The organism is Pseudomaricurvus hydrocarbonicus, assembly GCF_011602365.1.
Lineage (GTDB): Bacteria > Pseudomonadota > Gammaproteobacteria > Pseudomonadales > Cellvibrionaceae > Pseudomaricurvus > Pseudomaricurvus hydrocarbonicus.
The window spans coordinates 115,343-173,013 of record NZ_JAAONZ010000007.1; the positions used below are offsets into that span (position 1 = coordinate 115,343).

Sequence of the window (57,671 nt, forward strand, 5' to 3'; positions counted from 1 at the left end):
CGGAACCCACCTTCCCAATTGGTGTTTTTTTCACCCCGAAAAGGTGTGATTCCTGCATCAGGCCAGGTGTTGTAGTGCACGCCATTGTCTGAGGAATAGATGACTATGGTGTTATCAGCGATGCCCATTTTATCCAGTTTATCGAGTAGCTGACCTACCTGTTGATCGTGGGCGACCATAGCGTCGTTATAAAATCCCTGACCAGATAGACCTTCTTCTTCTTTACTGATATGAGTCCAGAAATGCATTCTTGTTGGATTAAACCAGACAAAGAAAGGTTTTCCAGCACGATCAGCTTTATCAATAAAATTATTGGTGGCTTTCAGGAATTCATGATCAATCGTTTCCATCCGTTTGGTGGTAAGTGGACCAGAATCTTCTATCCGCCCATCGGCGTAACTGTGAATGACACCTCTTGGTCCAAATTTCTTCTGAAATTCCGGATCTTTTGGATAGTCCGGATCTTCAGGTTCTTCCTCGGCATTCATATGATAGAGATTGCCAAAGAATTCATCGAAGCCGTGATTGGTGGGCAGGAATTCATCTCGATCTCCCAGATGATTCTTGCCAAAATGACCCGTAGCATAGCCTTCAGCTTTTAAAAGTTCGGCCAGGGTGACATCTTTAGCTCGCAATCCGCGGTCCGATCCCGGCATACCGACCTTTGTCAGGCCTGTCCGGATGGGGTGCTGGCCGGTAATGAAGGCTGCGCGCCCAGCGGTACAGCTCTGTTCCCCATAATAATCCGTAAAGAGGACACCCTCATTGGCGATTCTATCAATGTTGGGGGTCTGGTAGCCCATTAGCCCATGGCTATAGCGACTGATATTAGTGATACCAATGTCATCTCCCCAGATTACAAGAATGTTGGGTTTCTTATTTTCTGCCTGAACCCAACAGCTGAACAGGAGGGCGATGACAACTGCAATCCAGGGTGTGTGACGATTTGTGTGATTAAAAGTTGTCGGCATATTTGTAGTCTCTTTTTGTCCTTCTACCCCGTTAGGGGCAGTCAATGACGGCACCTGGTGAATTGTAGGAGTTCACTGATGAAATTATTCCGCGTACCGGTCAAGGTGATTTTTCGATGGGCAAAAAATCACCGGGTGATCAACTATTTGGCAATCGTTGTTGCTTTCATGCCGAATTCTCAGAACACTTAAGGTTGTTATTGGTTGAAGTTATGTTCCAATGTCCAACCTCTTTTAAAGACTCCCGATAGGCTTTTAAACCGGAATAAATAATGACTGCAGCCAGTGGGTAGAATACACCGCAGATGATCGCTATTGACTTGTTTAAAGACTGATCACTGCCAAATACATAATCCGTAAAAAAAGCAACGAGACTGCCGCCAAAAGCAAGCCCCATTATGTTTGTCATAAAGACGAGGAGCGCTCCCACCTGTCCTCGCATTTGATTGGGAGTTATAATTTGCAATGCGGCTAGTGCTGGGCCTAAATAAGCATAATGAAAGAAAATGGCGATACTGACACAGATCAAAGCGATATTAGGGTTGGCAGAAAGGGGGCCTAAAACCGCTGGAATGAAGGCGGCAATCGAGACTAGCATGGTGACTCGCATGTTGGCATCAACATATCCAATCTTTCTTAAAAAATCAGAAAAAAACGTTCCTGCGTAAGTGCCCGATGCGCCTGCAATTAGAAAGATAAGTCCAAATTTCTTACCCGCTTCTTCTTTTGGCATGTCATACGTGCGCTGTAAAAATTCGGGGTACCATGAGAGTATGCCGTATCCAACAATGGATATGGCTGAAGCACCCAACATCAAGCCGAGATAAGCACGTTTTCTTTGTAGCAAAAACGATGAGATCTCGCTGAAAGAAAGAGACTTTGTTGTTGATGAATCGCTACGCTTCATCATGTTTTGGCGCGCGGGTTCTTTAATAAACAGTAACAACAGGCCTATGATAAAGCCTGGCAGACCGACAACAATGAATGTACTTTGCCAGGGTTTTAGCGAACCCAACATAAAAACTGAACTGCCGTTACCGCTGGCAAAAAATTGATAAACGGCACCGCCGATGATATAGGCCAGGCCTCCACCCAGAGTAACGCCCATTGCGAAAATGGAAAGGGCTTTAGGCAGTTTTTCCGCTTTGAAATAATCACCTAGTAATGAATAGGCGCCGGGCGAGAGGCTGGCTTCACCGACACCCACACCAACTCGGGCTATAAAAAGTTGCTGTATATTTTGCACCAGACCACAAAGGCAGGTCATCACGCTCCAGGAAAATACACCAATAGAGACAACCAGACGTCTGCTGTGAGAATCAACAATTCGACCAAGGGGTATTCCCATGAATGAGTACAAAATGGCGAAAGCGAATCCGTGAAGTAAGCTGAATTGAAAGTCGGTAATGTCGAATTCCTGACGAATAGGGCCGACCAGCATACTCAGTACCAGCCGGTCTACAAACGACAGTATATATGCCGCCAACAGCAGGGCTAATACATAATTCCTGTAGAGTTTACTGGGAGTAAACTTCTCTCCATTCATAACAAGTCGGTTATTTGCCATTTTTTATACCTAATTATAAGAGAAATTGACCTTTCGATTATGTTTTAAAATTGTCAATAAGTCGGACATCAAAGAGATCTACATATTATGATAAAAATTCATCTGCTTTGATACGTTGCCCTAATATTCATCATATATCTGATAACCGTATAGTGAGTATTATAATTCTATTTTAGAGGAAGGAGGATCCTCATGATCAATGTCTCCATTATACGATAATGTTGAACCTGAATTTCTAATGCAGTCTCCCGGATAAGAACGTTAGGCCAAAGCGTGTGCATCATCGTCAATCACCGCTAGAAGACTACCCTGATTACTGCCGTCGAAAAGGGCGTTGAATATTGATGGCAAGTTTTCGAATCCAGATCGCACGTCCAGTCTGGTAATGATATCCCCACTCTGCATCCAGGATGTGAGATCGTTTAATGCTTTTGGAATATCATCCAGGTAATCGGAATACAGGAAACCTTGCATGTGAATACTTCCATAGATCAATCTCATCATATTCGAGAAAGCAGGTGCCGGGCCGTCTTGATTATAAGCAGCTATCTGACCGCACAAAATAATCCGACCAAATTTTGCCATATTGTCTACAGCCGCCTGTAATATTTGACCACCGACATTGTCGTAAAAAATATCGATGCCATTCGGACAGTGATCTTTAAGCGCGGAGTTTACATCTTCAGTGTGGTAATCAATGGCGCCATCCAATCCACATTCATTCATAAGCCAATCACATTTGTTCTTGCCTCCGGCTATGCCGATGACCCGACAGCCTTTGAGCCTGCCGATTTGAGCTGCGACCGAGCCCGTGGAACCGGCCGCACCTGAGACGACCAATGTTTCCCCCGGACGTGGCTGACCGATACGTGTAATCCCGAAATATGCTGTAAGACTGTTGATGCCCAATTTACCGACGGACTCGATAGCGCTGATACCCTCAGGTATAAATTTCGGTGATAATTCAGAAACATCAATGATGTCATACTCGCTCCAGCAGCTCGATATGATGATTCGAGATCCTACGGGGTAACGAGAGTTCCGTGACTCAACAACACGGCAGGCCGCCAGAGCTTGAACGGGTGTCCCCAGATCAATGGTCCGATAGAGGCTATTACTTGGTTCTGACATCCAGTTGCGCATAGTGGGGGCACACTGAAACAGAAGGTTGCGAATTCGTATCTCGCCGCTCTTCAGAGGACGTACATCGTGATTACCATTAACCAGCTCCAGGTTGTTCATCTGTAATAAACCCTTTGGTCGACTGCGGAGCAACCATTGGCGATTATGTGATGTCATTTCTTTATTCCTATTGCTAATAATCTTGACAGGTAGTGAAACAGAGTCACTAGCTTGAAACTGATACTTCGCGTCACCTTTAATTGTCTAATAAAGCTTCCAGGTTATTAAAGGAAAAGTAGCGGTAGAGATTAAGTTGTGGATGAAAAAATGGCCGGTTTAGACACAATATGGGGGCATAAAATTCATGGCCATTGATACTGAAGTGGTTAATTTTTATAAGTTCAGTATCCGCTTCGTACACGCAAGCTCTGGCTGGAAAGAGCTTCATTTTTTGCCAAAGCATTGATGTGTCAAAAAATTTCTCCAGTCGCATCCGCGACTGGAGAAACGACCTTAAGGTTAAAACCAGTTGTATGAAAAGGTCAGGCCATAAGTAGCAGGCATGCCATTGAAGCGTAGAATACTATCGGTGCTCTTCATGGTGTTGTTAGCATAGAATTCGTCGGTTACATTGCGGCCCCAGAGAATTAAACTCCATTGATCGTCTGCAGCGCGTAATCCGGCACGAAGACCCAGCAAAGTGTAAGAATCCAGCTCGAAGACAGGATCCAGAGGTGCTTCACTGCTGGCGTAATCGGACTGCGTACTTCCGGAATAGGAGACATCGGCACCGATAGAGGCTATCAAGTTGTCCGAGATATCATGTTCATAATTGACCAAAGCCGTAAACTGAAATTCTGGTGTGAATGGGAATTCTGAACCGGAAAGATCAACAGGCGTAAGGCCGGTTTGAGTGTACCCGGTAAATTCTTCCACTTCCGTTTCCAGATATGAGCCTGCCAAACTTAGAAATAAGCCATCCATGGGACTGGACTGTAGCTCAAACTCAACACCATTAATTTTGGATTCAGGTATATTCGCCAAAATAAACACAGAGCCGAAAGCAGAAGGGGTCTTAGTCAGCATTTGCTTGTTGGTATAGTCATAGCTGAATGCCGCCGCATTAAACTGAGCTGCTCCGTCGAACAAGGTGGCCTTAACGCCAACTTCCAGCGCAATCAACTTTTCCTGTACCACCGGCTCCAGTGACAGATCCGTGCTGGCTGCCAGTGTTGGGAAAGAACCAGATTTGAAACCCCGGCTGTAAGAGGTATAGAGCATGACATCTTCGTTAAGGAAATAGTTTAATCCAAGCTTGGCCGAGGTAGAGTCTTCGTTAAGATTTTTAGGTCTGCTGCCGGATACCAGGGGATCTGTATCATGAAGAATCGTATAGCACTCGCCCTGTTGTGTGTCTGTGCCGAAGATGCCATTAAAAAGCTGAGCCATATCACCGTAGATGTCAGCAGAACACCCTTCAAAGTCAATTTCATCATGAGACTGGCGAGCGGCTACGGTTAAATTCAGCTGATCAGTAAGTTGCCACTCAGTATGGGCAAATACAGAGATAGATTCCCCTTCCTGATCAGTGAAGTAATTAATTCTCTGGAATCCTCCGACACCACCTTCTGTGTTAGTGTTTGAAGCCAGATCATGATTAAGACGCGTTGTAGATTCAACCTTGTCGGTACTGTAGTAGGCACCCGCGAGCCAGGTAACCGTGTCGTTACTGCCTGATAAGCGCAGCTCCTGTGAAAAAGCATTAATGTCGGCGACAATTGTGTAACCGGAATTGGTTAGATATGATTCTGGAACGTAGCCATTCGCCAATGCCAGATTGTTGATCAGATCTTCAATCTCTGGGTCTGAAACCGGTGCCCCGCCCCAACCATCACGACTGTGGCTGGAGCCATGATCTTTAAAGTTTGAAAAACCTGACAGTGACGTCAGTGTCAGATCATCATTAATATGCCAATTTAAAGTCAGTGAAGCGGCTTTTTGCTCATGATCACGTGAGAAGTCAGAGTTTCTAGTCCAATCAGCAATACTGTTGTCGTCTCTGGAATCAATGGACCAGTATTCTTCAATCTTGTTGACAACGGCCGTATTGCTTTCTCTTTGCCAGGCGCGTTGATTAGCCTGTGGTGCGATAGTGTCTGATTTATCTGCCCACCAATTTAAACTTAACAGGGCATCAACATTTTCAGACAGGTCAGCTTCTACTAACAAACGAACTCCGGTTTTATCTTTTTCTCCCAAAGTATCATTACTGCTTACGCTCTCTTGCCAACCTTCATTGGATTGAGTGGTTTTGAACGCGAGTCTGGCTCTCACGGCATCACTGATCGAGCCACTAACAAAGCCTTCCGCATCGTATGTCTCATAGTTACCGACACCGAAAGTCATACCCGCTTCAAACACTTCTGTGGGTTTATTGGCAATATAGTTGATTGCTCCGCCGGTTGAATTTCGACCAAAAAGTGTGCCTTGGGGGCCTTTCATAACTTCGACACGCTCAACGTCCATCATTGGGCCGTTACTCATTATTGGGAAAGGCACAGCTACTTCATCGTTGTAAATTCCGACGGTTGAAGTGGCCTGCAGGCTACCCTCGTTAAAGCCAACACCCCGCATGGTGTAAACGGGTGTGCCTGATCCAGAATCACTGTAGTTTAATCCCGGTGTGACAATCGCCAGGTCTGAGACATCATCAATGGATAATTCTTTAAGAGTGTCACCGCTGAGGGCGGTAATAGACATGCCTACATCGTTAGTGCTTTGCTCACGCTTTTGTGAGGTGACGACAATTTCTTCAATTTCCAGAGCATTTGCTATAGGACTCAGGCAGCTGATAAAAACACACCCACTGACTGCTAAGCATAAGGCATTTTTTTTGAACGCTGGTTGATTATGGCTAGACATATCTGTTCCTCTTAAGCTTGATATATTTATTTTATTTATTTTTGTCATCAGAAAATCCTGTTGACGGACACATTTACTGAGTTGTTGATTTCTATGGTTATCCAAAGCTAGTTACAAACAAAGGCAATAAATACTTAGTATCGATGTTATAAAATCCGATCGAAGGAAAGTGATTTTAATCAAACGATATTTTCATAAAATAAGGCTGAAGATATTTTATCGAGATGATATGTGGCGATAAAAAATCGTAAATTATATTTTTAGAAATCATATTTAATCACCTTGCTGAAAAATTATTGTCTTTATTAGCAGTATCGATAATACATAATGAGCAGGTTGAAATGAACATTTGTAGTAAGAGTGTCGTAAAAATCGCATTAGCGATAAATCATATGTCCCTGAGCCTTTGTTATTGCTGTGTTCATCCCACGTCTGTTGCTTGCATATCTTGTGTGGTCGATTTTCTCACTGCGATATCAGTATAAAAGGCATTCAATCCAGAGTGCTTAATACACTATTGGTATAATGGATTGAGGCAGCATGCCTAATGGCAGCGACAAGAGGAAAATGCATCCCAAAAAGGTGTGTTTTCAGGGCAATAAGACCTACAGGACTGAATTGCTGTGCTACTTCCGGATTGGATCTTTCTCTTTGGCAAGAATTAAAACATGAAAAATGTTGATAAACAGGATGATTATTATTTTTAGTTGTCGTTTTTTATTTAAATACTTTTCGTAACAATTATATTTTCTACAAACGGGGGTAGATCGTCACGCACCTATTAGGGTCGGATAAAGCCCTAATTTAAATTCTTATCTGGCTCGGTATTAAAGCGTAGGGGCTTCATTTCTTAGCTGTCTTTCTTGCCAACCCGAGTTCGTACGGTTATCAGTGTCAAAGTTTCTGTGAATCATTATGTTGTTAAGTACTCATCTGTTGAAGAGTTATTTTCTCTCTATTGACGAGTTTCGTTCTCAGCCTGATAGCAGATATGGGTGACTGAACTTAGATGAGAATGCTGTTGCCGTGTGGCAAGCGTTTCACCTAAGTGGGCCGACTCATTGTTGACTGTGGTGGGTTAAATTCCAAGCAATGACGCAGGTCTTTCCGCTTTATCACCAGTGCGATATTTATAAGTTTCGTGCCTAATCACTCCGTAAGAGAAAGTACTTAAGATAGTATTCTCACCTGAAAGAATAAAAGACCCCCTGTCAGAGAAGGTATTGGAAATGATTAAACTCGAAGTGAACGATTATATTGCTCTCATCACAATGGACAATCCTCCCGTTAATGCTCAATCCCTGGAGTTTATCCAGGAGCTGACCCATATATTTGATGAAATAAGTGACCGTGATGATGTTCGAGTCGCTGTTTTGACCGGGGCGGGAAAATGCTTTTCAGCTGGAGCAGACCTTAAAAACAGGCCTGACCTATCCGCTCCCGGGGCTCCCTGGAAGCGTAACCGGATTGTCAGGGAAATCAGTTATTCGATTATTGAATGCAATAAACCTGTCATTGCAGCCGTAAATGGTGCAGCGCTGGGTGCCGGTCTGGGGCTTGTTGCCAGTTGCGATATTATTGTGGCCTCGGAAAATGCGGTGTTTGGCCTTCCGGAAGTGGATGTGGGCCTCATGGGGGGTGGAAAGCATGCAGCGCGAATTTTCCCACACTCTCTGGTGCGCAGAATGATGTTGACCGGTTATCGTGCTCCTGCTTCGGAGCTTTATCGCCGTGGCATTATTGAAGAGTGCTTGCCTCAGGATCAGTTATTGCCATGGGTACTGGAAATGGCCGCCAACATTGCCTCCAAAAGTCCATTGGCAACCGCCTTTGCCAAAGACTCTATGAGGACCATAGAAAACATGACCCTCAGGGATGGGTATCGCTATGAGCAAAACAATACTCATAAACTTTCCCAATCAGAAGACGCTAAAGAGGCCATCAATGCTTTCAAGGAAAAGCGTCAACCGGTCTTTAAAGGTAAATGAGATGAATTGGAATTTTGGCGACTTGCTCGATATGACCGCAGCAAATGTCCCTCCTGAGCGCCCGGCGTTGATTCAGGGGGATAAGGTGATTACCTGGGATGAGTTTGATACCAGAACAAATCGCCTGGCTCGATCAATGTTAGCTGCCGGGCTAAAAACAGGTTCACGTGTTGCAATCATGGCGCGCAACACACCTGAATTTATTGAAATTGCAGCGGCTGCCTTTAAGGCTCGCTTGACCCATGTGAACATTAATTATCGCTATACAACGGCTGAGATTGCCCATGTATTGGCGGACTGCTCGGCAAGTGGATTGTTTTATCAGGCAGAGTTTGCTGACACTGTTGAAACACTGTTTGATGAGCTCTCAGATTTGTCGTTTGGGGTCAAAATAGGCGGTGTTAATGACACCTATGAGGAGCTGGTTAGTCGTGGTGACGGTAGCCCCTTAAACATCCAGCGCTCTCCTGATGATGGCTATCTGCTGTATACCGGTGGAACCACAGGTAAACCTAAAGGGGTGATGTGGCGCAGTGCTGATGCACGTAAGGTCCAGTTGGAAGCACCAACCATCAAACACATTGCGACGAACCTGGAGGAACATGGTGAATTTGTTGCCAAGAACAGCCATCCAGGGCGTTGTATTCCGGCCTGTCCGTTGATGCATGGCGCTGGACTGAATAGTGCCATGGCAGAGCTTTTGGGAGGCGGCACGGCCATCCTGTTGCCATCTGTCCGGTTTAGTGCGGAAGAGCTTTGGGACGAAGTTGAGAGAACGCAGGCGACCCGGGTGTTAATCGTAGGGGATGCATTTGCACGACCTATGGTACAGGCACTCAAAGATCACTCGGGTCGATGGAATTTGAGCAGTTTGAAGGTTATGTCCAGTGCAGGACTTATGTGGAGCAGTGAAATTAAGCACGCATTAATCGAAGCAATGCCTCAAGTTACGTTGATCGATATTTTGGGAGCTTCGGAAGCGTCCGGTTTTGGCTATGCTATTACGACGGTTGATCATGCAACGCCGACCGGTTTTTTTGAACCTGGAAAAAATACGGTATTGATTGAGGTTGAGACCGATCGAGTGCTTGCCGAGGATGAGGTCGGTAAAGGTTGGCTGGCCAGGAGAGAACCTTTTGCTGCAGGCTACTATGGCGATCCTGAAAAAACGGCATCCGTTTATCGCAGCATAGACGGGGTTAAGTATGCAATACCCGGTGATATGGCTGCTCGTAATTCTGATGGGCGAATACAGCTGCTAGGCCGAGATAACATGTGCATTAATACTGGCGGTGAAAAAGTCTTTGTGGAGGAGGTTGAAGAATCTTTGAAGCGGGCGCCGGGAATAGTGGATGCGATGGTCGTTGGTGTCCCTGATGACAAGTGGGGCAGTAAAGTTGTTGCATTGGTTCAGGTTAATGAAAAATTTGATGAAAAGACAGTTAACCTGAGGGTTTCTGAAGATTTAGCGGCATACAAACTTCCTAAAGCGATTGTGTTACTTGAGTCGGTGCCACGACATGCCAGTGGGAAAGGGGATTATAGGCTCGCAAAATTAATTGCCGAAAATCATTAATTGAATATGAATATTTGTAATATAAATATTTTCTAATAAATCAATCAGTCTGTTTGCTCCAGTCTTTTCTTGGTTCGGGTCAATTTTAGCCAGTTATATGAGATTTTTATTTAACGGTTTTTTGACCCTGAACCATTTTTTTTATCAAGTACAGTTTCATGGATGGTCTGTGGCTTGTAAATTAGCTTAATGCCGTTCTTACAAAATTTCTCGTAGCAACTGTCAGATGACTGTATTTAGGGTGTTATTAAATACTCAGTTGTCTCATGCCTCCTCAGCATCCGGTTTACCATATCGCCTTAAATTAAGACGCTGGATAGGCTGTCTTGGTTGGCTTTTATTTCATTGTAAATATCAAATTAAAATCAATAAAAAAATACAGGTATGAATAATTTACAAAAATAAATATTAACTTTTCGTCGGTTACAGAAAAAACCTCACAAATGTGATTGTGCCTCAATTCCATAGAATTCCTTAGGCCGATTGAATGAAGCAGTGTAAATTTATTTTCTAGAATTTGTTCAGTTTAATAATAGAAGGTTAATAAGATGTCTGGATTAAACCAATATGAAACCACCAGTGATATTATGCCCACCAAAAAAATTGACGCAGTAGTAATTGGTGCTGGTCTTGGAGGTATGTACGCTCTGCAGCGTTTACGTGGAATGAACCTTTCTGTGATTGGTATTGAATCTGGAGGTGACGTTGGTGGAGTTTGGTACTGGAATCGTTACCCTGGCGCACGTTGCGATCTGATGAGCATTGACTATTGCTATTCTTTTTCAAAAGAAATCGAGGAAGAGTGGAGTTGGACAGAACAGTATGCTGCCCAGCCAGAAATTCTCGCATACTTAAATTTCGTGGCAGACAAGCTGGATTTACGAAAAGATTTTAATTTCAACACTCGTGTTGTTTCTGCCAAATATAACGAAGCCAGAAAAACCTGGATAGTCACCACCGACAAGGGTGATTTTTATGAGGCTAAGTATTGTGTCATGGCAACAGGACCTCTGTCGGTCCCCAAAGATCCAGAGTTTCCAGGGACCGAAGATTTTGAAGGGGAGATTATTTTTGCCGGTAAATGGCCTCATAAGAAAGTTAATTTTGAAGGAAAGCGTGTGGGTGTTGTCGGTACAGGGTCCACCGGCATACAAATTGTTCCTGTGGTGGCAGAAGAAGCGCAAGAGCTGGTGGTGTTTCAACGAACGCCTAGTTTTACACTGCCGATGCGAAATATGGAACTGGATGATGAGTATCTGAGCGAAGTCAGAAGAAACTATGAAGGACTTCGTGACGCTGCACGTAATAGCCCATTGGGTGGAATGCGACCACGTACCACACGCCCATTCTTCAGTTTGCCAAGAAAACAACGTGAAGATATTATGGAAGATGCTTGGAAGCGTGGTGGCCTATCGTTTCTGGGGGCATTTTCGGATCTGTTAACCAACCCTGAAGCCAACGAGCAGGTAGCAGAATTTGTTCGTAATAAAATCAGTCAAGTTGTGGAGAACCCTGATACTGCAGAAAGACTTAAGCCTCAGGGGTACCCTATTTTCGCTCGCCGTGCTTGCCTGGATACCAACTATTACGAAACCTTTAACAAATCACATGTACGCCTGGCTGATTGTTTGACTGATCCCATTGAAGGATTGACAAAGAATGGCGTAAAGACTCGCAATCGGGAATATGATCTGGACGTATTGATTTGTGCAACGGGTTATGACGGGTTGACCGGCGCCATGCTTGCTTTTGATGTTGAGGGCAAAGATGGCAGAAAGCTTAAAGACAAATGGGAAAATGGTGCTCGCTCTTACATGGGCATGGTTATAGAAGGATTTCCCAATATGTTTATGATTTGCGGTGCTAATGGCCCGGCTGCACTTGCCAACATTTTCACCATCAATGAACAAAATGTGGACTGGTTTTGTGATTGTATCAGCCATATGCATCGCAATAATTACTCAGCATTCGAGTGTACGGAAAGTGCTGAAAATGAGTGGATGAGCAATGTAGCAAGCCTGGCTGAAAAGACCCTCATATCAAAGGCAAAAACCTGGTATGTAGGTGCGAATATCGACGGCAAGCCAAAAGGGCTCACTCTCTATACAGACGGTTTTCAGAATTACCGGGCATTCTGTTCCAAGGTTGCAGAGGATGGTTACACGGGTATCACCTTTGAGAAAGCCACTGTATCAGCCTCGAGTACGGCCGATAGCGTACTCTAACTTTCTGTCTGTGCCTGGTAGAAACCGTTAACCGAAACTCCTGTAAGTCCTCATGAAAACAATACACATGAGGGTCTGCGGGGGTTTCAATTATATTGGGTCTAGAGGCGCCAATGATCCCCCTAGACTGATTTGAAAAGCAGATACTTTAGGGTCAATATGTCAGTGTGCTGTTAGCAACGTTCAAAACTCAATTACTAACTGCTTTTGTATTTATTCAAAAAACGATCCTCAAGAGGCATTTCATATGGATTTTGACACTATTGAGTATACGGTTCGGGACGCTGTTGCCACCATTTGCTTAAATCGTCCTGAGCGGATGAACAGTTTTAATGTTGCCATGCATAATGAACTAAGAGTCGCTTTGCTAGAGGTGAAAAAAAATCCGAAATTGCGTTGTCTGGTGCTGACGTCTAATGGCAAAGCTTTCAGTGCCGGTCAGGACCTGCACGATCGGTATGAGCTGGTGAACAGTGGTAATAAGCCGGAACTTGGCGTCTCTCTACAACAATATTATAACCCGCTGGTTGAAACGCTAAGAACCCTGCCGATTCCGGTGATTGCTGCGGTAAATGGGCTCGCAGCGGGGGCTGGAGTGGGTGTGGCATTGGCCTGCGACATTGTGCTTGCGGCCAAATCAGCTAAGTTTGTCTTTGCCTTTGCCAAAGTGGGTTTGGTGCCCGATTCAGGCTGTAGCTGGTCATTAGTGAACACTGTGGGTCTGGCTCGTGCCCGGGCATTGGTGATGTTGGGGAGCACAGTGACGGCGATGGAAGCCTCTGATATGGGCATGATCTGGCGTTGCGTGGACGATGAAGAGCTGGACAAAGCAATTGAAGCTACAACACAGCAATTGATTAACAATCCAGCTTTGGGCCTCGACTTGAGCAAGCGTGCACTGAATTCAGTGGCGACAGAAAGTTTTGCCAGACAGCTGGAGCATGAAGCGCAATTGCAGACTTTAGCAGGACAAGCGGATGATTATGCTGAAGCCGTACGCGCTTTTGTCGAAAAACGCCCTCCCAACTACACAGGTCATTAAAGACCGAATTATACCTAAATCCCAAAATTATTAACTTCTTTGGCTATTGAAAGGCAGTGTACATGCGCGAAGCTTTTATTTGTGATGCTGTAAGAACCCCGATTGGCCGTTATGGTGGCGCTCTGGCCAGTGTTCGGGCCGATGACTTGGGCGCGGTTCCTTTGCGGGCTCTTTTAGACAGAAATTCCAACCTCAACCCTTCGGTTATTGATGAGGTTATCTATGGCTGTGCCAATCAGGCTGGGGATGACAACCGTAATGTGGCACGTATGAGTAGCCTGCTAGCAGGTTTGCCTAGCAGCGTACCTGGCTCAACGATCAATAGATTATGCGGCTCTGGGATGGATGCTATAGGCATCGCTGCACGATCCATAAAATCCGGTGAAATTGATGTTGCAATTGCAGGCGGTGTGGAATCAATGTCGCGGGCTCCCTTTGTGCTAGCCAAATCGGAAAGTGCCTTCCAGCGTGCCACGGAGATCCATGACACAACCATAGGATGGCGATTTATTAATCCACTCATGCGCCAGCTTTACGGTGTCGATTCTATGCCTGAAACCGCTGAAAATGTCGCGGAAGAATTTGGCATTAATCGTCTGGATCAGGACAGGTTCGCATTGCGCAGCCAGCAGAAAACCGCGATTGCTCAGGAGATGGGGCTTTTTAATGAAGAGATCATCTCTGTTAGTGTACAGCGCAGAAGGCAGCAAGCCCTACAGGTTGTTCAGGATGAGCATCCCCGGGCGGAGACCACACTAGAGGATCTGGCTCGTTTGACTACCCCGTTCCGTGATGGCGGAACCGTCACTGCGGGTAATGCTTCCGGGGTTAATGACGGGGCGTGTGCCTTACTGTTAGCTTCCCAACAAGCGGCAAAAGATCATGGGCTAATGCCCAAAGCGAGAATCATCGCAATGGCTACGGCTGGCGTTGAACCCCGGATTATGGGATTCGGACCAGTCCCGGCGGTACAGAAAGTTTTCGAGAAAACCGGCCTTTCAATATCAGATATGGACATTATCGAGCTCAATGAAGCATTCGCCGCTCAGGCACTGGCTTGCACACGGGCGCTGGGATTAGATGATGATGACGCACGTATCAATCCAAATGGAGGGGCTATAGCGCTGGGACATCCATTAGGCATGAGCGGTGCACGGTTGTTAACCACGGCTACCTATCACTTGCACAGATCGGGGGGACGTTACGCGCTTTGTTCTATGTGCATTGGTGTTGGTCAGGGGATCGCTATTATTATTGAAAAGGTATAAACATAAACTTTTATGTTTGATGCGGTAAATTGATTAAGACATCTTTTTTTTAACTTTAAATTATTGTCTCTCTTGCTGGGGGAAGCTGTAAGTTAACTTTTCAGAAATAGAAAGTTTAGCTGATTGCCCACGCCCTCACCTCACGGTGAGGGTGACTTTTATTGTTTTTATTCCAGTTATGATGCCTCCGTAAGCAACGAATTCTCTGCCTAGAAATTTCTCAGAAGAATGTTGATTAACCCCGTTCAAATTGTCACTGATGACACCTGTGTTTAACTCAACAATCGGAAGTTCAGGTTTCATCCTGAATAGCGTGATAGTAATCGCCTGCTTTAAAATTTTAGCAGTGCCAGTGTTCGGTTTTTGGAGGGGTAATGCGTCTGGTGGATACGACATTCTCCAACCACTGGGCAGTCGGGAAGTCAGTGGCGCTGACCACATGAGTTTTAAACATGTGAAACTCCCCGTGATCAGTGATCAGTAGCTACCGTTATGGTCAGAAGCTACAGTCGACAACATACAACAGTTTTTAATCCAGTTGCGACGCATCGCCTGAATCGCCAAAGGCACTCCAGCCTCCATCGACAACAATCACGCTGCCCGTAATATACGAAGATTTTTTTGAACCCAGAAAAGCAATAGCGTCGGCAATTTCATCGGCTTGACCCAGTCTACCCATGGGGGTACGGCGACGGATGGCTTCACTGCTGCGAATTCCAGCGGTATTGAGAGCTTCAACTCCTGGCGTTTCAATATAGCCTGGCGCGACGGCGTTAACTCTAATGCCAGAACTGGCCCACTCACAGGCCAGACTTCGTGTCATCATCACAACCCCGTTTTTGGCTGCGCAATAGCTATTGCGTTTTGGCAATCCGCCGAAAGCAGCAATGGACGCCAGATTAATGATGGCGCCACCGCTGTGGTTCATCATGATTCGGGCAGCGGCTTGTGCCACTGAAAAAGGAGCAACTAAGTTGACGGCAATGCCGGCTTGAAACTGTGTTAACGTTTGTTCGGCGGTGGCAATGAATGGATCGGCAACGGCGGCGTTATTGACCAGGATATCAATGGTCTTAAACCGGTTGGCGATTGTGGTAAATGTCTGTTCTATGGCGACTGGGTTCGTTACGTCCAGCAGCATACCTATTTGGCTATCGGGTATAGTGGATAGGGCATTGGGATCATTATCGAGTACGATGACCTGCGCGCCTGCTTCTGAATAATGCCGTGCAACGGCTGCCCCAATGCCTTTAGCTCCGCCGGTGACCACCACAATCGAGGGCGTCTGGATCTGCGGTGATGGAGCTGTTTCCATGGAAGCCGGGCCACTCCCGCCATATGCGTGATAACCGCCGTCAACCGTAATCTGTGAACCGGTTAAATAGGTGTTGCTGGCCGCCCACACAATAGGTTCCGCGATTTCTTCAGGTTCAGCCATGCGGCCAAGTGGTATGCGGCGGTTTACCTGACGGGTCTCCACTTGTTGGTTTTCTACCAGTGAGCGTACTATTTCGGTAGCGACGTAACCCGGTAGTACGGCATTTACCCGAATGCCTTTTGCAGCCCATTCACAGGCGAGTGCGCGAGTGAAGCCCAGTACAGCCCCTTTTGACATTGAATACGCGGTTCGCCCCGGTATTGCCATGACTCCAGCCATGGAGGCAACATTCACTATGACCCCTTGACCTCGTTGCAGCATGGACTGTCCCACCACGCGTGCCATGGTGTAACACCCTTCGAGATTGACTCGCAATATGTGCTCAACCTCATTCAAGTCTTTATTGATAGCGGGGGTTCCTTTGGGGTCGACAATACCCGCATTGTTAATCAGTACGTCTATTCGACCATAACGCGATAGAATGGCCGCTATGGCATCGTTCACGGAAGATTCCTGAGCGACATCGAGCTTAATACCCATGTGTGACGGCCCCAGTTTTTCAGCCTGTTTTATCGCTAAAGAGCCGTCAATATCGCTCAAAATTACGCTATCTTCCGCTTGTGAAAATGCCCGTGCGGCTGCTAAGCCAATGCCAGAGGCCGCTCCGGTTATTAACACAACACGTCTGGAAATACTGGTCATTAATTACTTCCCTTTCTTACAATAAATGTGTTTATTTTAATATTTTATGGTTTTACTGGCGTGAGTTTACAGTAGACCTCAGACATCACCTCAGGTCAAAATATTGTCAGATGTTGGACGCACTAACGCATATGAGATAACTCCTTGTGAGCCTCCTGGATACCTCCCTTATTGCTGATTTTAAGATACTATCTTGCTAACAATAGAGGAGAAAAGTATGGGTTTACTAGATGGTAAGACAGCTCTGGTTACTGGAGCTTCTCGCGGACTCGGGCGGGCGATGGCTGAATTGTTTGCATCAGAAGGTGCTGCGGTTGCTGTGCTTGATTTGAAGGAGCACTGGGCACAAAAAGTCGTCGATGAGATTGTCGAAAAAGGTGGGCGTGCCATCGCCATTGGTGCGGATGTCTCCCATCGGGATTCTGTTCGAGAAGCTTTCAGAGCGACCGTTCAGGAGTTTGGCGCAGTTGATGTTGTGGTTAACAATGCCATGTGGAACCGCTATGAACCTATCGCCGATATCGAGCCTGAAACGGTTCAGCGCATGCTGGATGTGGGCTTTACCGGTGTGGTTTGGGCGATACAGGCCGCGGCTGAGATGATGTCTGAAAAAGGTGGCTCAATCATCAATATTGCCTCCGTATCGGGTGTTCTGGGCATTACCAATGCATTGACCTATTGTGGCGTAAAGGCCGCTGTTGGTGGTTTGACGCGCTCTGCTTCAGTTGAACTGGGTGCTCGTAAAATTCGGGTAAATTCTATTGCACCTTCCACAGTAGCGACCGAAGGTGTAAAAACCATGTTGAGCGATGAGGCATTTTCCGATCGTGTGAATAAAACACCCTTAAAACGCCTTGGGGAAGTTGAGGATATTGCCCAGGCTGCGTTGTGGCTTGCATCGGATAATTCAAGTTTCGTTACCGGACAAACACTCACGGTTGATGGTGGCCTGGCTCACGCGTTTTAATTAGCGGTGGCCTTTGTTTTTCGAATCGACTCGGAATTCACAGATTTTGTATTAACAACGCAGTGTGACTCGAACATCGTAGTGACACGGTACCGGAAAATTAATTTTTAAAGTACTACAAAAAAGGCCAGTTGCTATTACTAGTAACTGGCCTTTTTCAGTATTGATTGTTTAACAAAGAGGTGGACTAACTGAACAGGTCCTATACTTCATTATGATACGTTCGCAAATCGAGTACGGTGATAGTCGGCTTGACCATAAGCGGTGTCCAGCATCATCTGTCGTTTTAAATGATGGCTGATGATAAGCTCGTCACAAGTCCCTACACCACCGTGCAGTTGCACAGCCTGCTTGGCAACATAGAGTCCGGTTTGCCCGACACGGGTTTTTGCTGCAGATACTGCACGCTTTCGAGTCACAGGATCTGCGTTCAGATTAAGGGTTGCATGCAGCATCATCGAACGTGCTTCTTCTGCAGCGATCGCCATATCAACCGCCCGGTGCTGCAGTACCTGAAAGCTGCCTATCGATACGCCAAATTGACGTCGAGTTCCCAAATAATCCAGGGTTACGGCATTGGCCATTTCCATCGAGGCAACCGCTTCAGCAACATGAGCGGTAATCGCCCGATCTACTGCGGATTCAATACGCATGAGAGCCTGATCTTTTTCACCGACCAGAGTTGCATTGACGTTATCGAGGCGCAAGCGAGAATGGGTGTGTCCATCAACGGCACGAAAATTTTCAACTTTCAACCCGGGGCTATTAGCAGAAATTAAAAACAGGCTGATCCCATCCGAATCCATGATCGAACCCGCTGTTCTGGCTGATACGACATACCAGTCAGCATCACCACCATCTTCAACATGAACTTTTTCCCCGGACAGTAACCAGCGGTTATCGCTCAATTCGGCAGAGAGACCCACATAATTCAAATCAAAACCGCCTTCGGACTCCAGAAACCCAGCAGCTGCGCGAATGTTTCCCAGTCCTATGCCTTCGAGTATCTCGGTGGCAGTTTCTCCGGTACCACTCAGTAATGCAGGCACCAGAACACAAGATGTCACATAAGGTACAGGAATCAAATGGCGGCCAATTCCCTCCATCAAGGCCATCACATCCACAGGCGTACCGCCAAGCCCGCCTTCCTCTTCGGGTATTGAAAGCATTAGCCAGCCCAGGTCTGCCATTTCTGCCCAACTTTTCGTCACATTCGAGGGGAGATCTTTCAAACATGCCAGACGTTTATCGGCAGACCAATTGTCGAGGCCATACCGAAGAACACTGTCGAGGAGCATTTGTTGTTCGCCGCTGTAATCAAAATTCATATCACTGTCCCCTATAAACCCAGCGCTCGGCGGGCGATAATGTTCCGTTGAATTTCACTGGATCCTCCATAAATTGAGGTTACTCGAGAATAAAGCGCGCCCTGCATGGCATAAGGCATATCGGATGGCGCCTGAGTGTTTTCCAGCCCGCGGAAATGCGCCGCTTCAGGCCCCAGAGCTTCAAGCCACAGTCCCATGGCAGATTGATAGAGCTCTGACCAGCGCAGTTTTACCATGGATCCTCGTGGTCCTGAGTCAACACCGGCAGCGGCGTCTGCCATTAATCGCAGAACCATCGTTTTCAAGGCCGTGGCTTCGATCTCCAGCTGAGCAAATTTTGATGAAAAGGTGGGTGTTTTGTACAAGGGGACGCCAGCAATCAATCGCTCTGCTGCTGCACGGGCACCATCAATAACTTGCTGAATGTGGATGGCATTAGCTGCTGAAACCATTCGTTCACGATCGAGTAATACTTTTCCATATCCCCAACCACGGCCTTCTTCGCCGACTAAATTGTTAACAGGAACACGCACATCGTCTAAAAATACTTCATTGGTATGGTGTTTCTCATCCATGGTGTCGATTGGCTTTACCTGAATACCTGGCGTTTTCATATCGACCAACAACAATGAGATTCCTTGCTGCCGTTTTTCTTCATTGGATGTGCGCGCCAGTACAAACATATGCGAGGCGACATGAGCATAGCTGGTCCACATTTTCTGACCATTGAGTACATACTCATCTCCATCTTTGGCCGCTGTGGTTTTCAGGGATGCAAGGTCAGAGCCTGCACCCGGTTCAGAGTATCCCTGACACCACCAATCATCAGCGTTAATGATCCCGGGCAAGAAGCGTTTTTTTTGCTCATCCGACCCGTAGGTAAAAATAATTGGACCTATCAACTCCAATCCCTGATGAAACTGAATCGGTGCTCCTGCCCGTGTTGCTTCACTTTCAAAGATATAAATTTGGGTGGGGCCCCAGCCGGTACCGCCGAACTCTTTAGGCCAGTTGGGGGCTCCCCAGCCACGTTCAGCCAGAGCTTTCTGGTAAGCGATCAGCTCTTTAGGCTCCAGTCGTAAACCAGCTCGTACACGAGTCAACCATTCTTTTGGAACTACTTCTGCGAAAAAAGACCTGACTTCTTCCTGAAACGCGAGTTCTTCGTTTGTAAATTCTAGGTTCATAAACTCAACATCCACTTTGCCTTAATATTTCAAATTCCAGAATGCCGCAATCAAAGACGCATTAGCAAGCGCCCGCACTGTGAGAAGGCATTAATTTCAAATGTGATATTTGTATTGATAAACCCCTTCCGCAAGGCCGCGTACACCGAGGTTGGAAATGGTTAGAATACGACCTCCATTGGGATCTTCTGTACGCAAGCGGTTACCCGAATCAGAAATCGTAGTGACGTATAAGACGTCCAAATTTTTACCACCAAATGCGGGACATGAAGGGTAGGGGATCGGCACCTCAATCATCTTTTCAACTTTTCCCTCGGGAGAAAAGCGCGCAACAGACTGTGTTTCAATCAGGGCAACCCAAAGATACCCCTCAGCGTCAACGGTGGCTCCGTCGGGCGCTGAGCCATACTCACGGGTGTCGATAAAATCTTCTCGACTACCCAGGGATCCGGTAGTGGGATTGTATGGGTAGCGGCGAATCACCCCTTCCAGGGTATCGGCAAAATACAAAATATTGCCCATCGGGGAGAAGCAGGTTGCGTTTGCCAGCCTAAGGTTTTCTTCAACTTGCACCGCGGTACCTTCCTTGTCCAGTCGCCATAAGCTGGCGTGGGCACCTGGCAACTCACCAAATTGCATAGTCCCAGACAGGAAGCGTCCTTGCCGATCGGCTTTACCGTCGTTGAAGCGAAGCGGGCCTTTGGTGAGTTCCGGTTTTGTCAGATACGTCACTTCACCGTTGTCATTGATCAGCGCAAAACCATCGGCAAAGGCTGCGACTAACCCCTGGCCTGCCAATCCGATGCTGCAAACTGGTTGACTGAACTGCCAATGGCGAAGCAATTTACCATCTGAGTCTGCGGCATAAAGACTCTTTTCCTGAATATCCACCCACCACAGACATTCGAGTCTTGGATCCCAGAGCGGGCTCTCGCCCAGTTTGTTTTGGAAATTTCCAAAAAAACCGATCTCCATAATTTCCTCATTGTGTGTGTCAACTGTCTGTTGATAACAATGCCTACTGGCGTTTGCTTTGACTGTTAAGTTGGTGCGATGGGCAGGGGCGAAAATAGTCAGTGGTGCCGTGACCGGACCTGTCTAGCCGCCAGTGATTACTCGGTGGCGGTCGCTGTAATGGCGGGAACCCCATCAACACAGGCATGGATTCCCAAGTGCGCTGCCAGCTGAAAGACTTCAATGATCTCTTCAGAAGTGGCGCCAGCTGATAATGCACGTCGTGTTTCAGTGCGCATTGCTTCCCGGTTGAGATGGGTGGGTGAAGCCGCCAGGGCGAGACGTATCAAGATCTTGTCTTTGTCTGGCAAATTACTGTGCTGATCTGCAGTGGTCAGTAGATCGACGAGTATTTCTGTGTATTTCGGTACGGCTCGCGCGAGGGCTTGCAGCCATACAGGGCGATCACCAAACATCAATTCATAGCGATCGAGTATCGACTCACCATTGCTGTGTTTGGGGAGGGTAATACCTGCTGCCGATGCTTCTTCTACAAGAATCGTCATGCCCGCGGAAACACTGTCAAACCCCTGCATCGTGGCTATCTGCATTACCTCAATTAACTCACCGACCGTACACCCTGCTTTGAAGGCCAGCTTAATGTGAATCTCCATACCCTCGGTAAACATGTGTGTGGTTGAGGCATCGATGGCGACATAAATCATTTCTCGTAATTTGGCTGAAAGCGGACCATCTCGAGCTGGTGTCTCTGCATATTTCAGATAGGCTTGTAGCCACTCGGGAGAGTGTTTTAGCAAACCGTCGTTGAAATCTACCCAGTATCCTCGGGCTTCAATGTAGGCGTCCTTAAAGGCTTGCTGTTCATCGGTGAGTTGCATCTTATTATTCTCCTGGCTTGATTCGCTCAGGGTAAAGCTTATCCATTTGCCTATTTCAAATCTATTTAAGAAGTGGTTAATGTGTGATATCTCATGTGTGATTCTTATTCTGGAGGTGCCGAATCCTGAGACTAACGCTAGCGTCAGATGGTCAATGTGTGTAGATTTTTGAGTATGCAGATTTTAACGGAAGGTCGAAATTTCGTCGCGATACAGCGATCCTTATAGGATCAATGACAGCGATGTTCAGTAACAACTATAAATTATTAAGATATAGAAGGATTGCCAATAATTATGATAGGTAATATGCAAGCTCATTCTTTGACTACCGCGATGCTGATTGACCATGCTGAGCGCAACCATGCTCAAACTGAAATTGTTTCTCGGGCCCCCGACTGTACATTGCAACGCACCACCTGGAGTGAACTTGCCCACGACGCAAAACGCCTGGCGGCAGCGTTAACCGATTTGGGCGTTTCACCAGGAGATAGAGTGGCGACATTTGCCTGGAATCGAATACCCCACCTGGCGCTCTATTACGGCGTGACAGCTGCCGGAATGGTTCTTCATACTGTCAATCCCAGATTGTTCAGCGACCAAATTGAGTACATCATCAATCATGGTGGAGCCAGTGTCCTCTGTGTGGATCCGGATCTGTTGCACTTAATTGAGCCTTTAGCGGATCGCTTAACGGCTATAAAAAGGATTATTGTGCTGTGCAGTAAAAATGAAATTCCAGACAGTTCGTTAACGTCATTGATTGCTTATGATGAGTTGGTTGCAGGCGCGAATCCCATTGATGAGTGGCCAGAGCTAGAAGAAAATTCAGCGGCCACACTGTGTTATACGTCGGGCACTACCGGTAATCCCAAGGGTGTTCTGTACAGCCATCGGTCGACGGTATTACACAGTTATTCGATTGTTGCTGCCGATGCTATGGCGCTCTCTGCAAAAGATTGTGCACTCCTGATCACGCCTTTATTTCATGTGAATGCCTGGGGAGTGCCTTTCGCATCCGCGTTGTGTGGTGCCAAACTGGTGCTTCCCGGATCTGCACTTGATGGGGCATCTCTGTATGAATTTCTGAAAGATGAAGGTGTGACGTTTTCGCTGGGAGTGCCTACTGTGTGGTTTGGTGTCCTGGATTATCTGGAGAAAAATACCAGCGCCAGTGAGCGTGAGGCGATGGCGATCAACCGGGTTTTTGTCGGAGGCGCTGGAGTGCCTCGCTCATTAATCGTTCGCTTCCGTGAATTGCTGGGAATTGATGTACTGCAGTCTTGGGGGATGACCGAAACCAGCCCTGTTGCCACTGTCTGTCGTCCCTTGTCAAAGCATGATCGACTTGATCAAGAAGCGCGTACAGACCTAATGACATCACAGGGAAGGGCTTTGTGTGGCGTGGAATTACGAGTTGAATCTGCTGATGGAAGTGAAATTCCACTGGGTAGTAACGAGGCTGGATTGCTTAAAGTTAGAGGGCCTTGGGTTGTCAGCCACTATTTTGGTCAAGAGCCAAACAGCGCACTGGATGATCATGGGTGGTTTGACACCGGAGACGTTGCATGGATAGATGGGGATGGCTTCCTGCATATCACTGACCGGGCAAAAGATGTGATCAAGTCCGGCGGCGAGTGGATTTCATCCATTGAAATCGAAAATGCTGCGGTAGCACACCCAGCCGTTACAGAAGCTGCGGCCATCCCGGTTCCGCATCCCCGTTGGCAGGAACGCCCCTTGCTGCTGATTACCTTAAATCCGGGGCAGAAGCTCAGCCGTGATGAGATGCTTGACTACTTAAAGCCCCAGATGGCCAGTTGGTGGCTCCCTGATGATGTTGTAGTGGTGGAGGAATTACCCCATACGGCTACCGGCAAGTTGCGAAAAATAGATCTTCGGGAGCGGTATCGCAATCACTTTACGGCCGACAGTGACTCTATTGAAAAGCAGGCTGTCTCTTAACGCAATTACTATCTGTGCCTTCGGATCCAAAAGGTCGTGACCTGATGGATTCGATAGGCACTGGATGGTGTGCCACGGAAATTATTGAGCTACCTGAGTTTCGACAATCGCGGTGGTAATAAGCATTACCAGGTTTTGGCGATGGCTTCTTTCATGAGAGCGACAATGGTGTCTTTTTCAGTTTCAATTCGATCTGCAAATCCCCCTACGCCAATGGCAAGGGGAACATTATGCAGGGTTTCATCCAGCGCGATTGAAATGGCGGAAACCTTTCTGGTTGGTTTGTTTTTTAAATAGGCATAACCGGTTTCGCGTACGAGTTGAACACGATCCATCACCTCAGTAATCGATACGGGTTGTTCACTGATTTTATAATAATTGGTGTAGCGGCAGATTTTTTCAATCGCGTCATCATTCATTTTACTCATCAGTGCCAGACCGGAAGAAGAGTCCACCATTGATCTCATGGTGCCCAAAGCTGGCGTAAACTTAAATTCGTGATCGGGTGATTCCAGTAGGATGTACTGAATAAACAGGTCGTTCTGGGAGGCCAGTCCGACGGTTTCATCCGTGGCTTTTTGTAGTTCACGAACTAAATTTTGGTAGGTGTCGTCCGTATAAATGTAGCCGGATAGCCAGTTTCCCAAGCTGGTGACCTGTACCGTCGGAAGGTAGGTATGATCACGACGGTTGTAGTTTAAATAGCCCCTGTTCAACATACTTTTCAGTAAGTAGGTGGTACTGGATTGAGGGTAATTAAGCGCCTGATAAATCTCTTTCAGCCGCATGGGACGCCGGTGCTCCATAAAGAGCTCCAAAACTTCCAACGTTCTAAGTGCAGATTTTACGGGTCGACTCTGCATTTACTCTCTCCGAATCCATAAACAATTTTTTTTCATTATAAATTGTTATCAGCAGTTTATTATATCTGCTGAATTTAGCATATAACGACCTTATTGGTAATGTAATATTCACAATTGTTCACTTAGACCGCTCGGGTTCTCCATTTTGACCACGGGTTTTGTCGGCAGTGTTCATCTGAGTGAGTACGACACTTCTGGGCTATACGGATTTCACGTTTTATGGAAACACACCGCGCAACAGCTTGGCGTCCCTCACGCGTGAGACACCGCCGATTAATGATGCGGTTCTCATGTCGATCTTTTCAGTTTCTGCAAGGTGTAAGGTTCTCTGGAACGCATCGAACAAAATCTGTTTTAACCGCTCGTTGATTTCCTGAAGTGTCCAAGTGAAGTTTTGTGTGCCCTGAACCCACTCGAAATAGGAAACAGTCACGCCCCCGGCATTGCCAAGAATGTCCGGCAGCACAAAAATACCCCTCTCGTTTAGGATTTCGTCGGCTTCCAGGGTAGTCGGTCCATTGGCCCCTTCGGCGAGCAGTTTGCACCTGATTCGGTCGGCATTTTCAACTGTTATCTGGTTTTGCATGGCTGCCAGTGCCAGCACGTCACACTCGAGTTCCAGTAACTCGGCATTGGTGATGGCGGTGGCGTCGGGGAACCCCTCCAGCACGCGGTTTTCACTCACGTAGGCGTCCAGGGCCTCCAGCGAGAGGCCTTCGGGGTTGTAGAGCCCGGTAGAGACATCACTGATCCCAATGATCTTCATGCCGGCCTCCGCGAGGAATCGTGCTGTGTGGCTGCCGACATTGCCATAGCCCTGTACCACGGCCGTTGAGGTAACGAGATCCAGTCCAAGGTGAGTGGCAGCGGCTTCGATCAGGTAAACCAGCCCCCGCCCCGTTGCCTCTTTACGACCCAGAGAGCCGCCAAGCACCACGGGCTTACCTGTGACCACCGTGGGTACGGTATAGCCCAGCTGTTGGCTGTAGGTATCCATAATCCAGGCCATGACACGTTCGTCTGTACCCATGTCGGGAGCCGGAATGTCTTTGTCAGGACCGATCATGTCGATGATTTCGGCGGTGTAGCGTCGGGTCAGGCGCTGCAGCTCGCGCTTGCTCAAGACGGTTGGGTTGACACGAACACCGCCTTTTGCGCCGCCAAACGGGAGTTTCATCAGACCACATTTCCAGGTCATCCACATGGCTAAAGCCGCGACCTCGCCAAGATCTACGTCCTCATGATAGCGAATTCCGCCTTTGGTTGGGCCCATGGTCAACACGTGTTGCACCCGATAGCCAAACACCGTTTCCACCTGGCTGCGGTCATCCCGGAAAAAGGGGAAAGATACCAGTTGAGTACGCTGCGGGAACAGTAAGCGCTGGCGAATGTTGTCATCCAAATTCATAATATGGGCCGCCTTGAGGAATTGCTGCTGAGCCAGCCGAAACATGGGGCTGTCCCACTCGTGACTGCGGGCTCTAGCTCGAGCCAAGGTGTAACGAATAGCTCGCCCCAGAGAAACACTGTTGAGGTGAGTTTTCACCAGATAATCGTAGGCGCCAGCATCCACGGCCCGAGCAGCGAGCGTCAAATCATCGATGCCGGTGAGAATGACAATGGGAATATCGGGTTGGGCGGCACGAACTCGAAACAGGGTGTCCAACTCCTGGCTATCCGGGAGGACCAGATCAAGCAGCAGCAGGTCTATCCCGCCGTGGGATAAACGCATTAACCCATCGGCCAGGTTCACCACAGTTTCAATGACACAATGAAGTTGTGGTTCACCCGCTACCAATTTCTCGATCAGGCGAGCGTGCAGTGGGTTGTCTTCCACCAGTAATAGATGTGTGGGTTGATCTTGCATACCCGTGCTCCAAATCAGCGCTGCAGTGCTAACTTTTCGACAGATAATTTTTAGTTAGTCTGCTATTCAGTGGATGAAGGCGATCAGCCGTCACTGGCACTAGGTGATTTAACGTCAAGTATTTGCTGCAAAGCAGCTTTTGCTTCATCCAGGCTGGACTTCAGTATCTTGATGACTGGTTCTGCAGCGTTGAGCTGATTGTCATGCGCCAGTTGTTCAAGCTTGGCAGCGGCTGCAGCAGCAGTCTCTGCGCCTACGACATTGGCAGAACTTTTCAATGTGTGGGCTGCTCTTCTCAATTCGGTTGCCTGTTGATGTTGCAGGGAGGTCTCAATCGTCTGCAGAAGTTCCGGGTACTGTTGGAGGAACATCTCGATTAACTCGTGCAGAAGCTCTCTGTCACCTTCCAGATTTTTAAGTGCACTTTTGATATCCAGGCAAGGGGGCCCGGAATGTTTCGCAGACGTCGGGGAGGGGAGACTTTGATCCGATGCAGCGTCAGATAACTCGGGTGCACTTTTGGGGCTCTCTGGCACGTCGTATTTAGTCGCTTCAGCTTCTTTGTCTGTTGTTGTGCCGGCTTTGGACGCTGCTGCCGTAGCTGCTGGTGTTGTTTCAACCGTTTGATACAACTCGGCAGCCCGGAAAGGTTTGGAAACATAGCTGTCCATTCCCGCATTCATACAGCGATTACGATCTTCGGTGGTTGCGCTTGCGGTCATGGCCACAATGGGAATGTGTCTCCCGGACGAGGTTTCCAATTCACGAATTTTTCGCGTTGCTGTCAGGCCATCCATGACCGGCATCTGTACATCCATGAGTATCAGATCAAAAACGTTGTTCTGTACAGCGGCAAGTGCCTCTTCTCCATTCTCGGCTAAGGTGACTTTATGACCTCGCTTGACCAGCAGATCGGTGGCGACCTTCTGATTGACGAAGCCGTCTTCGACCAGCAAAACATTTCTGATCGGAATTTCGGCGGAAGGTTGATCCTCAGAGGTTTTTGCATCTTCGGCCGTCGCAACCCCTAAAGCATTGGTGATGGCAACCAGAAGCTCGGAGTGTTTGACTGGCTTTAACAAGGTCTTGCAGATATGAAGTTTCTGTAATAGCCGATCATCGTCAAAGAATTCGGCCGAAGAGAGTATTAATATCTGCATGGTGGTGTGAAAAGGCTCCTTACTTATTTTTTCCGCAAGTTCGAAACCATCCATGCCCGGCATCATTACGTCCAGTACAGCCAGAGCGTATTTGATGCCCCGTTGTTTGGAGCGATTAAGGGTGTCAATCGCGTCAGGCCCACTCTGGGCTGTGGTTACCACCATTCCCCAACTTGACATCATCTCTTCCAGGATCATTCGGTTGGTGCTGTTGTCATCGACAACCAGTACCTGTGTGCCTCGCAGTTCGATGGGGGAGACAGCGGGTTTGGCTGGCTCACCTGACAGGTTAAAGTCGGCGCTAAAAGAAAAGGTGCTGCCTTTGCCTGGCTCACTTGACACGTTTAATTCTCCGCCCATCATCGTAACGAGTTGAGAGGCTATGGTCAGTCCCAATCCGGTGCCACCAAATTGACGGGTGGTTGAAGAGTCGGCTTGACCAAACGCTTTAAAAATTTTCTGTATTTGCTCGTCGGATATTCCAATACCGGTGTCGCGAACTTCAAATGCGACACGAATTTTTCTGCTGTCAATGGATTCGAGTTTCAAGTCGACTACGATTTCGCCATCCTGGGTGAATTTAATGGCATTACCCACTAAGTTCACAACGACTTGCCTCAGTCGGACGGGATCGCCAATGACATTGTTCGGCACTTCTGGTGGTATATGAAATGCCAGCTCCAGGTGTTTATCATTGGCACGCATGGCCAGGGCTTGCAAGGTATCTCCGAGAATGTCACTTAAATTGAAAGGGGTTTCTTCGAGGTCGAGCTTGCCGGCTTCAATTTTAGAAATGTCCAGAATGTCGTTGATCAGGCTCAGTAGTGTGTCAGCAGACTTCAGGATGATTGACACATACTCCGCCTGCTGATCCCCAAGCTTGGTGCCTTTGAGCAGTTCTGCAACCCCGATGACGCCATTTAAAGGGGTACGTATTTCGTGACTCATGGTGGAGAGGAACTGGCTTTTGGCATCGGTCATGATAACCAGCTGTTCATTGGCTTTTTCCAGCTCGCTGGATTTTATTTGCAGCTGTTTGTTAATTCGATTTTTACTTCGATAACTGCGGAAGATAAAGGCAATCGATGTAAGTACGACAAGCAGGGCGACCGCTGCGGACCCCAGGATGACCTTTTGATTCTCTATGGTGCTCACTTGTTTTTGCAGGATCAGGTTTTTTTCTTGAATCAAACGTTCCTGTTCGTTAATTTCCTGTTGGTGTCGTTCCAGCAGGGAGATGTTTTGATTGATTTTTTGTGAATAAGCTTCAATAGCAGCTTCTTTTTCAGCTAAAATACTTTCTTTTTCTCTTAGTGTGGCTACGTTATCCAGAAGTTTCTTTTCGCTCTGAGCTAGAATCATTTGAGTGTTGTTGAATTTTTCTTCGAGCGAGTTAAGTTCATCTTCCAGGCTCTTAAGCTCGGCTTCTTTGATTGAAAATTGTTTACTCTGGGCAATGATTTTCTGATTTTGTTCGGCCAGTAGTTTCTGTTGATTTTCCAGATCCTGTTGTTGTTGGAGGGCAAGGTTTCTCGCACGAGCCAGCTCTTCTTCGGTTTCTTTATAGATAAGTGCGGTGTCTAGTTCGGTTCCGCCAAACAGTAAAATTTCTTTTGACAGTTTTAGTCCTGCATAAATGATATTACTGCGATTGACTTCGAAGGAGAGTATGTTGTCAGCTGGATGGGTGAAGTTGATCATCACATTGCGCTGGTCTTCACTGCCATCTGAAACAATCATTGTATGACTGCCGTGCAATCGCTTGACGATCCTGTTCAAATTGAGGTTTTGAGATTTGGCCAGTACTAAAATTTGCGCATCTTTGGCTTCAATGAGCGATCTGTAATACACGACCACGACAGGCTTGCCACGCACTCTGAGTTTCGGTAATTCTTTTTGCAAAACTCTAAGAAGAGGCCTGTCTCGACCGTATTGGCCGATAATGAACTGATCAAGGGTGTCCTCTTGTGGCCATGTGGTGTGATTTAGAATGGCCTCAAGGAAGGCTGCCTTACCTTCATCTGGTGTCACTGAAAGAGCGCCGTGAGAAAGGCACAGCGCGAACACCAAAAAACAGTAAGGCAATATACGAGATGATCGTGTGAATAACTTTAGTCGGCACATTTGAACTCAGGGAGCTAAATAAGAGGGGGCTGAGTAAGTCGGCTCGACACCCTCTTGTTAGTGCCAATCTCCATGCCATGTTTAATACTTAGATAATAGCACAAGCCGAAAATATACTGGGGACATATACTCATGACAGTTTATCCCTTGATTAAGGAAGGTTTTATGGGGCTGGCGGTGTCGCTCTGCGGGTGGTGACGGCATAAAGGCCGTGTAATTGAAGCGGCGTGATTTGATTTTTTTGATAGCGCAGCTCTTGCGCGCTTTGAGGGTTGTTTCTTGCCTTGTGTCATCCAGCAATGTTTAACCGGTGCTCTGGGTGGCTGTGATTACCCTATACAGCACTTAAAACAGTCAGTTTTTTTCTGTGATTGTTCAGGGTGTTGCTCTTTGTGAGTAATAGAAATAAATTTCAAACTTCTTAATGTATTTAGGAATATAGAGAGAGGGATCGGACGGTTTTTATCGTGGAGCAGGCTCCATACTGTTTATAGGTAGCTTAGAATATCAGTGCCGATTCGCGGTTATAGCCTGGTTCGGTACTTAGGTACTTAGGTACTTAGGTACTTAGGTACTTAGGTGATTAGGTACTTCGACGTTAACCAGGCTCAAGTAACCGCAGTTGTCGTCTGTCTAAGTCCAGACGCACTGATTCCCGCTGTGACCAATGCTATAACACCTGCAACAATAGCGGGCGTAGGACCAGTGCCAAGTCCCATGGCCAGAAGGGCTGCCACCAGTGTTGCACCGAACGCCATGGCCAGCATTCGGGTGGTGGTGAACAAGCTGCCCGCGGCGGCGGCTCTTGCTCTGGGAGCGGAGCCCACCAGAAAGCGGGCATTGGGCGAAAAGAATAAGCCAAAACCGGCACCGCAAAACCACAGTCGCCAGGCAACATCAAAGTGACTGGGGCTGGTGTCCGGTAACAGGGCCACCGCAGCCATACCGATTGAGGCCATGAGTAGCCCCAGGGTACACAGCAACGGTACTGCGATGCGATCCGACAAGAGCCCCGCCAGAGGGGCAAACATCAGGCTGGCCACCGCGTACGCGGCCATCATGCCGCCGATTTCACCGACGGAGAAGCCGTAACCGTGTTGTAACCGGAAAGGCATGCTCAACATCATGATCATGGACGCAATGGTGCCGAGGAACGTGGCCAGGGTTGTGAGGCCAAGGTCAGATCGGGCAAGCAAATCCACTGGCAAAACCGGTTGCGCTTCGGCTTTTTCGTGGCGAACCAGAAACCAGGCCGACACTCCGGCAGCGACCATCACGGCCAAAGAGGTGAGCAGATAGTTTGTGTGAACGGTGCCTTCCAGGCCGGCAATCAGCAGGCCAAAGGTCAGGCTGCACATGGCGGCACCCCGCAGGTCGAATGGGTGCTCATGAGGCACGGGATCCGGCAGCGCACGGCTGAACATCAGTGAAATAATCGACAGGGGAACGACAGCCACAAAGGCCCATTGCCAATCGGTGTACGCGGCAATCAGCCCGCCCAACACAGGAGCCAGTGCGGTACCGCTGGCATTGAAGATGGTGTTCAAAGCCAGACCGCTGCCCAAACGTTGTGGGGGATATACCTGGCGCAACATGGCGACGGCTACCGACATGGCCGCAGCTGCCGCCAGCGATTGCAGTGCCCGTACCAGAATCAGCGCCGGCAGGCTGTCTACCAACAAGCACAGTCCACCAGCCAAAGCGTGCAGGACAAACCCTGCCTGATACATTCGCCGATAACCAATTCGGTCTCCCACCGCGGACAACGGCAATAGGGTCATGGCCAAAATAAGTTGATACACCGTGACGACGAGAAGCGTTGCCGATCCCTCTACCTCCAGTGCTGTGGCGATGGTAGGGAGCACTACACTGCTGATAGTAGCGTCAATCATTAACATCAAGGCGCCAATTGATAATGAAATCACCGCTAAAATACGGCGACGGAGAGGCAATCCTTGAGGTTCAGTCATGTGCACACAGTAATAAAATGAAGGGCGGGCGGCAGGGCAACAGAATCCGTGAGAGTCCTGAGCTACGTTTTTTGGTCATCGCCAAAGCGCCAAAGTATACATAGCCTGCGAGAAGATTGTCCATAAACTGTCCGTCAGGTTGGGCAAGGCATGTTATACACTGCGGCACAACTTACGATGGTTGCCAGTGACGGCCGTTTCGAGCTGGATTGCAGCCTTTTACAAACAATGAAACTTATGATTGTTTTTCCATAATCGCAGCGACAACATCGAGACCGCCGTGGTTATTAAGAGCTGCAATAAAGTCTGTAGCTGTCTCAGGCCATGGCTTTGGCAATCAATTGCTCACTGACTTCCCATAAGCGTTCAACCAACGCTGCATCATCCACCAGCGGATTTGGTGTGCGTGGTTTGCGCTCGTAAAAATAGCCACCATTGCTATTGCCGGGTTCCTCATCGGTCGCCAGCCAGATTAAGGTGTCGGCACCCTGCTCAGGGGTCAGCTTGTCCATATCGCGGTAACGCTCTTGCACCGACGCATCCGTATGAGAGAAAAAATTGGAGCCTACAGTGCCCGGATGAAAGGCATGAGCAACGATGCCATCGGCTTGCAGGCGTTTGGCTAAGGCGCGCGCAAACAAAACATTGGCCAGTTTACCGCTGCAATAGGCAAGGCCATTGCTGTAAGTCTCAAAGGTCTGCAGGTCATCCAGGTTCATGCCCGGAATCATTTCACTGCCATCTGAGGAGGTGTTCAGGATGCGGACACTGCCTTTGGGCGCATCTTTTGCCGCACGTCGCAGTAGAGGCAGTAAACGTGTGGTGAGTAAAAAAGGACCCAAGTGGTTGCCGGCAAAATTTTCTTCCAGACCCTCTGGGGTGATGACCTTTTGACTGGCCATGCCGCCGGCGTTGTTGATTAACACATCCACTCGGTCCGTCAGATTCGCAATTTCGTCCACCAATCTGGCCGCGTCCGCCATGAGCGCGAGATCCGCCTGCAGCATGTTGACCTGGTCGCTGCTGGATACGGAACGAATCTCTTGTTCCGCCGCTGCGGTTCGTTGCGGGTTGCGGCCAATGGCAATGATTCGCCAGCCTTGAGCTGCCAGGGCCTTTGCTGCCGCCAAACCGATACCCGCACTGGCACCAGTGACTACTGCTACCCGTTGAAAACTCGTGTTCATAGTTTAAATCTCCTGACTGTTATCGCTGGTGTTATTGTTATTTTTCTGGTGGTTTTCATTGGCGGGCCCCGTCAATTTGATGAGTCAGCCGGTCGGTTTCATACTTTTCGCCATGGCCATTAAGGCGTCTCTACGCGGTAAAGAAAGCAGCCTATCAAAGGTTTTTTGATAGTGCTCACTGGGAATGTAGACCGGTCCGTTTTGTATGTTTTCAAATGCCAGGCGGGCAACGTCTGCTGGCGACATCAAATGTTGCAGGGTTTTCGGGTCTATGCCCTGCAAAGCCGGGGCCTCGGTGTCCGTGGCACCGGGGCACAGGGTTAACACGTCAATGTTATCGTCGCGCAGCTCTGCCCACAGACCCTCTCCCAAATTGATCACAAAGCCTTTGGTGGCGGAGTAGGCGCTGGAGTAAGGGCAACCCATTAAGCCTTCGACGGAGCTGGTTAAAATGATGCCGCCTTTGCCACGATGCCTCAACCGGTCAATAAAACCATGGGTCAGCTGCATGGGGCTATGACAGTTAACGTTCAACATGTCAGTCATGACACCAGCTTCGACCTGAGTGTACTCGCCTTTAATGCCAAAGCCGGCATTACTGATAACCAGGCCAACGTCCAGGGTCGCTGTGGCCTCCAGAATTTTCCGGGCTGCGGTGGTGTCAGATAGATCGATGGGACAAATCGTTACCTGTATCCCGCAGGTTTCTTGCAGGCGGGCGGCCAGTGCCGTCAGACGCTCCAACCGGCGAGCGACTAATACCAAATCCAGCCCCCGCGCAGCCAGCAGTTCAGCGAATGCCTGCCCGATGCCTGATGAGGCCCCGGTCACCAGTGCGACGGGACCATACTGATGTTTTAAGTCAATGCGTTGCATTATGTTTTTCTCATTGATTGATGCTTGAAGGCTGTGGACACTCAGAGAGTATCAAAAATCCCGCGCTCTACGCGCTCTAAATGACGGCAAGACCAGCGATCAACATTAATGTCCCGCTCAAAACACCTCCGTTACTCAGGTGAGGTTCCCGGGTAAACCCATGGGCTTTGGCGTCGGTGATTCTGTGCGGTGATGAAAATACGACTCTCCGAATCTTAAATTTGTACGGACAACACTTAAGACAACAATGTTGTTCAGTAGATGAGATCCTGCTAAGCTACGAACCTGATAATAAGCCAAAAATAAGGCGAGGCTGGGTTGCGCGCTTGGTGCTACTCGCTTGCTGGGGCCGCTGAGTCAGTGGCTATATTCGACTGGAGTTACACATGAATGACAAGATATTAGATTGCTCAGATCTTGAGAGCTATATGGGCAAACCCATTGCGCCTGCGCGGATGAAGGAGCCACTGCACAACAATGACATCCGTCGCTGGGTACAGGCGATGCACTACGCGAATCTGTTGCACTATGATCATGACTTCGCGAAAGAAGGTCGATACGGTCGTTTGGTGGCACCTCAATCTTTTGCTGTGGCTGCAGATGATGGTCACGGAGCGGGTCCTGCCTGTGTCGGACGTATTCCAGATTCGCATCTGATCTTTGGCGGGGACGAGTGGTGGTTTTATGGCCCCAAAATTTTTGGTGGCGACATGATCACCAACGAAAAAGTGCCATATGACTTTTCCGTAAAAGACACAAAATTTGCCGGTCCCACTTGTTTTCAGCGTGGTGACAACAACTACTACAACCAGGATGGCGACCTGATTGCCAAGCAGCGCTCTACCGCCATCCGTTACCGGGCAGATCTGGCCCTGGAAATGGGCTCCATTGCCGGTGATGAGAACGACCCGGTTTGGAGCGATGAAGACCTGGCCGATCTGCAAGAGAAAAAGTTCGAATTCATCAAGATGATGCACGACCTGGGGCACGGCAAGCGCTACTGGGATGATATTAACGTCGGGGATGAGTTACCCGTGCGCATTATCGGGCCGCACAGTGTCGCCAGTTTCGCGACCGAGTGGCGTGCTTACCTGTTTACCATCTGGGGCGGCACCCACCGTCCAGGCCTGGACATGGAAGCTCTGGGGTTCACCAAAGAGATGGCGGGTCACGAAAACGATCCGGTGATGGAGCGTGAAAACCCTGAGTTGACTGACGGCGCCTACTTTGGTCCGTCACGCGGTCACCTGTTTCCGCGCTATGCCCGAATGATTGGCATGCCGCGTGGCTACGGTTACGGTGCTTCCATGGGCGCCTGGATTCTGGATTACATGGCTGGCTGGGCGGGTGAATGGGGACAGGTTGTACACTGCAACTCGGCTTATCGTGGGCCTGCCTTTACCGGTGATGCCACCTTCCTGACGGCCAGTGTTGTCGATAAAATGGTCGATGAAGAAGGTCGTAATATTGTGCAGCTGGATTGCAAAATGAAGAATCAGTTGGGTGTTACCATGGCGACGGCTAAAGCAGAAGTTGAATTGCCCAAGAAGTAAGTTCGACAGTTCAGGCCCTCCCATGCCAAGCATTGGGGGGCCGATCTCCAAACAGACGGCCTGCCTCAAGGGGGCCACCCCAGGCTGTGCGTTCCTGTTTCAGCATCATGCGGCTCAAACGCCGGCCCCTCCTGTTGATGCTCATTGTTTTAAATACAGAAAACAGTTTCACATCCGGTTTGAAATCAAACGCCAAAAACGTTTAACCGGGTTCCTTTAAAAATTCATTGCTAGCGGAGACGCTAACGGGGAGAACATCAATGTCAGACATGAGATTCGACGACCGCGTCGCTGTTATTACCGGTGCCGGAAGAGGCTTGGGCCGCGCCTACGCTTTGTTGCTGGCCTCAAAAGGCGCCAAGGTCGTGGTGAATGACCCGGGCGGCAGCCTCAAAGGGGACGATGTGGATGTCGGTCCCGCAGAAGCGGTGGTACAGGAGATCAAATCCGCAGGCGGTGAAGCGGTGGCCTGCACAGAGTCTGTCGCAACGGCCGAGGGTGGCAAAGCCATCATCGACACGGCGATTAACCATTATGGCCGCATCGACATTCTCATCCACAATGCCGGCAACGTACGACCCGCGTCATTGAAAGAAATGAGTTATGAAGATTTCGACGCAGTTGTGGATGTGCACCTGCGCGGGGCCTTCCATGTGGTGCGTCCGGCTTTTCCGCTGATGTGTGAGGCCGGTTACGGTCGCATCGTCCTGACGTCTTCTATTGGCGGTCTGTATGGGAACCACAACGTGGTGAACTATGGTATGTCCAAAGCGGGCATGATCGGCTTGTCCAATGTCGCGGCGCTGGAAGGGGAGGCCGATAATGTTAAGTGCAACCTGATCGTGCCGGGCGCCGTGACACGCATGGCCGAAGGCATTGATGTTTCAGCTTACCCACCTATGGGGCCGGAGCTGGTGGCTCCGGTTGTTGGTTGGTTGTCCCATGAGGAGTGTACCATCAGCGGTGAAATGCTGGTGTCCATTGCCGGTCGTGTGGCCAAAGCCTACATTGCTGAAACTGAGGGGGTTTATCAGGGGGATTGGTCAATCGCTGATGTGGGTAAACAGATGGACGCTATTGGTGATACCAAATCTTCTGTTATTTTCCCGGTGGTCCCATCGGGACATGTGGATCACATTCGTTACAGTTTTGAAATGGCGAACAAGGCGCGTGGGGTTTAAATTTTAAAGCGACGTCCTGTGCAGCGAGGGTTTCTCCTGAAGTGGAGGAGCCTTCGCTGAATATTATTTTCAAGGCCGACTTAAATAGGTTCACTTAAACAGTCGGCTTTGGCTACCCGTGCTTAAATAAATTTCTTCTAAAATCAGCTAGTGCGCCGTGACCGCTGAGCCATCCGCACTGGGTGTGGAGCCCAAACTGAACAAGGCTAATGCGCTGGCGCCCATCAGAATCATAGTCAGCTGTAAAAACGGCGTATAGCTGTCGTATTGGTCAAACACGGCTCCGGCAACCAGGGGGCCAAAAGCGGTGCCTAACGACAGCGCCATGACCAGAGAGCCGTACAAGGCGCCAAAGTTTTTCAGGCCAAAGTACTTGGCGGCCAGGTACGCAATCACATCCACTTCGGAGCCCAGCGTCAGGCCAAAAATTGCAGCCGCAAGCGCTTGGTACATAGGGTTTGATCCGTCCAGCAGTAACAGGCTACAGCCCACCAGGGGGATGAGGAAGGCCGTTGCCCCGATCAGGTGAGCCCGAAAACGATCCAGTAAAAAGCCTGTGCCCAGGCGACCGATGATGGAGAAAACGCCCACCAGCGAGGCAATACCGGCTGCAGCCAAAGGTTCGGCACCGCGGTCAGTCAGAATAGGCACAAAGTGAACCACAATGCCAATGGCCGTGAAAGAAAACAGGCCGCTGGCCATTAACAATTTGTAGAGCGCTGGAGAGCGCAACCCTTCTGCCAGAGTCAGGCCGTGTAGCACTTTTTTCGGTTCCGGGTTGGCGGCTTTCGTCGGTTTAATGGCTTCGTCATGAGCACTACGGAAACACATAAACAGAATCGGGAAAACAAACAGCACCCACATCCCACTGAGGCCCCGGAAGGCAAAACGCCAGCCGTATTCACCGATCAGCCAGGTGGCAATCAGAGGAAAGAGCGTGGCACTGATGGCGGCACCCGAAAGGGTGATTGCCAGCGCGAGGCCTCGAGAGGCTTCAAAGCGGCTGGTGACGGCGCTGGTCCAGACTGTAGCCTGTATCCAAAGGGTACCAATCGCCGTACCCACCCACAGCATCAACCAGTTGGTTTTAGTACCGGTTGCGGTGCCGAGCAAAGCAACCGAGCCACACATCAACAGAATGCCTATCAAACCAATCCGGCGTGGTCCGACACGGTCCACCAAAATACCAATGGGAATGCAAAATACCGCACTGACAATGGAGGCGATAGTCAGACCGGATGAAATCTGCGCGCGCGACCAGCCAAATTCCTGTTGTAAAGGCTCAATAAAAGGACCAAATGAATAGACGTGCAGAACCGAGGTGGCATAACCCAATGCCGCAGCCAGGGGTAAAAACCAGAATTTGCGCCATTCCCCGAGCGCGCTGCCAGATAATGCCATGATGAACCCTTTTGCTATATTCAAATTTATTATTGGTGTTACAACCGCAGTTCAAGCTGGAACGATGTTTCTTCCAGGCCTGTACGGGCGGAAACTACAGGTTTTCCATTACTTTAAAGGTTTCCATCTTGTTAAACAACACTGTTGTTTTTGGGTTTTCGGCTGATGGCCAGAATCAACCAAAAGGATGCATTAATTCTATCCGCAGACCATCCGGGTCGGTACAAAACACAATCGGGCCATAGGGGGAATCAATTTGCGTTTCACGGTGCGCTCGACCGCCAAACTGTTCTATCCGATCACAGGTGGCTTCGATATCGTCAACGGTTAGGGTCATGTGAGTAAACCCCAGCTGGTTCATGGGGCAGCGCTCGCCCGAGCCCACCACGTCGGAGAAACTGATCAGCTCCAGCCTTAAGCCATCACAGCTTACATGATGGGCTGTCAGCGATTGTCCGGGCAGCTCAATCAGTTTATCGAACGGAGGGCCAATTTCACCCACTTCGCGCTCATGCACAAAGCCCAACGCTTCGGTATAAAAACGCAGTGAACGCTGCAGGTCGCTGGTGCAGATGCCTATGTGTAACAAGTTAACTTTAACGTCGGTGGTCATTTTATTCTCCTTTGCGGTATAAAAAAGCCTGCAACCCTCGGTTGCAAGCTGTAACGGGTTGTAACGCACTTATTTAGAATGGATATCAGTTAGAACTGATAGCGCAATTGCATGCCATAGTTTCGTGGCTCACCATAGACTTTCGTGCTGAGCCCAAAGGTTGGGTAGAGCATGACACCGCCCAGTGCGTATTCTTCGTCGGTCAGGTTTTTGACGTACGCAGACAAGTCCAATTTTGAGCCCAAAACATTGTCCCAACCCAATGACAAGCCCACCAGCCAAAATGCATCTTGCTGCAGGCTGGAGCGAAGGTTCGCGGGAGTCTGATCAATCAACTCGATTGTCTGTAACGCGTTAAGCCAGACATCGTCCTGGTAGGCAGCGTTGGCCGAAAACCGCAAGACACCCGTGTCATTGGCGAGGGGATAGCTGTAGGAGACCGAGGCCGTAAAGGCGTGCTCGGGAGTAAAGTAAAAGGGCGTGTCCGACAAATCCTTTCCGGAGGCTGGCTCTTCCCATTTGGCGTATTCCGCATCGGTATAGACATACTGAAGCTTGAGCGTCAGGTTCTCGGTTGGGGACACGGTCTGTTCAATTTCAAACCCCAGTACAGTTGCCTCGGCGGCATTCTCAATCGCACTGCCGGGGGTGCCAACCGGGTTGTCAACGGCCACTGTGCGCTGAATGTCGTCATACCACTGGTGGTAAAATGCGGCATTGGTGCGCATCATCCATTGGTCTAAAGACCAGTCGATTTTGCTGCCCAACTCGAGGTCGACCACTGTTTCCGGATCAAAAGGCTGGTATTCGACGGCCCGGGACGCCCGGGCATTAAACCCGCCTGCGCGATAGCCCAATCGGGTGGAGGCGTAGAACATCGTGTCATCATTGGGTTGATATTCAATGGACACGGTGCCCGTTGGCTGACTGAAGCTCTCCGTCATTTTTACGGAACACTGATCTATCGGCAAAGGCGCGCCGGTGTCATCAAACATGGCACAGTTCAGAGGGGTTCGTGAACTGGTGGTTAATTCTTTGTCATCGTAAGTCCAGCGAATACCCGCAGCCACCGACCAGGCGTTGTCAAATTGATAGGTTCCCTGGGAAAACAGGGAATAGCTGTTGTTGTGCATGGTTGCGGTTTGCATAAACGGGTTGGCGGGGTTGATGCCCTCAAAGACATTGCCCGGAGAATCTTCAATCCCATCTTCGTAGTACCAATACAAGCCGGTGACCCAATCCAGCTTGCTGTCCAGTGCCGAGCCCAACAGTTGTAACTCGTAACTGGCGTGCTCAAGCTCGGTGGTTTGCATGGATGTCAGAACACCGGGTATGGCGGTTGCGTCCAGATCTACAACTTCATAAGCGTCCAGGTCCCGATAGGCGGCAATGCTTTTCAGCGACAGGTTTTCATTGAAATCGATGGTGGTGGTGTTAATGATACCCCACACATCGGCCTGGCTGCGCTCGCGCATATCACTTTCGATTTTGTGAACATCACGATTTTGGGCTCGCGACAGCGCATCAAACATGGAGGGCAGTCCAAACGGTGCGCCACCGTTGTACAGCGCCAGGCTGCTGGACGGGTTGACGGTTTGCAGCACTGGTGTGCGACCGTTCAGATCGGTTTTATCCCAGGTTAAAATCGTGTCGTTCTGGATGGTTTCAGAAACATTCCATATAGCGGTCAAACGGGTAGAGTAGTTCTCTCCGCCACCGCGCTTATCGCCGTAATACTTTCCGGGAGCAACATTTTTTTGATGACCATCTTCGTCCGTGGTGCGCCCCGCTAAACGCATGGCAAAGGTATCTGTTACGGGAAGATCAACACCAAACTCGGTTTCCATTAAACCATAACTGCCGAAGCCGACCATAATGTCGGCGCTGATAACTTCACCGGGTTTTTTCGGCGTCAGCAGAATGGCTCCGCCGGTTGTATTGCGACCAAAGAGAGTACCTTGTGGACCTTTTAAAACCTGTACTGATGCGAGGTCATACATGCCCAGGTTGCTGCCTTTGGCCGGTGATAGCACCACATCGGCCAGATAGATGGCGACGGTCGGATCCTGACCAAAAATCGCTTCGGTGGGGCGCACGCCCCGCAGGGAATAGACCGGAGCATTAGGGCGACCGGAAGAAGAACTGACGTTCAGGGAGGCGTCAAAATATTGTAAGTCGCCGATGTCGCTGATGTTAAATTCTTCCAGCTCACCGGCATCCAGTGCAGTAACGGCAATGGGAACTGATTGCGCACTTTCCTCCCGCCGCCGCGCCGTGACGATGACTTCTTCGATCTGTCGCAAAGAGGGTTGATCCGATCGTGGTGACGCATTCGTCTGAGCCTGTACTGAGGCGGCCAGAGGTGTGAGACTGATTGACAGGGCGGTGGCCGCCAAACTCTTTTTCCAACGGCTGTGCAGCACTACGGCGTTTGGTGCTTGAGATTTTTTCATGTGTAAGTCCCTTTCCGGTTATCATTATTATCGGTGGTTTGCTTGGGTGAAGCTTGTCCCATCTTTGGGCAGCTTCTATCTCATTCACATCGTTAAAACGCTTGCAGCGTTTCTCAGTGACATCAATACAGTCAGTTGCAGTCAGGGCTTCTCGCGTTGATACCCTAGTCCACAGCCGTGGGGCTGTGTGGCAAGCGATCTGCCACATAAAACTCAGAACTTGTGAATGCAACTGTGCTTTTACAAAATCTTTTGTATACGTTGGTTTTTATGTTTTCTAAAAATTGATTTTTTTCATATATAAAATTCCAAATTATTTTTATATATGAAATACGTTTTACTGTTTTTTTTATCACTTTATTATAGTAGCGATTCAAATACTCAAAGCGACAGAGATAACAAAACATTACAAAAAAACGCCGCTAAAAAGCGGCGTTTGGGGTTCTACCTAATTCTTCTACGCGCGGTAGAATTTACTGCTGGCCTTCGGCGTACCAGGTACGGAAGCGCTCGTAATTAGGCGTGTCCTTGTTTTCGTTACCGCCGTGGTTGATCACCGGGTCGATCGGTACGTGGATAACGGTTGGCTTGCCGCTGGCGAAGGCTGCGTCAATGGCGGCACCCAGGTCTTCACCTTTTTCGACGTACATGCCTTCACAGCCGTGACCTCTGGCAATCTCGTCAAAGCGAACGTTCGTACTCCAGTGCACGCCAGGCTCGGTGGTGTTGCCGTGGCCGAAGGTACGCTTGTAGACGCCCACTTCCAGCCCCCAGGCGTTATCCACCGCCACCACGATGACCATAGGCAGATTAAAGCGCTGTACCACTTCCAACTCAGCAATGTGGTACAGAAACGCGGAGTCACTGGTGGTAAACAGTACCGGACGCTTGCCGCCATCGGCGATAGACGCACCGACCGCGTAAGGCAGGCCTGTACCCAGGCAGCCGAAGTTCTGGTTCCAGATCACATCGCGAGGTTTGCTCTGCAGGTAGGTCCAGGTAAAAATTACGGTACAGCCGCCGTCGCGCACATGAATGGCGTCTTCGGGCATGGCCTTGGTGGCTTCGATAACCCACTGACCGGTGTGTACACGACCGCTTGGGGTGCTGAAATCCTGCTCGGCCAGTGCCGTCAGACGCTGTTTGTCTTCTTTAACCCAGCGTGCCAATTCTGCGTGCTCAGTGCGTGGGCTGTCTTTCAGACCAGCCGACAGCTGAGGCACAACGGTACGCAGGTCACCGACCAACGGGACGTCGATGGGACGATTCTGGCCAATGGCCTCTGCATCCAACTCAACATAGACCCACTTGCGATCGACGTTGCCTTCTTTCCAGTACATGCCCACACCGTAGTGAACAGGCTCGCCAATCTCGGTACCAATGGCAACAACAACGTCAGATTTGGTGACGATTTCGTTGGCGACTTCGGAGAACATGTAAGGGAAGGTGCGATCCTCAATGCCTTCAATGAACGCAGTACCACCGGAGGTTTGAATCACCGGGCAGCCCATCAGCTCCGCCAGTTCACGGATTTTCTGACCCGAGCGGGTGCATTGTACTGCGTGGCCTACCAGCAGCACTGGACACTCGGCGTTTTTGATCAGCTCAAGAGCTTTGGCAACCATATTGCCATCAGCACCCGGTTCAACCAGACGATAGGATGAAGGCGGCAAAGCAGGCGGTACATCCAGATCTTCAAGAATCACGTTGGATGGGTACTCAATGTAAACCGGACCGGGGGTGCCGGACTGACACACACGCAGAGCCTGGCGAATAATCTCGTCAGTCTGATCGGCGTATTCGATCGAAGCACTCCATTTTACCGAATTTTTGAACAGAGCTTCCTGCTGAATAAACTGGATACGACCTCGACGGACGCGGCGTTCGGTGATACGGGCGCGCTGCCCACCGATGTAAATCACCGGAGAGTTTTCCACCAGTGAGTTCATCATAGAGCCGGCATTCAACGCGATACCAGGTCCCAGAGTCGAAATACACACAGCAGGGGTACCGTTCATGCGAGCGTAAGCTTCCGCCATCATGCCAGCAGCCAGTTCGTGGTGAGGGGTGACCACTGTCCAACCACGTTTTTCCGCAGCGACAAACATGTGGACGAAGTTGGGATCAGGGATACCAAAAATTGCCTTGATGCCTTCGGCTTCGAATAGCTCCAGAATACGCTCATAAACTTTTACAGACATGATGTTCGCCTCGTAGGTTTTATTGTCTAATGATGATCAATAATTTTGTTGTGTTAATTAAAGGTGTTTGTTGTTTAACATTTCATTTCAGGTTTTTGGTTCAGATGATCCTCCTCAGCGTCCCTTCCATTGAGGTTGACGCTTTTCAGAAAAGGCCGTCGGCCCTTCCTGTGCATCTTCACTGTTGTAACAGTATACGGATGCATGCCTGGCCGCTTGCAGAGCAGCCGAGCGCCCCATTTCGGTAGACAGCATGACGGTTTCCCGAGCCGCCTGTACCGACAGCGGCGCGCCCTCAAGGATCTCTGCGGCCAACTCCAAAGCCGTGTTCAACAGCGCCTCCGGCTCAGCCAGGCGATTTACCAGGCCAATTTCATAGGCGCGCTGGGCACTGATTGGTTTTCCGGTGAGAAGAATTTCCATCATGATTCGCTGGGGAATCATGTGAATTAAGGGTGACGCCCATGGTGAACTTCTACCCACTTTGACTTCGGTCACGGCGAACTTTGCCGTGTGGCTGGCGACGCAAAGATCACAGGCCTGAGCAATCATCCAGCCACCAGCAAAGGCGACGCCGTTGACGGCAGCAATCGTTGGCTTGGACAATTCGACGGTATCGTAGGGCAGTGGGAACATATCCCGCGGCGGTACCGTCATACCGGTTTCGACCATTTCTTTGAGGTCGCCGCCAGCACAAAATGCCTTCTCTCCAGAACCGGTGAGGATGGCAATGCGCAAGGCGTCATTATTTTCAAAACGCTCCCAGGCCACACGCAAACCTTCGCGCACTTCCAGGCTCAGGCAGTTGCGGGTTTCGGGACGGTTGATGGTGATGATGGCTATGCCGTCATCACGACCGTCAAACAAGACGGCATCCGTCGTTTGAGCGTTAGACCATTGAGTCTTAGACATCAAAAACCTCTCTGTTGAATAATGTGAGCTTCCCGCGACAGCGCTTCCTGAAAATCCGGGTGGGCAATGGCGATCAGGCGGCGGGTTCGCTCCGCCAGTGATTGGCCTTTCAGTTCCGCAGCGCCAAATTCTGTCACAATCACATCCACATCGGTGCGAGCCGTGGTGACCGGGCCGGACAGGGCGACGGTAATGCGGCTGATGCTGCCGCCTTTGGCGGTGGCTGGCAGTGCGATGATGGCATGGCCGCCCGGTGAGCGTGCGCCGGCGCGGACGAAATCCACCTGGCCGCCGGTGCCGCCCATATAAGCTGCACCGCTCTGTTCGGCATTTACCTGACCGGTTAAATCCACTTCCATGGCCGAGTTGATGGTCACCAGCTTGTCGAGTTGCGCCAGCACCGCAGCGTCGTGGGTGTAGGAGGTGCGGCACATACGCATCAAGGGGTTGCGATCGGCCCAGTCGTACAGTCGCTGGGTTCCGATCAAGGCGCCATTGATGGATACACCGGTATCAATTTTTTTGCGGGCATTGGTGATCACGCCAGCTTCCACCAGCTCCACCAGGCCGTCCCCCAGCATACCGGAGTGAACGCCTAAATCTTTGCGGTCGTGCAACAATCGTAAAATGGCATCCGGTACCGCGCCAACGCCGGTTTGGATGACGGAGCCATCTTCAAAGTATTCGGCGGCATGGCGGGCGATGGCTTCATCCAGTTCGGAGATCTTGGCTGCAAGAACCTGAACCGGTGTGCGTGATACCTGCACGGCGCAATCAATTTGAGAGGAATGGATGTGTTCACCATTGCTGAACGGCACCTGGTCATTGACTTCGGCAATGACGACGCGGGCTTTATCGACCGCTGCCAGCACATAATCACTGATCAATCCGAGACTGTGATTGCCGTTTGCATCGGCAGGACTTACCTGAATAAACGCCACATCGCAGGGCATGATGCCGGCCTCAATCATCGGCGCCACCTGGCTCACATGACAGGGGATGATGCCAAGCTTGTGCACTTTGGTCAGTGCCCGCAAGGCACCGATGGCACCCATACTGAACAGTGAGAAACTGTCTGTGCTCTCCGGGGTAAATAATCCGGAGAAGCTGGTGGCAATAAACGCAGACAGGTTACCGATAGCGCTGCCCTGGGCAATCAACGCTTCCACCAGCGTGGTGGGTTCGCCACAAGCCTGGCCCATGACGATATGATCGCCGGAGCGCAAAAATTGACTCAGTTCCAGTTGCTCGATAGTGGTATTGATGGTCATTGGTTATTTACCTGTTACCCGCGGGTCCATTACTGACTGACGGATTGCTTCAGCGCCAGCAGAGCCTGGGCGCGGGCAAGATGAGGTCGATCCAGCATGGCCCCTTTGTAGCCGATGGTACCGACACCCGGGTTGGCTGCAAATAAATCCACAATTTCCCGAGCGGCCACAAACTCTTCTGCGGATGGCGTAAAGGCTTCGTTAATCACGTCAACCTGGGCCGGATGAATCGCCAACATGCCGCGGTAACCGTCACGACGGACTTTCTCGGCGCGTTTGCGCAGGCCGTCCAGATCGCGGAAGTCGCCCTGAATGGTTTCAATCGGAGCCACGTGTGCCGCGGCGGCACCGAGCAGGCACATGCTGCGCGCCAGTTCATAGGTAAAGCTATAGCTGCCGTCGGGGTTACGATTTTCACTGGCGCCAATGGCGTCAGCCAGATCTTCGGCACCCCAGGTCATAGCAACCACGCGCGGGGCACCGGCGTATGTACCAGTGGTGAACATGCCTTCAGCGGTTTCCGTGACCAATACGATGACTTTGGTGGAACCCTGCTCAATACCGGCGGCCACTTCGAGAATGGTCAGGTAATGGTTCAGGACTTCCACATCCTGGCGGCCATATGCCTTGGGCAACATGATGCCGCCGGGCCGGGCAGCTACCACGGCGGCCAGATCTTCCAGGGCGTAGGGGCCATCCAATGGATTGATGCGAACCCACAAGCGTTTTCTGGCGGCTTCCGGTTGTGCCTTCAGGAAAGCGGGCACCATCGCGCGGGCGGTGGCTTTTTCCGATTCGGCCACGGCATCTTCCAGATCGAAGATTACAATATCCGCATTGCCTGCTGTGGCTTTTTCCATTTTTCGTTCGCTGTCGCCTGGTGCAAATAACCAGGAGCGTGCGTTGAAGCTGTCTTCACTTGCCATTGTTCGCAATCCTATTCTCAATGAGCCTGTAGGTTAAATCGGTGCTGTCGTTAAACCCGACAGTGCCTCAAACCGGTAGCGCTATTAATTAATACGATTTTGGCAGCCCCAGTACCTGTTCTGCCAAAAAGTTCAGAATCATGTGTGGGCTCACCGGCGCTGTACGCGGAATCAGAACTTCCCGCAGGTAGCGCTCCACGTGGTATTCCTGCGCATAGCCCATACCGCCCAGTGTCAACATGGCGGTGTGGCAGGCCTCAAAGCCGGCTTCGGCGGCCAGGTATTTACCGGCATTGGCTTCAACGCCACAGTCTTTGCCGGCATCAAACATATTGGCCGCTTTCATCACCATCAGATTGGCGGCTTCCACTTGAGCCCAGCATTTAGCCAGCGGGTGTTGAATGCCCTGGTTCATGCCGATAGGGCGGTCAAACACCACGCGCTCCTGGGCGTATTGAGCGGCACGGTTAATGGCCACACGGCCCAGACCAATCGCTTCAGCGCCGAGCAGGATACGCTCCGGGTTCAGGCCTTTTAAAATAATTTTAAAACCCTGGCCCTCTTCGCCGATGCGATCCTCTTCGGGGATGAACAGGTCATTGATGAACAGCATATTGGAGCCCACTGCGTGACGTCCCATCTTGGGAATCAGGCGGGTTTCAATTTTGCTGCGATCCAGGTCAGTAAAGAACAGCGACAGACCGTCGGTTTTCTTTTTGCAGTCTTCCAGTGGCGTAGTGCGTGCCAGCAACATCATCTTGTCGGCCACGTGGGCGTTGGTGATCCAGATTTTATCGCCATTCACCCGGTATCCACCGTCGACTTTATCAGCACGGGTTTTTAGTTTGGTCGTATCAAGACCGACGTTCGGCTCGGTGACGGCAAAACACATTTTATGCTCCCCGGACAGTACCGGTGGAATCATTCGTTGTTGTTGCTCTTCGGTGCCAAATAAAGCAATCGGTTCAAGACTGAACACCGGACCATGGATGGTTGATGCTCCTGTCATGCCGGCGCCGGATTCAGCCACCGCCTGCATCATCACAGCCGCTTCGGTAATGCCAAGTCCGGCACCGCCGACGCTTTCTGGCATGGCAATGCCCAACCAGCCGGCATCGGCCATAGACTTGTAAAAATCGTGGCACACTTCGCCTGAGCGATCGTGTTCAAGCCAATAATCGTCCGAAAACTGGGAACAGTGTTTTAAAACCGCTTCTCGAATATTCTGCTGATCTTCGGTAAGAGAAAAATTCAAGATCTTCATCCTCAATAAAATGTCGTAAATGCTGCCGTTTAATGACTGGTGTAGGTCATAGTAAACCGGCGAATTAATTAGGGCTGTTGCCAAAACTGTGTTTTAGGCATTTGCAATGCCTCCTGTGGACACCTTGGGCTTCTTATAACGCGTCGCTAGCTTGCTCCAGCTCATCCAGTATTTGCTGAGTGTGATCCCCCAGGCCAGGTGCAGGGCCATGAACCCGTCCGGGGGTCTCGGAAAACCAGGTCGGTACGCCCGGGAATCGAACTTTTCCTGCCGGTGTTTCAACCGTTTCAAAAAAGCCAACGGCATTTAAGTGTGGGTTGTCGAATAATTCATCCGGCGTGCGCAACGGTGCTGCAGGGATACCCAACTTGCGCAACAGATCGAGCCATTCCTGTGTGGTGCGTTCCTTGAAGGTCTCACCCAACAAACCGTAAACTTTATTGATTTGGCGGGCGCGCTGTTCCAGTGTGGTAAATTCATCACTGGCCCAGTCGGGCTTCACAGCATCCACAAACAGACTCCAGTGTTTGTCGTTGTAAACCAGAGCCGAGATGTGACCGTCTTTGGTTTCGTAAGGGCGACGGTTGGGAGCAACGGCGCGGTGGTAGTGCGCTGGGCCAATGGGCGGGTCGAAGATTGCCTGATTGGCGTGTTCAACGAGCATGAACGACGCCATGGTTTCAAACATGCCCACTTCCACTTCCTGGCCTTCACCGGTTCGTTCGCGGTGAAAGAGAGCCATCATGGTGGCATAGAGAACGGTCAGGCCTGCAACCTTGTCTGCCATGATGGTGCCGATGTAATTGGCTTCGCCGGTGAGCAATTGTTGTACCGCAGGCAAGCCGCACTCCGCCTGAATGGTGTCATCATAGGCGGGCAGGTCAGCGTCCGGACCATTGCGGCCATAGCCGTAGCAATTGGTGTAAATAATTGAGGGGTTAATGGCGCTGACGTTGTCATAGCAGAAGCCCAGCTTGGCAATCGCTTTAGCGCGCATCGAATGGATAAAGACATCGGCTGTTTCAATCAGCTTGCGCAGAGTTGCTTTGCCTTCTTCTTCGCGGAGATCCAGGGTGATGCTGCGTTTGCCACGGTTAACATTGATAAATACACCGCTCATTGCAGGCTCAACACCCACAGAAACAAAACGGGTGGGATCGCCAGCAGGCGGTTCAATTTTAATGACGTTAGCGCCCATGTCTGCCATGATTTGGGTGCTGTAAGGCCCCATCACCATGGACGTGAGATCGACAACCGTTACACCCGACAGTGGGCCTGTTTTTTTCACGCGTCTTAACTCCGCTAGAGTAAGGAATGTTCCTGGTTTTTATATTGAATGAACGGGGATGTGCTCCCCGTCATTTCATTTTTTCAGCTTATGCAGCTCACCGGTCCCCATGTACTCGGCCAGATTGCGATGCAGGTTGGCGGTACTGCGCTCCATGTAAGGGTTGGGTTTGGGACCCGTGAAGCCCATTGACTTCATGCCCTGCTGTACCGCTGCCATGTTGGAAAAATCCTGCGACAGTACGTAACACCAGTCTTCTTCGGTCGCTTCACCAAACTGCCATTGGGTGTCTGGCTCCTCACCTTCAGGAAACAATTCATACACGGCGGCTTCGAAAATACATTTGTTCGGATCATCGCCGTAAGGACGAGCGCTGTAACACAGCATATTGTTGACTGCATGGCCAATTTGGAAATTCGGGAAAATCTGCCAGGCGGTGCCGCTTTTACCCACGTGCGCGGGATCCACTTCTGGCCAGAACACTCCGCGTGCTTCGTCATCTTTACGGGCAGAGCTGAGCCAGTGTTGCAGCACTTCGCCGGGAGGTGTGCCTTCAGGTAATTCATCTTTTAGACGCAGGGCCGCATCCACCAAAGTTTGAGTGGTATTGGTATTGGCTTTTTCCCAGGTGTAGACCTGCATTTCTGCCGTAGAAATACGCGGGTCTGCGTTGGTACCCAGACGCAGCTTGGCGGACTGGTTTTGGTCCATGTTTTTAGGCGCTTCATAACCAATATTGCTGTGCTTGCCGTGGGCTTTTGCCCAGCCACGAAACTCGCCGTATTTGTTGAATTCCGGGTGTGTTTGCTGAACGTGATAGGTTTCGTTGAACGCTTCCAAGGCCACTTTCCAGTTACAATCAAACACGCCCCATTTGCGCCAGCGGTAGCGCATGTTCTGCAGCTGGAAAGGTTCCAGCATTTCCGGAACCGGATTGAGGTAGTCGCTCAGTGGCTCACAGTCCGAATTCAGATTGATCCAGATCCAGCCACCCCAGGTATCCAGTTTGACTTCGTTCAGGTCGCTGCAGCCATCCAGCGCCCCATTCCAATCGTCTTGATTGCCGATGTGAGTATTTTTTCCGTCCGGTCCAAAGCGCCAGCCGTGGTAGGCACAAATGAATTGAGCACGTTTACCGCGTGCGTTTCGCTCACCTTTAGGAGTATCGACCAGGCGGCGACCACGGTGAGGGCAGACATTATGAAACGCCTGGATCGTGTCGGGACCAGAGCGGACGATGATGACGGAATCGTCTTTGATGTCGTAGGTGATGTAGTTGCCAACTTCCGGAATTTCTTCCACGCGGCCGACCTGCAACCAGACTTTACGCCACAGGTTGTCACGCTCTGCGCGGGCGTAGTCCTCAGATATGTAGGCATCGACGTTATAAGTTGCAGCTTCAGTCAATTCTTCTACGGTTTCGATAATGTTGTTGTCGCTCATCTCATCCTCACTCTGCTTGTTATTTCAAACGGTGGAGCCCAACCCAGACCAATCTGCTGTGACGTTATCAGGCCGTTGTAAAATTCTGTTCTGATACCAGCCGTTGTCCACGAAAATCTGAGTTCAAAATCCTGATATGTCCGGACATGGATACTCTCACAAGTGTGCCTGTCATGCTATACACCAGTGTTGATTTATTGAATTTATTTTCAATTTGTACGGACAAATGGCAAGGGTGTTTTTACGAAGGTAGAGTCTTTAAAGCTGGCGTCCATCGTTGGAGTAATATGATAATTTGTCTCTTTTTAACCGTTTAGGCTGAATTGTAGACTGTTTTGGGTGGTTTAGCTGAATAAATAGACCAATTAAGTGGCTGAGTTGACGCTAAAGTCGGATGTTTCTGTAGGGTGATTCGCAATATGTCCGAACAACAGATGAAGAATATGTTTGTTGTAAAAGTGTTTGAGGGTATGCTGGTTCACTAGAATGGTTCTTGTACGGACAAGCTGGATGGGTGTTGGTCAGTTCGCTGCCTTGTAGTGAGTCCGGCACACTCTGGTCGTGAACCAATGAGTCGTGCATCAATAGTTTAGCCGTGCATCAATAGTTTAGTCGTGCATCAATAATAGTTTAGTCGTGCACCAGCAACTTAGTCGTATATCAAAAAATGGGCGAGAAACAGCTTATGGGATCTTCCACTGAAACCATGACCGAGCGTGTCAGCAGTTCGAATAAGGGCGAGCGTGCTGCCGATTCTGCCAAACCCGTTGGGCCTCTCTATGTTCAGGTTTCAAACACGCTTAAGGACGAAATTGTCAACGGTGTTCACCCTGTAGGGTCGACCCTGCCGACTGAAGACGCGCTGTGTGAACGGTTTTCGGTTAGCCGCTATACGGTGCGGGAAGCTTTGAGGTTGTTGCGCGATGGCGGCCTGGTGGCCTCGCGGCAGGGGGCGGGGACGGTGGTGATCCCGCCCAGTTCCTCAAGCTCTGATATCCACCAGGTGATGTCTATCAATGACCTGGTGGACTTTGCCACAGGCACGCGCTTCGTGATTGAATCCACCAAAATGATTTCCATCGATGCCAGGCTCGCGAGCCGGACCAATCTGCCTGTAGACAGTCACTGGCTTGAGGTTCGAGGCTACCGACAGTCAGAGGCCATGGATACACCGGTTTGTTGGACCGAGTATTACATCAATCGCGCCTACGCCGCCGTAGGCCGATTATTGCAGCGCCATACCGGCCCGATTTTTCCGCTGATCGAAGACTTGTTTGGCGTCAATGTGGCTGAAGTACACCAACAGATCTCCGCCACTTTATTGGAACCAGAGTTGGCTCGTGCGTTGGATGTGGAGGCAAACTCTGCAGCCCTTGAAGTCAGGCGTATCTATAAGGCTGCCGGAGCCGAAATCGCTCAGGTAACCATCAATACCCATCCGGCGTCCCGCTTTCAACATTCCATGACCATGCGCAGGGTGAGAGTCTGAAGTGGCAAGAGGGGCTGTTTGACTGACGCTCGGTGTGGCTTAATCCCTCAGTTGCTGAGGGGGCAAGCCCGCAAGCCCAAGCTTGTCAGGTGGTCGACTTGTGCTGAGTAAAGGTGATAGAAATCACTGGCTTTGACTCAACAGTGTTGATTATTAGCTGCAATTGTTGGATAGTAACGCGACCTGAAAACGACGGTCTCGCCGGCGAGTGAACAAAAATAACCTAAAAACGGCTTATGTGATCCGGGACAACGCTACAGTCTATAAAACCAAAGCCTGCATGGCAGCTGAAAACCGACTTTTACCACTCAGACTTTGGCATAGCGAGTGCGAAAATCTGCCACACGAAGGGTAGGGTCCGCAAGCATTAAGCAATCAGAGGACAACAGTGATGAGCAACCTGATAGACACACAACAAATCGACTGGCCGGACAGCTGGCTGACGTTGGAGCATGGTATTCGCAGTGGTCGTTATACCGATCCTGAGTTTGCCAAGCTTGAGCACGAAAAGCTGTGGCTGAATGTGTGGCAGATGGCTGCCCGTCTGGATGAAATCCCGAAGCCGGGTGATCACACGGTGTATGAGATCGGTAACCAGTCGGTATTGCTGGTCCGCAACGAGGACGGCGAGGTTAAGGCCTATCACAACTTCTGTCCTCACCGGGGCACGGCACTGGCAGACTGCTCTGGCCATTTTGACAAAAACCGCATCATCTGCCCGTTTCACGGCTGGCGCTGGAATCTGGATGGTGAAAACGAATACGTGCTTGAAAAAGACAACTTCCGCGGTGGCGAATTGCAAAACAGCGACGTTGCCTTGCGCGAAGTGAATATGGAAATCTTTGCTGGCTTTATCTTTGTTCATTTTGCCAAAGAGCCGCAACCTTTCGATGAGTATATTGCGCCTGTTCGCGATCTGCTTGAAGGGCTGGCAGTTAAGGATATGCACCACTATTGGTGGAAATCGGTTACCGCTCCTGCCAACTGGAAAGTGGCAGTAGAGGCCTTTCTGGAAGGTTATCATGTGCCGGCGACGCACCCGCAACTGGAGAAACCCGGCGCAGATTTTATTTACGGTGATGATGTCTCTGGCGAAGTGGCTTACGCACACGACAACCACTTTTATGAAACCTTCGACAAAGGTCATGGCCGATTCTATGGTGGCCCGAACACGCCCATGGCCGGCAAGGCTCAGGGGGCTGTTGATCCGGTGGATGCCATGGCTAATCGTCTCAACCTGCTGGTTGAGGGGATGGACGCCATGGTGCTCAAAGAGGACGTGGATTTGGTGCGCGCTCTGAAAGGTAAGCCGATTCCGGAAGGGTCGTCTCTGGGGGGCGAATATGTGAAGGCCTTATATTCCACGGCTGCTGCCCAGGGGCGTCCGATGCCGAAGCTGGAAAAAGACATTCTGGACATGTGGGGCGGCGAGATCTTTATCTTCCCCAATCTGTTGGTGTTGCCGCAAGCCGGTAATGTGATGATGTACCGAGTGCGCCCCGATGGCTTCAACCCGGACTCCTGCGTGTTTGAGATTTTCTCAACCAAAAGCTATCCCGCCGATGTCGAGCCGCCACGCGCCGAAGTACAGCCTATGGATGACGTCTCGGATCCTGAACAGTTCCGACAGATCCCCCGTCAGGACTTTGCCAACATCCCGCGGATTCAGAAAGGTCTGAAAACTCAAGGGTGCCGCCAGGTGTGGCTGGCTAACTACTACGAGAAAATTATCCTGAACATGCACCAGGAGATGGATCGCTACTTAAAAAGTTAAACATCACCTGGATGTCAATCCAATAGGTCGCCACGGCCCAGTAGTCCTGGCGACCTTGGGCTGAGTTGCCCAAACATATTCATGCCCTCAAAAATCTTTGTTAACCCGCCAACGCTTTTGCTTCCTCCAAGGCTTCGTAAGCCAGGCCTCTGCCTTGAAACTTGATCGCCTGGCGGTAAAGCGATCAATCAATCCTCAAAAGTGATCAATTACTGAACGGCGTTGGCACATTGTTGCATCAACCTGTCTTGATTGCGTTGTATACTTTTTTTGTGCCTCCCAAGGATTGGCCCGAATTCATCGTCTAATACCTAAAATACCTCATGGACTGCGCATGACCAGAGACCTTGATGCCATCATCAGGCAGGCCCAGAGCGGCGACCGGACCGCCTTTGCCGGCCTGATTGATGATCATTACGAGATGATGTTTCGCTTTGCTCACAAATACTGTGGCAATCGCCCGGATGCCGAAGATGTGACCCAGCTGGCCTGTATCAAAGTGGCCAGATCGCTGGGGCAATTTCGCTTTGAAGCCCGCTTTACCACCTGGCTGTATCGACTGGTGCTTAATTGCGCGCGGGATTTCTACAAGGCACAGCATTCTCATGAAGCTTCAACGTGGCCGGAAACTGCGATGAACGATGGCTCAGAACCCAAAGTGTTATTGCATCAGGTATTGAAATTGGTTGAGTGCATGGGGGAGGGCTTCCGCGAAACGCTGGCGCTGGTGATTGGCGAAGGCCTGACCCACGCCGAAGCTGCGGAGGTGCTGGCCGTTAAGGAATCAACTGTATCCTGGCGCCTGCATGAGGTGCGCAAACGGTTAAAAGCCGATGTAGGTCAGATTGGTGAATATGGAGGTGGCGCATGAGCGATAGGCTGAAACAATGGTTTGCCGAACAGGACCAGACGCCCGATGCGCAGGCAAAATCCCGGGCACTGGATGTCGCCCTGAACGCGTTTGACGAATACCATTCCGGCGATGTTCCAAAAACCGACAAGGTTGTAACCATCAACAGCGAGCAAAAAAAGGCATCAATCGACCAAGGATTGGTCACGTCTGATCGTCCTACTTCTGACAATCAACCTGTTGGGAGAAGACTCATGGATGCAACCCTATCGAAGATACCGACTACAGCGTCTCAACGCTGGCTCTACAGCGGTCTGGCCAGTGCCGCGATGCTGGTCATCACCGTATCACTGGTCATGAACATCGGTCCGCAAGTGGTTGATGATGCCCTGGAGGGGCAGCCTAGCCCGGAGCAGCGATTGGCGATGCCGGATCAGGCCGATCACGACGCCTTAGCCATTGAAGCAGACGCTGTGACTGTGAGGGCTGCGCGATTAGACGACAGGCAGGCACCTGAGTTGCACAGTCCGGCAGCTTCCCGGGAACTGTTACGGGCCAGTGAAGAGCGCAAAGTGGCTGCGTTGCAGCAAACCCAGGAGCTTCAGGCAATACGGGTACCCAAGCCGGTTCCTTCGCTGGCGAATGTCCACTCCGCTGGCGGATTTTCCGCTGAGCTGGCAGACGCGCTGCCTCAGGTGCCGGGTTATAGCGAGCAGGGACGTGATCGTTTTGAACATGCCGAGAGCAATCCCGTCAAGCGGGTGAGCCAGTCACCGGTCTCGACCTTTTCCATCGATGTGGATACGGCGTCCTACAGCTTTGTTCGCCGCCAGCTCAACCACGGGCGTTTGCCACAAAAGGATGCCGTGCGACTGGAAGAAATGGTGAATTATTTCCCTTACGATTACCCGTTACCGGCGCACCCCGGGCAACCGTTCAGTACCACCACCACGGTGCTGGATTCACCCTGGAAGGCGGGCAATAAACTCATCCACATTGGCATTAAAGGCTACCAGTTGTCGGCGGCCACCCAGCCCCGATCCAATCTGGTGTTGCTGCTGGATGTGTCGGGATCCATGAACAGCCCGGACAAGTTGCCGCTGGTCAAGCAGTCGATGTCGATGTTGCTCAGCCGTCTGCAACCTGAGGATACTGTCTCTATTGTGGTGTATGCCGGTGCGGCGGGCATTGTGCTGGAGCCAACTCAGGTCCAAGACCGACAAACCATTTTGTCGGCTCTGAACAAGCTGCAGGCCGGTGGCTCAACGGCCGGCGGGGAGGGGATTCAACTGGCTTACCAGTTGGCCGAAAACCATTTTGTTAAAGACGGTGTGAACCGCATTATCCTGGCCACCGATGGTGATTTTAATGTGGGTATTCACAACCCGGAACAACTGCAAGGTTTTGTCGAGCGCAAGCGCCAGTCGGGGATATACCTGTCGGTGTTGGGCTTTGGTCAGGGCAATTACCACGATCAGCTGATGCAGGCGCTGGCGCAAAACGGCAATGGCGTTGCAGCCTACATCGATACCGTGAGCGAAGCCCAAAAAGTGCTGGTTGATGAAGCCACGTCGAGCCTGTTTCCCATTGCCAGTGATGTGAAAATTCAGGTGGAATTTAACCCCGATAGCGTCAGTGAATATCGATTGCTAGGGTATGAGACCCGCATGCTGGCGGAGGAAGACTTCAACAACGATGCGGTGGATGCCGGAGACATTGGTGCCGGTCATACGGTGACCGCCCTGTACGAGATCACGCCGATTGGCAGTGACAGTGGTGTCTACTCCGCCTCGCGTTACACACAAACCGATCCGCCCGGGGCAAACGCCGATGAATATGGCTTTCTGCAGTTGCGCTATAAATTACCGGGTGAATCCAAGTCCCGTTTGATCAGCCAACCCATTCAGCGCGATCAGCGGACTGAAGGGACGCTCAAGCGCGAAGCGGACTTTGCCACGGCGGTTGCCGGTTTTGCTCAACTGTTGCAGGGGGGCAAGTACACTGGTGACTGGGGCTATGAAGACGCACTGAAGATGGCGCTGGCCAATCGCGGTGACGATGTGTTTGGCTATCGCTCCGAGCTGGTCCAGCTGATGCGTAAAGCGGAAGTGGCGAATGACTTGTAACAGCCCAACCCCGGAGGGCTGATGGCCATCAAAAAAGCTTCAGTAACTGGTGCAGCCCCAGTGCTCCGAAAATCACACAGGTCATTGCCAGCAAACCATTACTGAGCCAGCCATTGCGCCACTCGCGGGGCAGGCTGGAACGGTTTAACAGCAGCAGCAAAGTGATTGCCAGAAATGGCATAAACAGTGCGCCCAAGACCCCGTAGCCGACAATCAGCATAAATGGCCTATCCATGAACAGCAGGGCCATGGAGGGGAAGGTCAGCCACAACATGTACCACCTGGCGTGTTGCTGACTGGGGACGGGTTCAGAGTGAGCCCCAAGTTTTGCCGGATCCTCTTTTGCAGCCAGCCAGTGGGCGACAAAATCCGCAAACATCAGGCTCACCCCGTGCCAGACCCCGAGCAGTGACGAAAACGACGAGGCCCAAAACCCCAACAGAAAAATGATCGACCAGATGCTGCCGTAACGGCTTTCAAGCACGCCGGCCAGGTCGAGCAGCCCGCGGGACCCTCCGGCAATGGCAATATTGGCCGAATAGAGGAGCTCGGCACCGACGATCAACATGGCAACCACAAAAATGCCGGTCATCACATAGGCCACGCTGTTGTCGAGCCGCATCACTCGCATCCAGCCCGGCTGGCGCCAACCCTTTTCCCGTATCCAGTAACCGTAAGCGGCCAGCGTGATGCTGCCGCCAACGCCCCCCGCCAGGCCCAGCACATAAAACAGCGAACCTTGCGGCAGGCGGGGTACCAGCCCCCGGGCGATGTCGGTGAGGTTGGGCCCGGTCATAAGGGCTGAGCCGACCACGGCGACA

General features: G+C 50.2%; 39 protein-coding genes (2 of these 39 running past the window's edge). 13 read left to right on the forward strand and 26 right to left on the reverse strand.

Going from position 1 to position 57,671, the window contains the following annotated elements:
* The 4 genes from G8770_RS11315 to G8770_RS11330 all read right to left on the reverse strand — a co-directional run.
* On the reverse strand, positions 1-971 hold the 5' portion of the coding sequence (locus tag G8770_RS11315; RefSeq protein WP_167186601.1) for an arylsulfatase. It extends 577 nt beyond the left edge of the window; 971 of the gene's 1,548 nt are visible here — the first part of the coding sequence; its start codon is at positions 969-971; its stop codon lies beyond the left edge, outside the window.
* A gap of 166 nt (positions 972-1,137) precedes the next feature.
* Complete coding sequence (locus tag G8770_RS11320) at positions 1,138-2,538, reverse strand: spinster family MFS transporter (protein ID WP_167186386.1); 1,401 nt, start codon at positions 2,536-2,538, stop codon at positions 1,138-1,140.
* A gap of 261 nt (positions 2,539-2,799) precedes the next feature.
* A complete protein-coding gene (locus tag G8770_RS11325; RefSeq protein WP_167186389.1) occupies positions 2,800-3,837 on the reverse strand; it encodes an NADP-dependent oxidoreductase in 1,038 nt (345 codons plus the stop codon).
* Between the two features lie 342 nt (positions 3,838-4,179).
* Positions 4,180-6,630, reverse strand: a complete 2,451-nt coding sequence (locus G8770_RS11330; RefSeq protein WP_167186392.1) for a TonB-dependent receptor — start codon at positions 6,628-6,630, stop codon at positions 4,180-4,182.
* A 1,181-nt stretch (positions 6,631-7,811) separates the two neighbouring features.
* On the opposite strand from G8770_RS11330, the gene G8770_RS11335 reads away from it, so the two are divergent.
* The 5 genes from G8770_RS11335 to pcaF all read left to right on the forward strand — a co-directional run bounded on the left by G8770_RS11335 (position 7,812) and on the right by pcaF (position 14,681).
* Positions 7,812-8,570, forward strand: a complete 759-nt coding sequence (locus G8770_RS11335; protein WP_167186395.1) for an enoyl-CoA hydratase/isomerase family protein — start codon at positions 7,812-7,814, stop codon at positions 8,568-8,570.
* Position 8,571: 1 nt separating this feature from the next.
* On the forward strand, positions 8,572-10,146 hold the full coding sequence (locus tag G8770_RS11340) for an AMP-binding protein (RefSeq protein ID WP_167186398.1): 1,575 nt from the start codon (positions 8,572-8,574) through the stop codon (positions 10,144-10,146).
* Positions 10,147-10,694: 548 nt separating this feature from the next.
* Entirely contained in the window at positions 10,695-12,371 is a 1,677-nt protein-coding gene (locus G8770_RS11345) for a flavin-containing monooxygenase (RefSeq protein WP_167186401.1), read from the forward strand.
* A 247-nt stretch (positions 12,372-12,618) separates the two neighbouring features.
* Positions 12,619-13,413, forward strand: a complete 795-nt coding sequence (locus tag G8770_RS11350) for an enoyl-CoA hydratase-related protein (RefSeq protein WP_167186404.1) — start codon at positions 12,619-12,621, stop codon at positions 13,411-13,413.
* Positions 13,414-13,475: 62 nt separating this feature from the next.
* The gene (gene pcaF / locus G8770_RS11355) at positions 13,476-14,681 is read left to right on the forward strand and encodes a 3-oxoadipyl-CoA thiolase (RefSeq protein ID WP_167186406.1); all 1,206 of its coding nucleotides are present in this window, start codon (positions 13,476-13,478) and stop codon (positions 14,679-14,681) included.
* A gap of 529 nt (positions 14,682-15,210) precedes the next feature.
* Here pcaF and G8770_RS11360 read toward each other — a convergent pair.
* The gene (locus G8770_RS11360) at positions 15,211-16,761 is read right to left on the reverse strand and encodes an SDR family oxidoreductase (protein WP_167186408.1); all 1,551 of its coding nucleotides are present in this window, start codon (positions 16,759-16,761) and stop codon (positions 15,211-15,213) included.
* 217 nt (positions 16,762-16,978) lie between these two features.
* Here G8770_RS11360 and G8770_RS11365 point away from each other — a divergent pair, with 217 nt between their 5' ends.
* On the forward strand, positions 16,979-17,728 hold the full coding sequence (locus G8770_RS11365) for an SDR family NAD(P)-dependent oxidoreductase (protein WP_167186410.1): 750 nt from the start codon (positions 16,979-16,981) through the stop codon (positions 17,726-17,728).
* Between the two features lie 212 nt (positions 17,729-17,940).
* Here G8770_RS11365 and G8770_RS11370 read toward each other — a convergent pair whose 3' ends face one another.
* From G8770_RS11370 to G8770_RS11385, 4 genes are all read right to left on the reverse strand, one after another.
* Positions 17,941-19,056, reverse strand: coding sequence for an acyl-CoA dehydrogenase family protein (locus G8770_RS11370; protein WP_167186412.1), 1,116 nt, complete (start codon positions 19,054-19,056; stop codon positions 17,941-17,943).
* An 11-nt stretch (positions 19,057-19,067) separates the two neighbouring features.
* Complete coding sequence (locus G8770_RS11375; RefSeq protein ID WP_167186414.1) at positions 19,068-20,243, reverse strand: acyl-CoA dehydrogenase family protein; 1,176 nt, start codon at positions 20,241-20,243, stop codon at positions 19,068-19,070.
* A gap of 96 nt (positions 20,244-20,339) precedes the next feature.
* Complete coding sequence (locus tag G8770_RS11380; RefSeq protein ID WP_167186417.1) at positions 20,340-21,218, reverse strand: SMP-30/gluconolactonase/LRE family protein; 879 nt, start codon at positions 21,216-21,218, stop codon at positions 20,340-20,342.
* A gap of 137 nt (positions 21,219-21,355) precedes the next feature.
* The gene (locus tag G8770_RS11385) at positions 21,356-22,096 is read right to left on the reverse strand and encodes a carboxymuconolactone decarboxylase family protein (protein ID WP_167186420.1); all 741 of its coding nucleotides are present in this window, start codon (positions 22,094-22,096) and stop codon (positions 21,356-21,358) included.
* Between the two features lie 294 nt (positions 22,097-22,390).
* On the opposite strand from G8770_RS11385, the gene G8770_RS11390 reads away from it, so the two are divergent.
* Entirely contained in the window at positions 22,391-24,058 is a 1,668-nt protein-coding gene (locus G8770_RS11390) for a long-chain fatty acid--CoA ligase (RefSeq protein ID WP_167186423.1), read from the forward strand.
* A gap of 125 nt (positions 24,059-24,183) precedes the next feature.
* On the opposite strand, the gene G8770_RS11395 is transcribed toward G8770_RS11390, so the two are convergent.
* From G8770_RS11395 to G8770_RS11420, 6 genes are all read right to left on the reverse strand, one after another.
* Entirely contained in the window at positions 24,184-24,921 is a 738-nt protein-coding gene (locus tag G8770_RS11395; protein ID WP_167186426.1) for an IclR family transcriptional regulator, read from the reverse strand.
* 217 nt (positions 24,922-25,138) lie between these two features.
* Entirely contained in the window at positions 25,139-26,788 is a 1,650-nt protein-coding gene (locus G8770_RS11400; protein WP_167186429.1) for a Glu/Leu/Phe/Val dehydrogenase dimerization domain-containing protein, read from the reverse strand.
* 83 nt (positions 26,789-26,871) lie between these two features.
* A complete protein-coding gene (locus tag G8770_RS11405) occupies positions 26,872-29,979 on the reverse strand; it encodes a YfiR/HmsC family protein (protein ID WP_167186432.1) in 3,108 nt (1,035 codons plus the stop codon).
* Between the two features lie 701 nt (positions 29,980-30,680).
* Complete coding sequence (locus G8770_RS11410; RefSeq protein WP_167186435.1) at positions 30,681-32,042, reverse strand: MFS transporter; 1,362 nt, start codon at positions 32,040-32,042, stop codon at positions 30,681-30,683.
* Positions 32,043-32,359: 317 nt separating this feature from the next.
* Entirely contained in the window at positions 32,360-33,229 is an 870-nt protein-coding gene (locus G8770_RS11415) for an SDR family NAD(P)-dependent oxidoreductase (protein ID WP_167186438.1), read from the reverse strand.
* A gap of 84 nt (positions 33,230-33,313) precedes the next feature.
* Entirely contained in the window at positions 33,314-34,105 is a 792-nt protein-coding gene (locus G8770_RS11420) for an SDR family NAD(P)-dependent oxidoreductase (RefSeq protein WP_167186441.1), read from the reverse strand.
* 386 nt (positions 34,106-34,491) lie between these two features.
* On the opposite strand from G8770_RS11420, the gene G8770_RS11425 reads away from it, so the two are divergent.
* Positions 34,492-35,658, forward strand: a complete 1,167-nt coding sequence (locus tag G8770_RS11425; protein WP_167186444.1) for an FAS1-like dehydratase domain-containing protein — start codon at positions 34,492-34,494, stop codon at positions 35,656-35,658.
* A gap of 260 nt (positions 35,659-35,918) precedes the next feature.
* Complete coding sequence (locus G8770_RS11430; protein WP_167186447.1) at positions 35,919-36,839, forward strand: SDR family NAD(P)-dependent oxidoreductase; 921 nt, start codon at positions 35,919-35,921, stop codon at positions 36,837-36,839.
* A gap of 147 nt (positions 36,840-36,986) precedes the next feature.
* Here G8770_RS11430 and G8770_RS11435 read toward each other — a convergent pair whose 3' ends face one another.
* The 10 genes from G8770_RS11435 to G8770_RS11480 form a co-directional block, all read right to left on the reverse strand.
* Positions 36,987-38,240: an MFS transporter gene (locus G8770_RS11435; protein WP_167186450.1), complete on the reverse strand. Its 1,254-nt coding sequence runs from the start codon at positions 38,238-38,240 to the stop codon at positions 36,987-36,989.
* Positions 38,241-38,415: 175 nt separating this feature from the next.
* Positions 38,416-38,853, reverse strand: coding sequence for a VOC family protein (locus G8770_RS11440; protein ID WP_167186453.1), 438 nt, complete (start codon positions 38,851-38,853; stop codon positions 38,416-38,418).
* 89 nt (positions 38,854-38,942) lie between these two features.
* Entirely contained in the window at positions 38,943-41,306 is a 2,364-nt protein-coding gene (locus tag G8770_RS11445) for a TonB-dependent receptor (protein WP_167186456.1), read from the reverse strand.
* 473 nt (positions 41,307-41,779) lie between these two features.
* On the reverse strand, positions 41,780-43,507 hold the full coding sequence (locus G8770_RS11450) for a thiamine pyrophosphate-binding protein (RefSeq protein WP_167186459.1): 1,728 nt from the start codon (positions 43,505-43,507) through the stop codon (positions 41,780-41,782).
* A 114-nt stretch (positions 43,508-43,621) separates the two neighbouring features.
* Entirely contained in the window at positions 43,622-44,419 is a 798-nt protein-coding gene (locus G8770_RS11455; RefSeq protein WP_167186462.1) for an enoyl-CoA hydratase/isomerase family protein, read from the reverse strand.
* A complete protein-coding gene (locus G8770_RS11460; RefSeq protein WP_167186465.1) occupies positions 44,419-45,690 on the reverse strand; it encodes an acetyl-CoA hydrolase/transferase family protein in 1,272 nt (423 codons plus the stop codon). Before G8770_RS11460 ends, G8770_RS11455 begins: the two co-directional genes overlap by 1 nt.
* A gap of 29 nt (positions 45,691-45,719) precedes the next feature.
* Positions 45,720-46,616: an HpcH/HpaI aldolase/citrate lyase family protein gene (locus G8770_RS11465; RefSeq protein WP_167186467.1), complete on the reverse strand. Its 897-nt coding sequence runs from the start codon at positions 46,614-46,616 to the stop codon at positions 45,720-45,722.
* A gap of 88 nt (positions 46,617-46,704) precedes the next feature.
* Positions 46,705-47,871 (reverse strand): acyl-CoA dehydrogenase family protein, encoded by a 1,167-nt coding sequence (locus G8770_RS11470; protein ID WP_167186470.1) that lies wholly within the window; start codon positions 47,869-47,871, stop codon positions 46,705-46,707.
* A 142-nt stretch (positions 47,872-48,013) separates the two neighbouring features.
* Complete coding sequence (locus G8770_RS11475) at positions 48,014-49,168, reverse strand: CoA transferase (protein WP_208022205.1); 1,155 nt, start codon at positions 49,166-49,168, stop codon at positions 48,014-48,016.
* Positions 49,169-49,243: 75 nt separating this feature from the next.
* Positions 49,244-50,611 carry an aromatic ring-hydroxylating oxygenase subunit alpha gene (locus tag G8770_RS11480; protein ID WP_167186472.1) on the reverse strand — a complete coding sequence of 456 codons (1,368 nt, stop codon included), beginning with the start codon at positions 50,609-50,611 and terminating at the stop codon, positions 49,244-49,246.
* Between the two features lie 685 nt (positions 50,612-51,296).
* Here G8770_RS11480 and G8770_RS11485 point away from each other — a divergent pair.
* The 4 genes from G8770_RS11485 (at position 51,297) to G8770_RS11500 (ending at position 56,850) form a co-directional block, all read left to right on the forward strand.
* Entirely contained in the window at positions 51,297-52,100 is an 804-nt protein-coding gene (locus tag G8770_RS11485; protein ID WP_208022206.1) for a GntR family transcriptional regulator, read from the forward strand.
* Positions 52,101-52,491: 391 nt separating this feature from the next.
* Positions 52,492-53,874 (forward strand): aromatic ring-hydroxylating oxygenase subunit alpha, encoded by a 1,383-nt coding sequence (locus G8770_RS11490; RefSeq protein WP_167186475.1) that lies wholly within the window; start codon positions 52,492-52,494, stop codon positions 53,872-53,874.
* A 334-nt stretch (positions 53,875-54,208) separates the two neighbouring features.
* Positions 54,209-54,745 (forward strand): RNA polymerase sigma factor, encoded by a 537-nt coding sequence (locus tag G8770_RS11495; protein ID WP_167186478.1) that lies wholly within the window; start codon positions 54,209-54,211, stop codon positions 54,743-54,745.
* On the forward strand, positions 54,742-56,850 hold the full coding sequence (locus G8770_RS11500) for a vWA domain-containing protein (RefSeq protein ID WP_167186481.1): 2,109 nt from the start codon (positions 54,742-54,744) through the stop codon (positions 56,848-56,850). Before G8770_RS11495 ends, G8770_RS11500 begins: the two co-directional genes overlap by 4 nt.
* Before the next feature lie 28 nt (positions 56,851-56,878).
* On the opposite strand, the gene G8770_RS11505 is transcribed toward G8770_RS11500, so the two are convergent.
* Positions 56,879-57,671, reverse strand: partial view of an Nramp family divalent metal transporter gene (locus tag G8770_RS11505; RefSeq protein ID WP_167186484.1) — the 3' portion only. The gene runs 476 nt beyond the window's last position; only the last 793 of its 1,269 coding nucleotides appear in the window; its start codon lies beyond the right edge, outside the window — the gene reads right to left on this strand; its stop codon occupies positions 56,879-56,881.

Excerpts from the sequence above, each read along its gene's own strand:
- G8770_RS11465 (WP_167186467.1), bottom strand. The coding sequence starts at position 46,616 with ATGGCAAGTGAAGACAGCTTCAACGCACGCTCCTGGTTATTTGCACCA.
- G8770_RS11495 (WP_167186478.1), top strand. The coding sequence starts at position 54,209 with ATGACCAGAGACCTTGATGCCATCATCAGGCAGGCCCAGAGCGGCGAC.
- G8770_RS11445 (WP_167186456.1), bottom strand. The coding sequence starts at position 41,306 with ATGAAAAAATCTCAAGCACCAAACGCCGTAGTGCTGCACAGCCGTTGG.
- G8770_RS11320 (WP_167186386.1), bottom strand. The coding sequence starts at position 2,538 with ATGGCAAATAACCGACTTGTTATGAATGGAGAGAAGTTTACTCCCAGT.
- G8770_RS11375 (WP_167186414.1), bottom strand. The coding sequence starts at position 20,243 with ATGAACCTAGAATTTACAAACGAAGAACTCGCGTTTCAGGAAGAAGTC.
- G8770_RS11430 (WP_167186447.1), top strand. The coding sequence starts at position 35,919 with ATGTCAGACATGAGATTCGACGACCGCGTCGCTGTTATTACCGGTGCC.
- G8770_RS11345 (WP_167186401.1), top strand. The coding sequence starts at position 10,695 with ATGTCTGGATTAAACCAATATGAAACCACCAGTGATATTATGCCCACC.
- G8770_RS11350 (WP_167186404.1), top strand. The coding sequence starts at position 12,619 with ATGGATTTTGACACTATTGAGTATACGGTTCGGGACGCTGTTGCCACC.
- G8770_RS11325 (WP_167186389.1), bottom strand. The coding sequence starts at position 3,837 with ATGACATCACATAATCGCCAATGGTTGCTCCGCAGTCGACCAAAGGGT.
- G8770_RS11480 (WP_167186472.1), bottom strand. The coding sequence starts at position 50,611 with ATGAGCGACAACAACATTATCGAAACCGTAGAAGAATTGACTGAAGCT.
- G8770_RS11455 (WP_167186462.1), bottom strand. The coding sequence starts at position 44,419 with ATGTCTAAGACTCAATGGTCTAACGCTCAAACGACGGATGCCGTCTTG.
- G8770_RS11340 (WP_167186398.1), top strand. The coding sequence starts at position 8,572 with ATGAATTGGAATTTTGGCGACTTGCTCGATATGACCGCAGCAAATGTC.
- G8770_RS11335 (WP_167186395.1), top strand. The coding sequence starts at position 7,812 with ATGATTAAACTCGAAGTGAACGATTATATTGCTCTCATCACAATGGAC.
- pcaF (WP_167186406.1), top strand. The coding sequence starts at position 13,476 with ATGCGCGAAGCTTTTATTTGTGATGCTGTAAGAACCCCGATTGGCCGT.
- G8770_RS11330 (WP_167186392.1), bottom strand. The coding sequence starts at position 6,630 with ATGACAAAAATAAATAAAATAAATATATCAAGCTTAAGAGGAACAGAT.
- G8770_RS11360 (WP_167186408.1), bottom strand. The coding sequence starts at position 16,761 with ATGACCAGTATTTCCAGACGTGTTGTGTTAATAACCGGAGCGGCCTCT.
- G8770_RS11490 (WP_167186475.1), top strand. The coding sequence starts at position 52,492 with ATGAGCAACCTGATAGACACACAACAAATCGACTGGCCGGACAGCTGG.
- G8770_RS11500 (WP_167186481.1), top strand. The coding sequence starts at position 54,742 with ATGAGCGATAGGCTGAAACAATGGTTTGCCGAACAGGACCAGACGCCC.
- G8770_RS11450 (WP_167186459.1), bottom strand. The coding sequence starts at position 43,507 with ATGTCTGTAAAAGTTTATGAGCGTATTCTGGAGCTATTCGAAGCCGAA.
- G8770_RS11415 (WP_167186438.1), bottom strand. The coding sequence starts at position 33,229 with ATGAACACGAGTTTTCAACGGGTAGCAGTAGTCACTGGTGCCAGTGCG.
- G8770_RS11460 (WP_167186465.1), bottom strand. The coding sequence starts at position 45,690 with ATGACCATCAATACCACTATCGAGCAACTGGAACTGAGTCAATTTTTG.
- G8770_RS11440 (WP_167186453.1), bottom strand. The coding sequence starts at position 38,853 with ATGACCACCGACGTTAAAGTTAACTTGTTACACATAGGCATCTGCACC.
- G8770_RS11420 (WP_167186441.1), bottom strand. The coding sequence starts at position 34,105 with ATGCAACGCATTGACTTAAAACATCAGTATGGTCCCGTCGCACTGGTG.
- G8770_RS11385 (WP_167186420.1), bottom strand. The coding sequence starts at position 22,096 with ATGCAACTCACCGATGAACAGCAAGCCTTTAAGGACGCCTACATTGAA.
- G8770_RS11380 (WP_167186417.1), bottom strand. The coding sequence starts at position 21,218 with ATGGAGATCGGTTTTTTTGGAAATTTCCAAAACAAACTGGGCGAGAGC.
- G8770_RS11395 (WP_167186426.1), bottom strand. The coding sequence starts at position 24,921 with ATGCAGAGTCGACCCGTAAAATCTGCACTTAGAACGTTGGAAGTTTTG.
- G8770_RS11365 (WP_167186410.1), top strand. The coding sequence starts at position 16,979 with ATGGGTTTACTAGATGGTAAGACAGCTCTGGTTACTGGAGCTTCTCGC.
- G8770_RS11400 (WP_167186429.1), bottom strand. The coding sequence starts at position 26,788 with ATGCAAGATCAACCCACACATCTATTACTGGTGGAAGACAACCCACTG.
- G8770_RS11390 (WP_167186423.1), top strand. The coding sequence starts at position 22,391 with ATGATAGGTAATATGCAAGCTCATTCTTTGACTACCGCGATGCTGATT.
- G8770_RS11370 (WP_167186412.1), bottom strand. The coding sequence starts at position 19,056 with ATGAATTTTGATTACAGCGGCGAACAACAAATGCTCCTCGACAGTGTT.
- G8770_RS11485 (WP_208022206.1), top strand. The coding sequence starts at position 51,297 with ATGGGATCTTCCACTGAAACCATGACCGAGCGTGTCAGCAGTTCGAAT.
- G8770_RS11435 (WP_167186450.1), bottom strand. The coding sequence starts at position 38,240 with ATGGCATTATCTGGCAGCGCGCTCGGGGAATGGCGCAAATTCTGGTTT.
- G8770_RS11425 (WP_167186444.1), top strand. The coding sequence starts at position 34,492 with ATGAATGACAAGATATTAGATTGCTCAGATCTTGAGAGCTATATGGGC.
- G8770_RS11410 (WP_167186435.1), bottom strand. The coding sequence starts at position 32,042 with ATGACTGAACCTCAAGGATTGCCTCTCCGTCGCCGTATTTTAGCGGTG.